At 70.8% G+C, this 56,927-nt stretch carries 54 protein-coding genes and 1 pseudogene (1 of these 55 running past the window's edge); 19 read left to right on the top strand and 36 right to left on the bottom strand.

Features of this window, described 5'->3' with window-relative positions; genetic code table 11:
• The 5 genes from HHX30_RS37565 to HHX30_RS37545 form a co-directional block, all read right to left on the bottom strand.
• Window positions 1-838, bottom strand: partial view of an ABC transporter ATP-binding protein gene (locus tag HHX30_RS37565; RefSeq protein ID WP_211593314.1) — the 5' portion only. Its footprint begins 143 nt before the window's first position; the window shows 838 of its 981 coding nt (coding positions 1-838); its start codon is at window positions 836-838; the stop codon falls past the left edge of the window.
• Window positions 838-2,427 carry an ABC transporter substrate-binding protein gene (locus HHX30_RS37560; protein WP_169988653.1) on the bottom strand — a complete coding sequence of 530 codons (1,590 nt, stop codon included), beginning with the start codon at window positions 2,425-2,427 and terminating at the stop codon, window positions 838-840. Before HHX30_RS37560 ends, HHX30_RS37565 begins: the two co-directional genes overlap by 1 nt.
• 40 nt (window positions 2,428-2,467) lie before the next feature.
• Complete coding sequence (locus HHX30_RS37555) at window positions 2,468-3,304, bottom strand: ABC transporter permease (protein ID WP_169988651.1); 837 nt, start codon at window positions 3,302-3,304, stop codon at window positions 2,468-2,470.
• 53 nt (window positions 3,305-3,357) lie between these two features.
• A complete protein-coding gene (locus HHX30_RS37550) occupies window positions 3,358-4,326 on the bottom strand; it encodes an ABC transporter permease (protein WP_169988649.1) in 969 nt (322 codons plus the stop codon).
• A gap of 184 nt (window positions 4,327-4,510) precedes the next feature.
• The gene (locus HHX30_RS37545; RefSeq protein ID WP_169988647.1) at window positions 4,511-4,960 is read right to left on the bottom strand and encodes a DUF3598 family protein; all 450 of its coding nucleotides are present in this window, start codon (window positions 4,958-4,960) and stop codon (window positions 4,511-4,513) included.
• A gap of 147 nt (window positions 4,961-5,107) precedes the next feature.
• On the opposite strand from HHX30_RS37545, the gene HHX30_RS37540 reads away from it, so the two are divergent.
• The 4 genes from HHX30_RS37540 (at window position 5,108) to HHX30_RS37525 (ending at window position 9,910) form a co-directional block, all read left to right on the top strand.
• On the top strand, window positions 5,108-6,079 hold the full coding sequence (locus HHX30_RS37540; RefSeq protein WP_169988645.1) for a hypothetical protein: 972 nt from the start codon (window positions 5,108-5,110) through the stop codon (window positions 6,077-6,079).
• Between the two features lie 57 nt (window positions 6,080-6,136).
• Entirely contained in the window at window positions 6,137-7,693 is a 1,557-nt protein-coding gene (locus tag HHX30_RS37535) for a class I adenylate-forming enzyme family protein (RefSeq protein ID WP_169988643.1), read from the top strand.
• A 120-nt stretch (window positions 7,694-7,813) separates the two neighbouring features.
• Entirely contained in the window at window positions 7,814-9,073 is a 1,260-nt protein-coding gene (locus HHX30_RS37530) for a DUF4437 domain-containing protein (protein ID WP_169988641.1), read from the top strand.
• Between the two features lie 102 nt (window positions 9,074-9,175).
• A complete protein-coding gene (locus tag HHX30_RS37525; protein WP_169988639.1) occupies window positions 9,176-9,910 on the top strand; it encodes a hypothetical protein in 735 nt (244 codons plus the stop codon).
• A gap of 208 nt (window positions 9,911-10,118) precedes the next feature.
• Here the strand turns inward: HHX30_RS37525 and HHX30_RS37520 are convergent, their stop codons facing one another.
• From HHX30_RS37520 to HHX30_RS37495, 6 genes are all read right to left on the bottom strand, one after another.
• On the bottom strand, window positions 10,119-10,859 hold the full coding sequence (locus tag HHX30_RS37520; RefSeq protein WP_311923018.1) for an ABC transporter ATP-binding protein: 741 nt from the start codon (window positions 10,857-10,859) through the stop codon (window positions 10,119-10,121).
• Window positions 10,856-12,727 (bottom strand): ATP-binding cassette domain-containing protein, encoded by a 1,872-nt coding sequence (locus tag HHX30_RS37515; RefSeq protein WP_169988637.1) that lies wholly within the window; start codon window positions 12,725-12,727, stop codon window positions 10,856-10,858. Before HHX30_RS37515 ends, HHX30_RS37520 begins: the two co-directional genes overlap by 4 nt.
• Window positions 12,727-13,596, bottom strand: a complete 870-nt coding sequence (locus HHX30_RS37510; protein WP_169988635.1) for a branched-chain amino acid ABC transporter permease — start codon at window positions 13,594-13,596, stop codon at window positions 12,727-12,729. The genes HHX30_RS37515 and HHX30_RS37510 overlap by 1 nt, the downstream gene beginning before the upstream one ends.
• 124 nt (window positions 13,597-13,720) lie before the next feature.
• Window positions 13,721-15,160, bottom strand: coding sequence for a dihydroorotase family protein (locus HHX30_RS37505; protein ID WP_169988633.1), 1,440 nt, complete (start codon window positions 15,158-15,160; stop codon window positions 13,721-13,723).
• A 30-nt stretch (window positions 15,161-15,190) separates the two neighbouring features.
• Window positions 15,191-16,018 carry an IclR family transcriptional regulator gene (locus HHX30_RS37500; RefSeq protein ID WP_169988631.1) on the bottom strand — a complete coding sequence of 276 codons (828 nt, stop codon included), beginning with the start codon at window positions 16,016-16,018 and terminating at the stop codon, window positions 15,191-15,193.
• Between the two features lie 31 nt (window positions 16,019-16,049).
• Window positions 16,050-16,400, bottom strand: a complete 351-nt coding sequence (locus HHX30_RS37495) for a hypothetical protein (protein WP_169988629.1) — start codon at window positions 16,398-16,400, stop codon at window positions 16,050-16,052.
• Between the two features lie 287 nt (window positions 16,401-16,687).
• On the opposite strand from HHX30_RS37495, the gene HHX30_RS37490 reads away from it, so the two are divergent.
• From HHX30_RS37490 to HHX30_RS37475, 4 genes are read left to right on the top strand one after another with little or no spacing between them, the layout of a single operon-like run.
• Window positions 16,688-17,872, top strand: a complete 1,185-nt coding sequence (locus HHX30_RS37490) for a CaiB/BaiF CoA-transferase family protein (protein WP_249350882.1) — start codon at window positions 16,688-16,690, stop codon at window positions 17,870-17,872.
• Window positions 17,872-18,675: a cyclase family protein gene (locus tag HHX30_RS37485; RefSeq protein WP_169988625.1), complete on the top strand. Its 804-nt coding sequence runs from the start codon at window positions 17,872-17,874 to the stop codon at window positions 18,673-18,675. Before HHX30_RS37490 ends, HHX30_RS37485 begins: the two co-directional genes overlap by 1 nt.
• Window positions 18,672-20,087 (top strand): MmgE/PrpD family protein, encoded by a 1,416-nt coding sequence (locus HHX30_RS37480; protein WP_169988623.1) that lies wholly within the window; start codon window positions 18,672-18,674, stop codon window positions 20,085-20,087. Before HHX30_RS37485 ends, HHX30_RS37480 begins: the two co-directional genes overlap by 4 nt.
• Window positions 20,084-21,448 carry an MFS transporter gene (locus HHX30_RS37475; RefSeq protein WP_169988621.1) on the top strand — a complete coding sequence of 455 codons (1,365 nt, stop codon included), beginning with the start codon at window positions 20,084-20,086 and terminating at the stop codon, window positions 21,446-21,448. Before HHX30_RS37480 ends, HHX30_RS37475 begins: the two co-directional genes overlap by 4 nt.
• On the opposite strand, the gene HHX30_RS37470 is transcribed toward HHX30_RS37475, so the two are convergent.
• From HHX30_RS37470 to HHX30_RS37410, 13 genes are all read right to left on the bottom strand, one after another.
• Window positions 21,398-22,063 (bottom strand): cupin domain-containing protein, encoded by a 666-nt coding sequence (locus HHX30_RS37470; RefSeq protein WP_169988619.1) that lies wholly within the window; start codon window positions 22,061-22,063, stop codon window positions 21,398-21,400. The two genes, HHX30_RS37475 and HHX30_RS37470, sit on opposite strands and share 51 nt — an antisense overlap.
• Window positions 22,060-22,887 carry a CoA ester lyase gene (locus HHX30_RS37465; RefSeq protein WP_169988617.1) on the bottom strand — a complete coding sequence of 276 codons (828 nt, stop codon included), beginning with the start codon at window positions 22,885-22,887 and terminating at the stop codon, window positions 22,060-22,062. The genes HHX30_RS37470 and HHX30_RS37465 overlap by 4 nt, the downstream gene beginning before the upstream one ends.
• The gene (locus tag HHX30_RS37460; RefSeq protein ID WP_169988615.1) at window positions 22,884-24,053 is read right to left on the bottom strand and encodes an acyl-CoA dehydrogenase family protein; all 1,170 of its coding nucleotides are present in this window, start codon (window positions 24,051-24,053) and stop codon (window positions 22,884-22,886) included. Before HHX30_RS37460 ends, HHX30_RS37465 begins: the two co-directional genes overlap by 4 nt.
• 3 nt (window positions 24,054-24,056) lie before the next feature.
• Entirely contained in the window at window positions 24,057-24,473 is a 417-nt protein-coding gene (locus HHX30_RS37455; RefSeq protein ID WP_169988613.1) for a Zn-ribbon domain-containing OB-fold protein, read from the bottom strand.
• A complete protein-coding gene (locus HHX30_RS37450) occupies window positions 24,470-25,618 on the bottom strand; it encodes an acetyl-CoA acetyltransferase (RefSeq protein ID WP_169988611.1) in 1,149 nt (382 codons plus the stop codon). Before HHX30_RS37450 ends, HHX30_RS37455 begins: the two co-directional genes overlap by 4 nt.
• Window positions 25,615-26,112, bottom strand: coding sequence for a MaoC/PaaZ C-terminal domain-containing protein (locus HHX30_RS37445; RefSeq protein WP_311923017.1), 498 nt, complete (start codon window positions 26,110-26,112; stop codon window positions 25,615-25,617). Before HHX30_RS37445 ends, HHX30_RS37450 begins: the two co-directional genes overlap by 4 nt.
• A complete protein-coding gene (locus HHX30_RS37440) occupies window positions 26,109-26,609 on the bottom strand; it encodes a MaoC family dehydratase N-terminal domain-containing protein (protein WP_169988609.1) in 501 nt (166 codons plus the stop codon). The genes HHX30_RS37445 and HHX30_RS37440 overlap by 4 nt, the downstream gene beginning before the upstream one ends.
• Window positions 26,606-27,769 carry a RidA family protein gene (locus tag HHX30_RS37435; RefSeq protein WP_169988607.1) on the bottom strand — a complete coding sequence of 388 codons (1,164 nt, stop codon included), beginning with the start codon at window positions 27,767-27,769 and terminating at the stop codon, window positions 26,606-26,608. The genes HHX30_RS37440 and HHX30_RS37435 overlap by 4 nt, the downstream gene beginning before the upstream one ends.
• Window positions 27,769-29,166 carry an MmgE/PrpD family protein gene (locus tag HHX30_RS37430; protein ID WP_311923016.1) on the bottom strand — a complete coding sequence of 466 codons (1,398 nt, stop codon included), beginning with the start codon at window positions 29,164-29,166 and terminating at the stop codon, window positions 27,769-27,771. Before HHX30_RS37430 ends, HHX30_RS37435 begins: the two co-directional genes overlap by 1 nt.
• Entirely contained in the window at window positions 29,163-30,380 is a 1,218-nt protein-coding gene (locus HHX30_RS37425; protein WP_169988605.1) for a CaiB/BaiF CoA-transferase family protein, read from the bottom strand. The genes HHX30_RS37430 and HHX30_RS37425 overlap by 4 nt, the downstream gene beginning before the upstream one ends.
• Complete coding sequence (locus tag HHX30_RS37420; protein ID WP_169988603.1) at window positions 30,377-31,411, bottom strand: LLM class flavin-dependent oxidoreductase; 1,035 nt, start codon at window positions 31,409-31,411, stop codon at window positions 30,377-30,379. Before HHX30_RS37420 ends, HHX30_RS37425 begins: the two co-directional genes overlap by 4 nt.
• Before the next feature lies 1 nt (window position 31,412).
• Complete coding sequence (locus HHX30_RS37415) at window positions 31,413-31,934, bottom strand: MaoC family dehydratase (RefSeq protein WP_169988601.1); 522 nt, start codon at window positions 31,932-31,934, stop codon at window positions 31,413-31,415.
• Between the two features lie 120 nt (window positions 31,935-32,054).
• Window positions 32,055-32,774 (bottom strand): FadR/GntR family transcriptional regulator, encoded by a 720-nt coding sequence (locus HHX30_RS37410; protein ID WP_169988599.1) that lies wholly within the window; start codon window positions 32,772-32,774, stop codon window positions 32,055-32,057.
• A gap of 129 nt (window positions 32,775-32,903) precedes the next feature.
• On the opposite strand from HHX30_RS37410, the gene HHX30_RS37405 reads away from it, so the two are divergent.
• The 5 genes from HHX30_RS37405 to HHX30_RS37385 all read left to right on the top strand — a co-directional run bounded on the left by HHX30_RS37405 (window position 32,904) and on the right by HHX30_RS37385 (window position 36,930).
• Entirely contained in the window at window positions 32,904-33,941 is a 1,038-nt protein-coding gene (locus tag HHX30_RS37405; protein WP_169988597.1) for an NADP-dependent oxidoreductase, read from the top strand.
• A gap of 431 nt (window positions 33,942-34,372) precedes the next feature.
• Window positions 34,373-34,735, top strand: coding sequence for a hypothetical protein (locus tag HHX30_RS37400; protein WP_169988595.1), 363 nt, complete (start codon window positions 34,373-34,375; stop codon window positions 34,733-34,735).
• A gap of 73 nt (window positions 34,736-34,808) precedes the next feature.
• Window positions 34,809-35,249 carry a nuclear transport factor 2 family protein gene (locus tag HHX30_RS37395; RefSeq protein WP_169988593.1) on the top strand — a complete coding sequence of 147 codons (441 nt, stop codon included), beginning with the start codon at window positions 34,809-34,811 and terminating at the stop codon, window positions 35,247-35,249.
• Between the two features lie 26 nt (window positions 35,250-35,275).
• Window positions 35,276-36,223, top strand: coding sequence for a VOC family protein (locus HHX30_RS37390; RefSeq protein ID WP_169988591.1), 948 nt, complete (start codon window positions 35,276-35,278; stop codon window positions 36,221-36,223).
• Window positions 36,214-36,930: an SDR family oxidoreductase gene (locus tag HHX30_RS37385; protein ID WP_169988589.1), complete on the top strand. Its 717-nt coding sequence runs from the start codon at window positions 36,214-36,216 to the stop codon at window positions 36,928-36,930. Before HHX30_RS37390 ends, HHX30_RS37385 begins: the two co-directional genes overlap by 10 nt.
• 132 nt (window positions 36,931-37,062) lie before the next feature.
• On the opposite strand, the gene HHX30_RS37380 is transcribed toward HHX30_RS37385, so the two are convergent.
• From HHX30_RS37380 to HHX30_RS37350, 7 genes are all read right to left on the bottom strand, one after another.
• Window positions 37,063-37,743: a hypothetical protein gene (locus HHX30_RS37380; RefSeq protein ID WP_169988586.1), complete on the bottom strand. Its 681-nt coding sequence runs from the start codon at window positions 37,741-37,743 to the stop codon at window positions 37,063-37,065.
• Window positions 37,740-39,356: an alpha/beta fold hydrolase gene (locus HHX30_RS37375; RefSeq protein ID WP_311923020.1), complete on the bottom strand. Its 1,617-nt coding sequence runs from the start codon at window positions 39,354-39,356 to the stop codon at window positions 37,740-37,742. The genes HHX30_RS37380 and HHX30_RS37375 overlap by 4 nt, the downstream gene beginning before the upstream one ends.
• A gap of 16 nt (window positions 39,357-39,372) precedes the next feature.
• Window positions 39,373-40,602, bottom strand: coding sequence for an ABC transporter substrate-binding protein (locus tag HHX30_RS37370; protein WP_169988582.1), 1,230 nt, complete (start codon window positions 40,600-40,602; stop codon window positions 39,373-39,375).
• Between the two features lie 33 nt (window positions 40,603-40,635).
• Window positions 40,636-41,868 (bottom strand): ABC transporter substrate-binding protein, encoded by a 1,233-nt coding sequence (locus HHX30_RS37365; RefSeq protein WP_169988580.1) that lies wholly within the window; start codon window positions 41,866-41,868, stop codon window positions 40,636-40,638.
• Window positions 41,869-41,994: 126 nt separating this feature from the next.
• Entirely contained in the window at window positions 41,995-42,975 is a 981-nt protein-coding gene (locus tag HHX30_RS43565; protein WP_169988578.1) for a VOC family protein, read from the bottom strand.
• Window positions 42,972-44,438 (bottom strand): FAD-dependent oxidoreductase, encoded by a 1,467-nt coding sequence (locus tag HHX30_RS37355; RefSeq protein WP_169988576.1) that lies wholly within the window; start codon window positions 44,436-44,438, stop codon window positions 42,972-42,974. The genes HHX30_RS43565 and HHX30_RS37355 overlap by 4 nt, the downstream gene beginning before the upstream one ends.
• Window positions 44,435-45,259, bottom strand: coding sequence for a VOC family protein (locus HHX30_RS37350; protein ID WP_169988574.1), 825 nt, complete (start codon window positions 45,257-45,259; stop codon window positions 44,435-44,437). Before HHX30_RS37350 ends, HHX30_RS37355 begins: the two co-directional genes overlap by 4 nt.
• A 213-nt stretch (window positions 45,260-45,472) precedes the next feature.
• Between HHX30_RS37350 and HHX30_RS37345 the strand changes: the two genes are divergently transcribed.
• Genes HHX30_RS37345 through HHX30_RS37330 form a run of 4 tightly spaced genes read left to right on the top strand, consistent with a single transcriptional unit; the run spans window position 45,473 to window position 49,906 of the window.
• Entirely contained in the window at window positions 45,473-46,495 is a 1,023-nt protein-coding gene (locus tag HHX30_RS37345; RefSeq protein ID WP_211593313.1) for a nitrilase-related carbon-nitrogen hydrolase, read from the top strand.
• Window positions 46,496-46,507: 12 nt separating this feature from the next.
• A complete protein-coding gene (locus HHX30_RS37340) occupies window positions 46,508-47,950 on the top strand; it encodes an aldehyde dehydrogenase family protein (protein ID WP_169988572.1) in 1,443 nt (480 codons plus the stop codon).
• Window positions 47,947-48,402, top strand: coding sequence for a DUF3598 family protein (locus tag HHX30_RS37335; protein ID WP_169988570.1), 456 nt, complete (start codon window positions 47,947-47,949; stop codon window positions 48,400-48,402). Before HHX30_RS37340 ends, HHX30_RS37335 begins: the two co-directional genes overlap by 4 nt.
• Before the next feature lie 55 nt (window positions 48,403-48,457).
• The gene (locus tag HHX30_RS37330) at window positions 48,458-49,906 is read left to right on the top strand and encodes an FAD-dependent oxidoreductase (protein WP_211593312.1); all 1,449 of its coding nucleotides are present in this window, start codon (window positions 48,458-48,460) and stop codon (window positions 49,904-49,906) included.
• 49 nt (window positions 49,907-49,955) lie between these two features.
• Here HHX30_RS37330 and HHX30_RS37325 read toward each other — a convergent pair whose 3' ends face one another.
• The 3 genes from HHX30_RS37325 to HHX30_RS37315 all read right to left on the bottom strand — a co-directional run bounded on the left by HHX30_RS37325 (window position 49,956) and on the right by HHX30_RS37315 (window position 52,964).
• A complete protein-coding gene (locus HHX30_RS37325) occupies window positions 49,956-51,530 on the bottom strand; it encodes an alpha/beta hydrolase (RefSeq protein ID WP_169988566.1) in 1,575 nt (524 codons plus the stop codon).
• Between the two features lie 39 nt (window positions 51,531-51,569).
• A complete protein-coding gene (locus HHX30_RS37320; protein WP_169988564.1) occupies window positions 51,570-51,710 on the bottom strand; it encodes a hypothetical protein in 141 nt (46 codons plus the stop codon).
• A gap of 84 nt (window positions 51,711-51,794) precedes the next feature.
• Window positions 51,795-52,964, bottom strand: a complete 1,170-nt coding sequence (locus HHX30_RS37315) for an acyl-CoA dehydrogenase family protein (RefSeq protein WP_169988562.1) — start codon at window positions 52,962-52,964, stop codon at window positions 51,795-51,797.
• A gap of 110 nt (window positions 52,965-53,074) precedes the next feature.
• Between HHX30_RS37315 and HHX30_RS37310 the strand changes: the two genes are divergently transcribed.
• Window positions 53,075-53,770, top strand: a complete 696-nt coding sequence (locus tag HHX30_RS37310; RefSeq protein WP_169988560.1) for a TetR family transcriptional regulator — start codon at window positions 53,075-53,077, stop codon at window positions 53,768-53,770.
• A gap of 30 nt (window positions 53,771-53,800) precedes the next feature.
• Here HHX30_RS37310 and HHX30_RS43910 read toward each other — a convergent pair.
• A pseudogene (locus HHX30_RS43910) lies at window positions 53,801-54,583 on the bottom strand (IS5 family transposase).
• Here HHX30_RS43910 and HHX30_RS37300 point away from each other — a divergent pair.
• Window positions 54,564-55,013, top strand: coding sequence for a hypothetical protein (locus HHX30_RS37300; protein WP_169988558.1), 450 nt, complete (start codon window positions 54,564-54,566; stop codon window positions 55,011-55,013). The pseudogene HHX30_RS43910 and the gene HHX30_RS37300 sit on opposite strands and share 20 nt — an antisense overlap.
• Before the next feature lie 489 nt (window positions 55,014-55,502).
• Here the strand turns inward: HHX30_RS37300 and HHX30_RS37295 are convergent, their stop codons facing one another.
• Window positions 55,503-56,600: an IS630 family transposase gene (locus HHX30_RS37295; RefSeq protein WP_211593309.1), complete on the bottom strand. Its 1,098-nt coding sequence runs from the start codon at window positions 56,598-56,600 to the stop codon at window positions 55,503-55,505.
• Between the last annotated feature and the right edge of the window lie 327 nt (window positions 56,601-56,927).

Below are 56,927 nucleotides of genomic sequence, written 5' to 3'. Positions count from 1 at the left end.
CCGTGCCCGGGATGGTACGCAGCGGCTCACCCCGCCGGTGCCGGACGGGGATCGCCTCCAGCAGCGCCCGCGTGTACGGGTGCCGGGGGGCGGCGAACAGCTCCCGGGCCGGGGCGACCTCGACGAGCCGGCCCGCGTACATGACCCCGATCCGGTCGCTGATCTGGGAGATCACACCGAGGTCATGGGTGACGAACACCATCGCCGACCCGACCCGGTCGCGCAACTCCAGCAGCAGCCGCAGCACCTGCGCCTGGACGGTGGCGTCGAGCGTCGTCGTCGGTTCGTCGGCCAGCAGCAGGTCCGGCTGCTTGCCGAGCGCGGCGACGGCGATGAGCAGGCGCTGGAGCTGGCCACCGGAGAACTCGAACGGATAGCCGTCCAGCCGGTCGAGGAGGGCGTCCAGCCCGACCCCGCCGAGCAGCTCCTTGAGCCGCCCGGCGTCGTCGAGCCCGTCCAGGTGCCAGCGCAGCTGGCGCCCGATGCTGGTGGCCGGTGACAGCGAGGTCATCGGCCGCTGCGGGATCAGGCCGATGCGGTCGCCGCGTAACCGCCGCATCGCCGGCTCCCGCAGGGCCAGCAGGTCGGCGCCGTCGAAGCCGATCCGCCCCGAGGTGATCCGCGCGTTGCGCGCGAGCATACGCGTGAGCGCGGTGAGCACCGTGCTCTTGCCGGAGCCGGACTCCCCGACCAGGCCGAAGATCTCTCCTCTGGCCAGGTCGAAGGAGACCTCGCGTACGGCCGGGACCTCGCCCGTTCGGGTGCGGAACACCACCGCGAGGTCCCGTACGGACAGCAGCGGCCCGGCCGGGGACTGCGCGGCCGTCATGGCAGCCATCAGGCGAAACTCAGCGGGGGAAGCGGGACGCGGCTGACGCTCATGAGCTTCTCGTCGATGTCGGAGAGGTCGGTACGCTGGGCCACGATCATCTGAGGGTAGACCGGCGGCAGCAGGATCGCGTCGTCCGCCAGAAGCTTGTCGATCTTCTTGCAGGCCTCCACTCGGGCGGCCTCGTCGGTGGCGGCCCACGCCTCGCCGAGCAGCTTGTCCACCTCGTCGTTCTTGTAGCCGAAGTTCAGCGGATTGCGCGAGCTCATCTGCCCGAGCAGGGTGAACGCGGTGCGGCCGGAGCCGAAGCCGCTCTCGAACCCGGTCATCGCCATCTGGTACTCGCCGCTCGCCCACTTCTTCACCCAGGGCCCGATGTCGAGGACCTCGAGGGTGCAGGTGATACCGGCCTGCTTCCACCCCTCCACGAGCACCTGCCCGATGTTCTTCATCACCGGGTCGCTGGTGATCATCAGGGTGAAGTCGAGGGAGGAGACCCCGGCTTCGGCCAGCAGCGCCTTGGCCTTCGCGGGATCGGGGGCCTCGGCGTAGATCTGCAACGAGGGGTCGTGGCCCTCGGTGGCGGGGCCGATCGGGCCCTGGGCGATCGTGGCGGTCCCCGCGTAGACGACGTCCCGCACGCCCTTGCGGTCCATCGCGTGGCCGAGTGCCTGCCGTACCTTCACGTTGTCGAAGGGAGCCTTGGCGGCGTTGAAGTAGGTCACGATGTCGCTGGGGGCGGCCACCTGGTGGACCCGGATCTCGTCGTCCTGCTTGAGCAGCCCGACACTCTCCGGCGAGACCCCGGTCATAATCTGGATCTTGCCTTCGCGCAGGTTGACCAGCCGGGTGGCGGGATCGGGGACCGCCTGGAACACGACGCCGCGCAGCTCCGGTTTGCTGCCGTGGTAGGCGTCGTTGGCGGTCAGCGTCACCTGCTGCCCCTGGGTCACCTTGTCCATCTTGAACGGACCGGTCCCCATGGTCGTGTCGGTCTTGCGCACGTAGTCCTTGTGCACGATGGGCAGGTTCGTGAGATGGGAGCGGAGCACGCCGAACGGCGTCGTCAGCGTGATCTTCACGGTGTGCTCGTCCGGGGCGGTGACCTTCTTGACGTAACCGACGAAGTAGGCCGTCCAGTCGCTCGTGCTCTTGGGATCGGTGACGAAGGTCAGCGTCTCCACCACGTGGGCGGCGGTGAACGGATCGCCGTTGTGGAAGGTCACCCCCTGCTTCAGCTTGATCGTCCAGGTCAGCCCGTCGGACGAGATCTCGGGTTCGCCGTCCGCGAGCAGCGGGACCGACGCGAGCGACGGGTCGTAGGTGTAGAGCGACTCGACGACGGGGTCGGTGATCCAGTGCACCCGGCTCGAGGTGGTGCTGAGCGGGTTGAGATAGTCGGAGATGGATCCGACGCCGAACGTGAGCGTGCCCGCCGCCTTGGCCGCGCCGCCGGCGCCGTCCGTCGCGGTCTTGCCCGCGCCCGCGTCGTCCGTTCCGCCGCAGGCGGCGAGCGTGAGCGCGCCGGCCGTGAGCACGCCGGCGGCCGTCAGGAAGCGGCGCCTGCTGAGCGCGCGGATGGAGTGTTCGTCAGTCATGACTCTTCCTCAGAAGTGGGGGGGTGTATGTGCGCGCGGGTCAGCGATGTCCGTGCGCGTCGAGGGCGTCGCCGAGGCCGTCGCCGACGAGGTTGAAGCCGACCGTGGCGACGAGGATGACCAGGCCCGGGATGATCGAGTACCACCACGCCCCGAGCAACATATAGCCGGTCGCGTCGCCGAGGATGTTGCCCAGGCTGGGCCGGGGAGGCTGGATTCCCAGGCCCAGGAAGCTGAGGGCGCTCTCCGCGAAGATCGCCACACCGAGCCACAGGAACGCCTGGACCAGGACCGGTGGAAGCACGTTCACCAGCACCTCACCGGCGATGACGCGCCACCGCGGCACTCCGATCACCCGCAGCGCGTCGACGTAGTCCTCCTGCACCTCCACGAGCGCGGCCGACCGGGTCACCCGGGCGAAGTACGGGATGAAACCGATGCCGAGGAGGAGGACGACCTTGGTCGTCGAGGTGAGCGACAGCGGGCCCAGCTGGGAGTCGCCGGTTCCGGTGATCCCGATGACGAACAGGGCGAAGACGAACAGCGGCAGGGCCTGGAGGGCCTCCAGGACCCGCATGATCAGGTCGTCGGGCCAGCGCCCGCCGAAGTAGCCCGCGACCAGTCCGGCCGGCACCGCGACGACCAGCCCGAACGCCACCGCGGCCACCGCCACCAGGAGCGACACCTGGGCGCCCTCAGCGGCGCGGGCGAACAGGTCCCTCTGGAGATGGTCGGTGCCGAACAGATGCTCCATGCCGGGTGCGGCGAGGGTCTGCCCGGTCCGGGCGTCGGGATCGCCGGCGAGCAGCGGGCCGAACACGGCCAGCAGGAGAAACAGCACCAGCAGCACCACGCCGGTCCACGTGAGCGCTGACATCCGCGGCAAGCGCCTTCCGGCGGCCGAGGGGAGAACCCGGGTCATCACCATGTCTAGCGAGCCGTCCCGTTCAGGAACCCGGCGCGTATCCGGGGGTTGAGCACGAAGTAGAGGAGGTCGACGACCAGGTTGGCGACGAGGAACACCGAGGCGGTGATCAGCGTGCAGGCGATGGCCAGCGGATAGTCGTGCCGGGTGAAGGCGCCGACGACGGTCTGACCGATTCCCGGGATGTTGAACACGTTCTCGATGAGCACGGTGCCGCTCACGAACACGCCGAGCATGAGCCCGATCACCGTGGCCGTCGGGATGATCGCGTTGCGCAGCGTGATCTGGCGCAGGACGCGCCGCTCGGACATCCCCATCGCCCGCGCGAAGGACACGTAGTCGGCCTGGGCCGTCTCGATCATGGATGCGCGCAGCGTTCTCGCGATGATCGCGCCGGACCCGAGGCCGAGCGCGAAGGCGGGCAGCACCACACCGCGCAGGTTGCCCCATGGATCCTGGCTGAAGGGCGTCCAGCCGCTGGACGGCAGCACGCCCTTGACGTACAGACCGAAGACCACGACCAGCACCAGCGCCAGCCAGAAACTCGGGACCGACAGCGCGACGACGCTGATCACCCGGACGCATCCGTCCACGAACGAGTCGCGCCGGCGGGCCGCGACCGCCCCCGCGACGAGGCCCAACGCCACCCAGAAGAGGAAGGCGGTCAGGCTGAGCTCCAGGGTGACCGGCAGGCGCTCGCCGATGACGGCGCTCACGGGACGGTCGCTGAACAGCGAGTTCCCGAGGTCGCCCGAGGCGAGGTTGCCGAGGAACTTGGCGTACTGCACCCAGATCGGCTGGTCGAGGCCGAAGCGGTGTTCCACTTCGGCCCGCTTCTCCGGGGTGGGGTTCATCCCGAGATACGCGTCGACCGGCCCGCCCGGTGCGGCCCTGAGCATGAAGAAGACGAGAGTCAGGACGATGAGCAGGACCAGCGCGAGGCCGGCGACCCGACGACCGACGTACCGCAGCATTTCCGGGTCCCCTTCTGTTGAACGGACATCCGGTTCCACAGCGGGGAACGTTGTTTCTGTGTCCGGAATATTAGCTTCGGGAGGGCGGGGCGGGAAGTGGCGACAAGCGGTTGTGAAACGCCGTTCCGGCGCCCGTCAGACGCCACCTTTCCGGGCGTCGCCCCTCAGGCGGCCGGGCACGCGGTCAGGCGACCTTGGTCTCGCTGATGATCGTGCGCTTGACGAGGCGGTCGCCGTCCATCCAGTGCCAGGTCCGGCACTTGTGCCGCCCGTCGCGCGACAGCTGGATCAGCTCGTAGAGATAGTTGTTCGCGTCGTTCTTGTACGACCAGGTGAGCACGATCGTCTGATCGTCCACCTGGCTCATCTCTCCGATGATGCGGTCGGTGTCGAAGTGGCAGACGCCCTCGGCGTCGAGCCTGCCGCCGAAGTCGAACGCCTCCTGCCGCCCGTCGGCCCAGGTGTAGGTGTTGGTCTGCAGGATGTCGTAGGTCCCGTCCTCCGGGACGCGGCAGTAGAGGTGCGAGGCGTGCCGGTCGACGATGTTGCCCTCCGCGTCGACGTGGATGTACTCGCCCCGCCATTCACCGAGGTGGCTCTTGATGATCGGCATCCCTGAGATCGCTGCTCGCATGGTTCCTCCCTGGTCAGACGTGATTCGACCCGCGGCGAGGCCGGCTGGGCGGCCCGTTGACAGGCCGTCGGCGGGGAGCCTAGCGTGATCTGAACCATTTTGAAACAGCGTTCCGAGCACAGGAACAAAAGCCGCTGAGGGGATCATGTGAGCGAGGACAACCGACAGCCGCTGGTCGAGGGGATAACCGCCGCCCTGGTGGGCGTCACGGAATTCGACCCCCACCTGCGCTTCTTCCGCGACGACCTCGGCTTCGAGGTCGCCTCGGAAGGAACCGTCCCGGCGGCGGTGGCCGACGCGTTGTGGGGGTCGGGCTCCGCGGACGTCGAGGTGGTCGCGCTGGCCGCGGCTGGCGCCGAGACCGGGAGAATCCATCTGGTGCGCGTGCCGGAGCCGATGGCGCCCGCCGAACCTCCGCACAACCTCGACGACGGGCTGATCGGGATCGACCTGTACGCCCGCGACATCGATGCCGCACACGCCGAGCTCGGCCGGGCGGGACGGGCCTGGGCCACTCCCCCCACGACGTACGGCGTGGCGGTGGGTGAGCGCGAGGTGCAGGTCACCCAGGGCGTGTGCCCGGGCCCGGACGGGACGGTCGTCGTCTTCGTCCAGCCCGCCGCGGTGCGCGGCACCGAGGCGTGGGCCGCCGACCCCGGCCGTCCGTTCACCGAGCTGACCTCGGTCGTCTGCCACGTCCCCGACGCCGACGCCGAGGTCGCGTTCTGGGGACCGGACGGCCTGGGCATGTCGGTCTGGTATGACGTTGTGTTCTCCTCTCCCGGTTTCGACACCGTCGCCGGGCTGCCCGCGGGCACGAAGATGCGGCTGGCGTTCCTCGCCGGGGAGAAGACCGCGCGGATCGAGGTCACCTCGGCCGCCGGCGAGCACCGGGTGGACCGCCGGGCGGTGCAGCGGCCGGCCCGCTCCCTCGGCCACAGCGGATGGTCGGTTCGCACCCGGGACCTGGAGGCCGCACTGGAGAGCGTGCGCCGGACCGGCGGACGGGTGCTCGGCGGGCCGATCGAGACCGACGACCCGCTGCACGGCCGGGCCGTCGTGGCCGCCGCCGACACTCCGAACGGCGTCTCGGTCACGCTGTGGCAGCCGCGAATCTGATCGGGAATCAGATGAAACTCCCCCAAACCATGCACCGTCTTCTGTGGAGGAAGTGACATGACCGTCCACCGTGGCGGGGCTCCCCTGTCGATCGCGGGCGGCGTACGCGAGTTCGCCCGCGCCACCCCTCGCGCCACCGCGGTGATCGACGGTGATCGCGCGCTCACCTACGCCGCGCTCGACGAGCGCTCCAACCGTCTGGCGAGCGCGCTCCTCTCGCGCGGGCTCACGACCGGACAGCGGGTCGCGGTGCTGCTGGGAAACCGGCTGGAGTATCCGGAGATCGCGGCCGGCATCGCAAAGGCGGGCCTCGTCATGGTGCCCCTCAATCCGCGGCTCACCACCGCCGAGGCCCGGTTCATCCTGGAGCACTCGGGCGCAGGCGCGATCGTCCTCGACGACGCGCTCTCCCCGATCGCCGGAGACGCGATCGAGGACCTCGGGTTGCCCGCCCTGTCCATCGACGGCGCCCAGACCGGCCGGTCTTACGAGGACGCGCTGGCGGCGGCGCGGGCGGTGGATCCGGCCGTGCGGATCGACGAACTCGACCCGTTCTGCATCACCTACACCTCCGGCACGACGGGGCGGCCCAAGGGCGTGCTGATCAGCCACCGGAGCCGGTCGCTGACCTTCTACTGCTCGGCGCTGGAATGGCGGCTCGGCGCCGGGCGGGTGTCGGTGGCGGTCGCGCCCATGTACCACGGCGCCGGATTCGCCTTCGGGTACGCCCCGGTCTACACCGGGGGCACGGTCACGATGCTCCGCAAATGGGACCCCGAGGCGCTGCTTCACCTGGTGGAGCGTGATCGCGCGCAGTCCGTCTTCCTCGTGCCGACGCACGCTCAGATGCTCCGCGCGCTGGACCGCGAGGCGCTGACCGCCAGGGACCTGGCCAGCCTCGACACGCTCTACTTCAACGCCGCCGCGCTGCCGTGGCCGCTCAAGCAGTGGGTCATGGAGGCGTTTCCGTCGTGCGGGGTCCACGAGCTCTACGGGTCCACCGAGGCGGGCATCGTGACCAACCTCCGCCCGGTCGACCAGCGCCGCAAGCCCGGCTCCGTCGGGCACGCCTGGTACATGACGGAACTGCGGGTCGTGAACGCGGCCGGGGAACCGGCCGGACCCGGCGAGCCCGGTGAGTTGTTCAGCCGCTCCCCCTTCCTCATGAACGGCTACCACGACGACCCGGCGGCCACCGCCGAGTGCACGACGGACGACGGCTTTCTCACCTGCGGCGACATCGTGGTGCGGGACGACGAGGGGTACGTCCACGTCGTCGACAGGAAGAAGGACATGATCATCTCAGGCGGGGTGAACGTCTATCCCCGCGAGATCGAAGACGTGCTGCACGCTCACGAAACGGTCGCGGAGGCGGCGGTGGTGGGCGTCCCCTCCGACACCTGGGGCGAGGAGGTCATGGCGTACGTCGTCCTGCGCGCCGGCGCCCCGGCCGCCGGGGCGGACGGCCTGGCCGCGCTGCTGGAGGCGCACTGCCGCACCAGCCTCGCCGGTTTCAAGGTGCCGAAACGCTGGCAGGTGGTCGCGACACTCCCCCGCAACGCCGCCGGCAAGGTGGTCAAGCGCGACCTGAAACCCCTCGACGAGGGCCTCTGACCGTTCCTCACGCCTTGAGAACCCTTGACCCCAAAACCTCAGACAATTACGCTCCAGTGATTAGAAACAGCGTTCCATCTTGCGGAACACGGAGCAACAAATCTGCGGAAGGACATCACAGTGCGCCCCCACGTCGAACTGATCCAGGAAGACGACTACGTATGGCACGGCGCCGAGCTCGTGAACGGTGAGGGCCGGGCCAGCGAGCGGCGCCTGTCCGTCGACGAGGAGGACGGCTCCTCCTCGCTGCGGATCGACTTCCACACCGATTGGGGCCGCGGCCCGGGCATCCACCACGCCAACACCGAGTACTACGTGCTCGAAGGGTCGATGACGTACGGCGGGCGCGCGATCGGCAAGGGCGGGTACGTCTACGCGCCCAAGGGCGTGCCGACCGACGCGATCACGTTCGCCGAGGGGACCAGGATCCTGCACTACCGCGAGTACGGCGACGCGGGTTTCGACCGCGTGGACGGCCTGAACGCGCCGCGCTGGGAGAACGCCCGCGAGGACGTCATCGTCATCGACAGCGAGGCCATGCAGTGGGACGCCGTGCCGAACCCCGGTCCCATGCCGGGCCTGTTCATCAAGTACCTGCACGTCGACCCGGTCACCGGCTTCTACACCCGCCTCGTGCACGCGCAGGAGGGCTGGGCCGACCACCGGCTGGCCCACCACCCCTGCTACGAGGAGGCGTACACCACCCAGGGCCACATGGAGTACAACTTCGGCACGCTGGACCTGGGCACGTACTTCTTCCGGCCGGCCCGGGTGAAGCACGGCCACTTCACCACGATGGAGGGCGGCGCGACCTGGCTGCTGCGCTCCGACGGTGAGCTGCAGAACTGGTACACCCAGAACGAGTGGCTGCGCTGGGGCGGCGAGGCGGTCAACTACGGGCCGGGCGGCGGCCGCATGCGCTGGTCGAAGTCCGCGCACGACCACGGCTCCGGCCCCACCTGGCGCAGCGAGAAGGACATCGCGGACCTCACCGCGGCGTGGCAGTACCAGCGCGACCAGGGCGAGCCCGACGTCGAGTACGTGCAGCACGGACAGGGCGCCGACAAGAGCCTGCTGGCGATCGCCAAGGCCCTGGACGCGGCCCGCCTCCAGGGTGGCCACGGGGACGGGCACGACCACACTCACGACCACACTCACGACCACGGGCACGACCACACTCACGACCACGATGCGCCGGCGCTCGACTGGGGGGCGGACCCGGCCTCCCTCGAGCACGCCGACGAGCGCACCGACGAGCACGCCCACGACTGGGGGCGCGGACGGCCGTGGAAGGCCGGCGACCCCATCCCGGCCCCCATCCTGTCCACCCTCCCGGTGCGCAGCCGGTCCCGCGGCCGCTGGGACGGCGACGGCATGTAGGCCGCCCCTCCGGCCGACCAGCCGCGACCAACCACTCACCGCATTGGAAAACGTGGCCGGGCCCGTCGGGCCCGGCCACGGTCATCTACGGAGATTCTCCCCATGACTCCCACCACGGCCGTCGAGCCCGTACACGGGCTCAACGCGTACAGCTTCGCGATCCTGCTGCACATCGTCCTGTTCGTCTACTGGCTCGGCAGCGACATCGGCGTCTACTACTCCAGCCGCTACGTGGTCCGCCCCGATCTCACGCCCGCGGCGCGGTCCGTGGCCGCGAAGATCATGCACGTCGTCGACATGGCGCCGCGGATCTGCCTCGTGCTGTTCCTGCCCAGCGGCGTGACGCTCATGTCGCTGAGCCCGTTCGGCGAGGGCTACTTCCCCGGCTGGCTGATGACCCTCGTCTGGGTCGCCGCACTGTGCTGGCTGGCCCTTGTCGTCTACGACTACACCCGCGGCGCCACCCCGCTCGGCCGCCTGGTGCAGCGGCTGGACCTCCTGGTCAGGTACGGCCTGGTCGCGGTCCTGGTCGTCATCGGCATTTACATGATCTTCACTGCCGAGCCCTTCGGCGTGCAGACGAACCCTAAGTGGCTGGGCGGCAAGCTCGTGGCCTACGGCCTGTGCGTCCTCGGCGGCGTGCTGATCCGCTGGCGGCTCAGCACGTTCGGCCCGGCCTTCGGCCGGCTGATGACCGAGGGCTCCAGCCCGGAGGTCGAGCAGGCGATCACCCGGTCGGTCCGGTCCTGCCTGCCGTACGTCTACCTCATCTGGGTGATGGTGCTGGTGGCCGCGTTCCTCGGCGTGGTCAAGCCCGGCACCACCGCCTTCGGCTGACACGTCCGGCCGGCAGTCCCCCGGCAATCACCCGGCTCCGGTCCGGGTCAGCGGGCCTCCGCGCAGGCTCACCATCGGCGAGCCGGCGCGGGGGCCTCTCATATACCCCCCTGGAACCTCGCCGCCGGGCACAAAAAGATTCCCCGCCGGCTCAGCCGGCGGGGAATCGGTGTATCGGTGGCGATCGGGGTCTGGTGGGTGGACGGTGTCAGGTGGCGTTCTGACGGAGCCGGCCCAGGTAGGCCGCCTGAACCCGGGGGTCGTCCCGGAGCTCGGCCCCGGTGCCCTCCACCGCCACCCGCCCCCGCTCCAGCACGTAACCGCGGTCGGCGAGCTTGAGCGCCGTGCCGGCCTGCTGCTCCACGAGGAGGACGGCGAGGCCGCGCTCCTCGTGCAGCCGCTTGAGGTAGCCGAACAGCTCGGCGACCTTCAGCGGGGCCAGGCCGAGCGACGGCTCGTCCAGCATGAGAAGCCGCGGTCCCGCCATGAGGGCACGCGCGATGGCGAGCATCTGCGCCTCACCGCCCGACAGCGTTCCGGCGAGCTGCTCGGCGCGTTCGGACAGCCGCGGGAAGATGTCGAACACCTCCGCGCGCCTACGCTCGGCCTCCGCCCGGTTCCGCCGGACGGGGAAGGAGCCGAGGTGCAGGTTCTCCATGACGGTGTGGTCGGGGAAGATCTGCCGCCCCTCGGGCACCTGGCACAGGCCGAGAGACGGGCGCTTCCAGCCGGGCACCCCGGCCAGGTCCCGGCCGCCGAACCTGATCTGCCCGGACACCGGCTTCAGCAGCCCGGACACGGTCTTCATCGTGGTGGTCTTACCGGATCCGTTGGGGCCGAGCAGCACGACGAACTCGCCCTCGTCGACGTGCAGGTCGAGCCCGTCGAGGGCCCGCACCCCGCCGTACGCCGCCGCGAGCCCGGCGATCTCCAGCAACCTGCTGCTCACGCTGTCTCCTCGATGAGTTCGGGACGGCCGAGATACGCCTCGAGCACCGCCGGGGAGCTCTGCACCCGTTCGGGGTCGCCCCGCTCGATCACCTTGCCGCTCTCCACGACTGTGATCTCGTCACAGAGCCCCATGACGAAGTCCACGTCGTGCTCGATGAGGACCACCGCGAGCCCGCGCTCCCGCAGGACCCGGCACAGCCGGCCGAGCGCGTCGAGCTCCGTGGAGGTAAGGCCGGTGGCGGGCTCGTCGAGGATGAGCACCTTGGGCCGGGTCGCCACCGCCCGCACCACCTCCAGCAGCCGCTTCTGGCCGTGCGACAGGGACGAGGCCGGCCAGTCGGCGCGGGACGCGAGCCCGGCGAAGGCGAGAAGCTCCCGCGCCTCCGCCCGTTCGGCGCGGTCCTGCCGCCGGTACGCGGAAGACCGGAGGGTGGCGCCGAGCCAGGTGTAGGACTCCCTCATCCGCATGCCGGTGAGCACGTTGTCGAGCACGCTGACGCGTTCGAACAGGTGGGGAACCTGGAACACCCGGGTCACCCCGGCCGCCGCCACCCGGTGCGGGGCGGCCGGCGCCTCCTCACCGAAGATCATCACCTTTCCCGAGTCCAGGCGGTGGTAGCGGGTCAGGCAGGAGACCAGGGTGGACTTCCCCGAGCCGTTGGGACCGATGATCCCGTGCACGGTGCCCGGCATGATCTTGATGTCGACCCCGTCGACGGCGTGCACGCCCCCGAAGTGCTTCACGAGGCCGACCCCCTCGATCGCGGGCACCTCGGGTGCGGCGTCGCGGACCTCCGGCACGACGTCGGGAACCTCGTCGGGAAGCGTGTCGTCACCCGCGTCGGACACCCTGTCGCGACCGGCCCGGGACGCCCGCCAGGTCCCCACGATCCCGCGCGGGATCACCATCATGGCGACCAGCAGCAGGACGCCGAGGACGAGCGTGGTGTAGCGGGCCTGGTCCTTGATGAGCTCGACGAGCACGGCGATCAGGGCGACCCCGATCACGGGCCCGATCAGCGTGGAGATGCCGCCGAGGAACAGCCCGACGAAGAAGATGATGCCGTTGTCGAGCAGGCCGACGTCGGGGTTGATGAACCCGAGCTGCAGCGCGTACAGCGCACCCGACACGCCTGCGATCCCGCCGCAGACGCCGAAGAGCAGAAGCTTGGCGCGGGCCGGCGAGATGCCCATGGCCGAGGCGGTATCGGAGGATTCGCGCACCGCCATCGCGGCCCGTCCCACGCCGCTGCGCACGATGTTGCGCTGCACGACGTACGCGAGCGCGAGGAACGCGAGGACCACGTAGTAGAAGGCCTGCTTTGACATCGGCTCGTCGCCCAGCTTGGGGGCGACGCCGCTGAGGCCCACGATGCCGCCGGTCACTGATTCCCACTCGCGTCCGGACTCGATCACGATCAGGTTGGCCGCCAGTGTGATCATGCCGAAGTAGAGGTACGTCGCCCGCAGGCTGACCAGCAGGACCAGGACCGCGAGGAGCACTCCGACGGCCGCCGAGGCCGCCACGCCCAGGAGCCAGGAACCGCTCGCCTTGACCACGACGTACGCGGTGGCGTAGCCGCCGGCGAGCTGCAGGCCGCTGTGCATCATCGACAGCATCCCGCCGTATCCCATGGACAGGTTCAGGGAGATCGTCAGGATCGCGCTGATGGCGGCCGAGGCGACGATGCCGTTGTAGTAGGACGCGTTGTAGCTGTAGTAGTCGGTGATGCTCGGCCACATGAGCAGCACCGCGACGGCGACGACCACGAGGACGCCCATGGCCACGGTCCGTATCCGGTGATAGAGCTCCGTGTCGAACAGGGAACCGGCCCGTTCCGGGGGAGCTGGGTCCGCCGTTGCCATCAGTGTGCCTCCATGGGCTTGCCGAACAGTCCGGACGGGAAGACGATGAGGATCACCGCGAGCGCCGCGAACACCGCGAAGTTGCCGACCGTCCCGCCGACCACGCTCCGGACCACGGTGTCCAGCAGACCGACGATCATGCCTCCGGCGAGCGCCCCTCGTGGCGATCCGACGCCTCCGATCACCGCGGCGGTGAAGCCCTTGATGGTGAAGGTCAGGCCGACCGCGGGGGCGATGAAGATCACGGGCGCGGCGAGCAGGCCCGCGACCGCGGTGATGACGGCGGCGATCACGAACGAGAGCACGACGATGCGCTGCACGGGGATTCCCATGAGCACGGAGGTGTCCGAGCTGTGCGCGGTGGCCCTGATGGCGCGGCCGTAGACCGATCGCCGCAGGAACAGGTCGTAGCCGGCCATGACCGCCAGCGCCACGATGATGGCCAGCAGTTCCTGCCACTCGACGGAGACGCCCGCGATCTCGAAACCGCCCGCGACCACCGGATCCGGCCGCAGCGCGTCGACGTCGAAGAAGCCGAGGTTGAACAGCGACTGGAAGATCAGGGCCGCGGCGAGCGTCGCGATGATCCACGCGTAGCGCGAGCCCGACATGCGGACTGGTAGCATGATCATGCGCTCCATGAGCACGCCCATGAGCGCCGCTACCACGATCGTCACGACAAGGGCGAGCGCCCAGCTCATCTTCTCCAGCGCCACGATCTGGTACGAGACCGCCGCGCCGAGGATCAGCGCCTCGCCTTGGGCGAAGTTCATGATCCTCGTCGGCTGGAAGACGATGGCCAGGGCGAGCGCGACCAGTGCGTAGACGGAACCGGCGAACAGCCCGTCGATGATCACCTCAGGGCTCATCTGGAACGCTCCTGGAAGTGTTGCGAGAATTGACCCACCCTGTTCCGCCTAACGGAACAGGGTTTGGCAAACGTAGGGTTGACATCGATTGACTGTCAATAGGTCTGACGTTTTGCCGGACCGGTCAGCCGCGGTGGGCGTAACGCCCCGACGGCTCGCCCACGACCTCGCCGTCGCGGAACCGAACCTGCCCGCCGACGACGGTGGTGACCGGCCAGCCGGTGAGGTCGACTCCCTCGAACGGGCAGTGGTCCTGGCCCGAGAGGCATCGCTCGGCCGTCACGGTCTGGGTCAGGCCGGGGTCGACGACGGTGAGGTCGGCGTCGAAGCCGACCGCGAGGCTGCCTTTGCGGCCCCACAGGTTGTACGCGCGGGCGGGGTTGGCCGAGGCCAGCTCGGCGACGCGGGTCAGGGAGAGCCCGCGCTTCACATGCCCCTCGGAGAACAGGACGGGATAGAGCAGGGCGGTCCCGCCGAAGCCCGGACGGGCCGGCCACAGTTCCTCGCCCTTCTCCGCCTCCATGCAGCAGGCGTGGTCGGAGGCCACCCAGTCGACGGTGCCGTCGGCGACTCGCCGCCACAGCGCCTCGTTGTCCGCCTTCGTGCGGATCGGCGGATTGACCTTCCCGCCGAGCCCGCCGCGGGCGTCCAGGCCGTCGTGGTCGAGACACAGGTGGTGCAATGTGGTCTCGGCGCGCATGTCGATCCCGCCGTACGACGCGCGGGCGAGGGCAACCGCCTCGATCGCCTCCCGGCTGGACAGGTGCAGCAGGTTGATGTTGGTGCCCGTGTGGCTCGCCAGCGTGGTCGCCTCGCCGATGGCGACCCGCTCGGTCAGCGGCGGACGCCCTTCGTGGTAGGCCCGGAGCGTCTGCGGGTCGCCCTGAGAGCGGACCCGGTCGATGAACACCCGCATCAGCTCGGACTGCTCGCAGTGCAGCGACAGAGACAGCCGCAGGTCGGGACGCGCCTGCTGCACCGCCGCCACCTGCTCCATGATCAGGTAGAGATGGCCGAGGTCGTACTCGTCGCCCATGGTGAAGGCCTGGGCGTCACGGCTGTTGGCCGCGAGGTCGAAGCCCTTGTAGAACATGTAGTACTTGAACGAGGTGACGCCGTGCTCCTCGACCAGGAACGGGATCTCGGAGATCTGCTCCACGGTCATCGGCGCGAGGTGGAAGCCGTAGTCGGTCCAGCACCGGCCGGACACCCGGTCGAGGACCTCGGGGAAGATCTCCTTGTACGGTCCCGTGCGCTCGAGATAGTGCGAGCCGGTGCGGAAGTAGGAGACAACGGTGGTCGCGCCGCCGACGAGGGACGAGCGGGTCTCCTCGAAGGCGTCGAGGGCTAAGTCGCGGTAGATGCCGAGGTGGAAGTGGGCGTCGACGGCGCCGGGAAGGACCACCTTCCCGGCCGCGTCCACGACCTCGCCGGCTTCGGAAGCGGCGATGTCGTCGGCGAGAGCCGCCACCTTCCCGTCGCGCACGGCCAGGTCAGCGCGGACCTCTCCGTGGTAGGGAAGAACGACGGTGCCACCCTTGATGAGCAGATCGTATCGGGACATGCGCGCGACGGCCGGCCGACCGGACGGCCGTCACCTCCTTTCTTCTTCTGTCCAGCCCATCTGGCCGGACAGTCGTGCGGTGGATTCGAGCAACGCCTCGACACACGCGTCGACCTCGTCGCGGAACCGTTCCTGGGGGCCGCAGACGCTGAGGACGGCGATCGGCCGCCCGTGGTGATCGAACACCGGCGCCGCCACGGACGCGGCGCCCGCCATGCGCTCGCCGAACGAGCGGGCCCAGCCGCGCTTCCGGATCGCCGCGAGTTCCTCGCGCAGTTTCCCGGTGTCGGCGATGGTCTCGCTGGTCAGCGGCTCCAGCGACCGCTGCGCCAGGTAGCTCTCGATTTCCTCTTCCGTTAAGAAGGCGAGAAACGCCTTCGACGACCCGCCGGCGTGCAGCGGATAGGGCACACCGAGGGAGACGCTCATGATTACCTCGCGGGCCGGCGTGACCTGGTCGACGTAGATCCGGGTCCAGCCCGTGCGGATGGACAGGGTCGCCGTCTCGTCGGTGCGCTGGGACAGCGCCATCAGTTCGGGCGCGGCGATGCGCCTGATGTCCAGCCGGTCCAGGTAGGCGAGGCCCAGGCGCATGGCGCCGACCCCGAGGGAGTAACGCCGGGTCACCAGATCCAGCTCGATCAGCCCGCGAACGCGCAGCGAGGCCAGGATCCGGTGCACGGCCGCCTTCGACATGCCCAGCGCCTCGGCGATCTCGGTCACACCAAGGGTCGGCGACGGGGTCTCGGCGAAGTGCATCAGCACCTCGACGGCCCGCTCGACCGTCGCGATGGCCTGTCCGGTGTTCTCGCGCGCGGGTGCGTCGGTGTCGGTTGCGGCACGGGTCTTGGGCGACATCGTTCCTCCAGGAGAATTCGGATGAGTCTGATCACCTATCCTGGCGTCGGACTCCGACCGGCACCGGAAGATCGGTGACAATTCGCGTGTCGAGGAACTCCCACCAGTCGTCCTGGCCGACCCGTCGCGTCTCCCAGTCGCCGTCCGCCTTGAGGCTCGCGAGTGCCGTGCGGTACTCGCCCCAGGCCGCCTCGTCGTCGAACGCGGCCCAGTTCTCGAGGACGTACACGTCGCCGACGACGCTGTAGTACCACCGCACCTCCCGCACCGCCGGCAGATCCCGGTAGAACCATTTCTCCCGATCCTCCAGCCACTGCCAGAAGCCCCTCATGTCGCGACGTGCCCGCGAGCTGAGCTTCATCCGGTAGACGAGGTAGATCATCGGGGCTGGTCCCCTTCGAAGTGCGACAGCTACAGTGGACTTGTTCCGCACACAGTAACGCTGTTTCAATAGCTTGGGAAGCCCCGGGGCGTGTGACCGCCCGACCGGGTGCGTTTCGAACCATGTCCCAGGTCAGGTCCTGGTACGCGCCCCAGAACACGTCCCAGGCACACAGCGATGTCTCAGGCACACAGCAGGTCGAGGAGGCCCATTCCGTGGATGAAGAGCAGATCGTTCCGAAGGAACGATCAGCGGAAGCCCAGCAGCCCGGAACGCCCACCGGGCCGCTGGCCGGCGTCGTCGTCGTCGACGCCGCCACGCTGTTCGCAGGGCCACTGGCGGCGACGATCCTCGGAGACTTCGGCGCCGATGTCATCAAGGTGGAGCACCCCAAGCGGGGTGACCCCTCACGCACTCACGGCGCGAGCAAGCACGGGATCGGCCTGTGGTGGAAGATGCTCGGCCGGAACAAGCGAACGGTGACCGCCGACCTCAGCAGCTCCGAAGGCGCCGAGCTGCTCAAACGGCTGCTCGCCCGCGCCGACGTGCTGATCGAGAACTTCCGCCCGGGCACACTCGAACGATGGGGCCTGTCCCCGGAGATCCTGCACGAGCTCAACCCCCGCCTGGTCATCGCCCGGGTGACCGGCTTCGGACAGTTCGGCCCGTACGCTCGCCGCCCCGGATTCGGCACCCTCGCCGAGTCGATGAGCGGTTTCGCCGCGGTCACCGGGGAGCCCGACGGCCCGCCCACCCTGCCGCCGTTCGGTCTGGCCGACGGGATCTCCGCGCTCACCTGCGTCAACGCGGTCACGATGGCGCTGCATCACCGCGACCGGCCCGGAGGGAGCGGACGCGGCCAGGTGATCGACCTGGCCATCGTCGAGCCGCTGGTCACCATTCTCGGCGCGCAGCCGCTCGTGTGGGACCAGCTCGGCCAGGTCCAGTCGCGCACCGGCAACCGCTCGGTCAACAACGCTCCGCGCAACACCTACCGGACCCGGGACGGCCGCTGGGTGGCGGTGTCCACGTCGGCCGACTCCATCGCGCAGCGGGTGATGCGGCTGGTCGGGCATCCCGAGGTGATCGACGAGCCGTGGTTCGCCACCGGGGCCGGCCGGGCCGAACACGCCGACCTGCTGGACGGCCACGTCGGAGCGTGGATCGCCGAACGCGACCTGGCGACCGTGGTCGAGGAATTCGAACGGGTCGAGGCGGCGGTGGCTCCCATCTACGACATCCGGGACGTGTTCGAGGACCCGCAGTACCGCGCGCTCGACACGATCACCACCGTGCAGGACCCCGACCTCGGGCCCGTACGCATGCAGAACGTGCTGTTCCGCCTTTCCGAGACGCCGGGTTCCATCCGATGGACGGGCCGCGCGCGCGGCGCCGACAACACAGACGTATGGGGCGGCCTCGGCGTCAGCGCCGACGAACTCACCGCCCTCCGAGACAAGGGAGTGGTGTGATGTCGTTGTGGCGGCATCTCGACGACGCCAAAGTCGTCGATCTCGCGCAGCCGATGCGCACGGGTATGCCCCAGTCGCCGAACCATCCGCGGTTCAGGATGGTCATCGAGCGCAGGCACGGCGACATGGTCCGCGAGGACGGCGGTTCGGCGGCCAACGAGGTCATCCTCACCGGAGGGCACGTCGGCACGCACGTCGACGCCCTCGGGCACGTGTCCCAGGACGGCTACGTGTACGGACGAGTCGAGGCCTCGGGCATCCAGTCGCACCAGGGCCTGTCCCAGTACGGGATCGAGACCTTCAAGCCCTATGTCGGACGAGCCGTGCTGCTCGACGTGACCGCAGTACACGGCGTCGACGTGCTGCCGCCCGGCTACGAGATCACTCCCGTGGACCTGGAGGCCGCGCGGCGTAGGGCCGGCGTGGAGCTGCGCCGCGGCGACGCCGTGCTGATCGGCACCGGCTGGTCCCGCGAGTGGGACCGGCCGTCCCGGTTCACCGGAGAGGAGGGCGGGGTGCCCGGCCCGGGCCCGGACGCCGCTCGATGGCTGGTCGGGCACGGGGCCGCGGTGGTCGGCGGAGAGACGATCGCCTTCGAGCGAATCGCCCCCGGGCGCGGCCACGCGACCCTGCCCGTGCACCGGATCCTACTGGTGGAGGCGGGCGTGAACATCGTCGAGACAATGCGCCTGACCGAGCTGATCGGCATCGGGAAGCCCGAGTTCCTGCTGGTGCTCAACCCGCTGCCCGTCGTGGGCGCCACCGGCGCACCCGTGCGACCCCTCGCGGTGCTCGCGGCATGACCATCGTCTCGACCCTGGCCGAGTTCGCCGCCGCCAGTCGTGCCGGCCTGCCAGAACCGATCGTCGCCGACGTGACCGGCCGCGTGCTCGACACCTTCGGAAACTGCCTCGCCGCCCAGGAGCTCACCGGCCCCGCAGAACCGCACGAGGCGATCATGCGCCTGGCGGGCAGATGGGGCGGCGCCGGGGAGTCATCGGTCATCGGCCGCAGGCTCTCCCTTCCCGCGCCCTCGGCGGCGCTGGTCAACGGCACCCTCGCACACGCGCTCGACTTCGACGACACCCACCTGCCCTCGGTGCTCCACCCGTCCGCCTCCGTCGTTCCGGCCGTGCTGGCCGTCGCGGAGGCGGTGGGCGCCTCGGGCGCCGAGTTGTGTCAGGCGGTCGCGGTGGGCGACGAGATCACCAACCGTCTGGGGATGGCGTCCTACATTCCGGAGATGCGCAACTCCCTCTTCTTCGAGAAGGGCTGGCACGCCACGTCGATCTGCGGGACCGTCGGCGCCGCGGCCGGCGCGGCGCTGCTGATGGGCCTGGACGCCGACGGAATCGCCCACGCGATGGGGATCGCCGCCAGCATGGGAGCCGGCGTCATCGAGGCCAACCGCACCGGCGGCACCGTCAAGCGGATCCACTGCGGCTGGGCGGCCCACGCGGGCGTGGTGGCCGCGGGGATGGCGGCGGAGGGCGTGACCGGGCCGCCGACGGTCTTCGAAGGACGATTCGGGTTCTTCCAGGCGTTCCTCGACGGGCGGTACGACGAGGGCGCCATCACCGACGGGCTCGGCGATCGGTGGGAGCTGCTCAGAACGGTGTACAAGCCGTATCCCTCCAACCACTTCACCCACCCCGGCATCGACGCCGCCCTCGCCCTGCGCGCCGGCGGGCTGCGGCCCGGCGACATCGCGGAGATCGAGCTCGGCGTGGCGGCCGCCCCGCTGCGCACCATCGGCGAGCCGTACGAAGAGAAGGTGCGGCCGCGCACGCCGTACCACGCGAAGTTCTCCGGCCCCTACACGGTGGCCAGCGCCCTCATCGGGGGCGGCGGACTCGGTCTGCACCTCGACGACTTCACCGAGTCCGCCTTCCGGGACGAGCGCAGGCTCGCCCTGGCCGCCAGGGTGCGCGTGGTGCCCGACGCGGAGTGCAGCGAGGAGTTCCCCCGGGCGTTCTCCGCCGTGCTGAGGGTGCGCACGACGGACGGGCGGCGGCTGGAGCACCGTGTCCACTCCTCGCGGGGCGGGCCGGAACACCCGCTGACCATGGACGAACTGCAGACGAAGTACGAGCTCAACGCCGCTCGCGTGCTGCCGGCCCGGGCCGCGGCCACACTGGCGGCGGAGGTACGCGGCCTGCCGGGCCGCGCGAAGGTCGCGGGCCTGCTCGACGCGGCGCTGATCGCGGGCGGGTGAGCGCGGCGTCCGCGCGCCCCCGCCCGGCCCTGGTGGCGGCTACCTGCGGCGTCGGACTCGGGCTCGTGATGTTCGACAACACCGCCGTCGTCGTCGCGCTCCCCGTCATCGGCGCGTCCCTGGCGGCGTCCGTCTCCGGCCTGCAGTGGGTGGCGGCGGCGATGTCCCTCGCCGCCGCCGCGGTGCTGCCGTTCGCGGGCGCGTTCGGCGACCGCTTCGGCACCCGGCGGGCGGTACGGCTCGGGCTGGCGCTCTTCGGCCTGGCCACCGCCGCGGCGGCCGCCTCACCGTCGCTGCCCCTGCTGCTGGCGGCACGCGTCGTGGAGGGAGCGGGTGTCGCGCTCATGCTGCCGAACTCCGCCGCCCTGCTGGAGGCCAACGTCAGCCAGTCGGACCGCGGCCGGGCGTTCGGGACCTGGATCACCGTGTCGTCCCTGGGCCTCATCGCCGGCCCCACCGTCGGCGGCTGGCTCGTCGGCACGCTCGGCTGGCGGGTGGTCTTCCTCGTCCATCTGCCACTCGCGGCGCTCGGGATGATCGGCACTACGCGGCTGGCCGAAGGAGCACGACGGGCGAGCGGGCGGTTCGACATCGCGGGGGCAGCCGTCACCGGAGCGGGCCTCGCCGTGCTCTGCTGGTCCTTCATCGAGCTGGGCAGGCCGGACGGCAGCCCGGAATGGGCGTTCGCCGGTCTGGCCGCGTGCGTTCCGCTGTTCGCCCTGGTCGTGATCGTCGAGCGGCGGGCCGCCCAGCCCGCCGTCGACCTGACGATGCTGCGCGATCCCGCGTACGCGGCGATCATGGTGAGCAGCCTCCTCTACAACGGGACCATCACCGGCGGCTCGTTCCTGGTGTCGCTGCTCTTCCAGGAGGTGCGGGGGTTCAGCCCCGGCCAGGCCGGGCTGATCGTCCTGGCCGGCGCGATCGGCATGCCGCTGGGCGGGCGGCTCACCGCGCGACTGGCCCGCCGGAGCGGGCTGGCCAGGGTGATGGCCTGCGCCGTCGCGGTCCTCGCCGTGGTCTACGTGCTGGTCGCGTGCGCCGCGCTCGGTCCGACCGCCCTGATCGTGGTGCCGCTCGTCCTGTCCGGCTTCGCCGCCGGGATCCTCTACAACGGGGACACGCTGGCGGTGCTCGGCAACGTGGACGCGGCCAGGGCCGCGTCGGCGCTGGCCGCGCTGTCGCTGGTGCGGCAGACGGGGGCGGTGCTGGGGATCGCGGTGCTCGGCTCGCTCTCCACCCTGGCCGAGCAGGCGCGGATCCTCGACACCGGTCTGCGTGCCGGGCTGCTGGGCGCCGCTGTGGCGGTGCTACCCGGGGTGCTGCTGCTCCTGCGTCACCTCGGCCGGGCCGAGAGGTGACGGGGCGGGCCAGCGCCGGGCCAGGACGGGACCCGGGAGCCCGGGGAGGGGCTCCCCTGGCGGGACGTACGCCCACCGGGGCGAATCGACGAACAGCAGGTCGACGGCCTCGGCGAGGCGTTCGGGGAGACCGGCGACGGAGGGGAGCACCGCGGAATCCCCCGGGACGGCCGGCCTCCGCCTCCGGCACAGGCCAGGCGGCCCGTGGACCGGCCCGTGAACCGGGTCGTGGTCCGGGACGTCGGCGGCCGGGCCCTCCCGCCAGACGGGCGCGCCGGAGAACCAGGCGACGGCCAGGCAGCCGCCGCTTCCGGCCACGGTGGCCGTCCTCGTCGCCCTCGGGGGCAGGTAGGCGTACGTCCCGGCCTCGACGTCCGTGCCGCTGACGGAGATGCGCCCCTCGATCACGACGAACTCCTCGGCGCAGGTGTAGTGGCCGGCTCCCGGCCTGCTCCACCCGGCGGGGAAGCGGACCAGCGACACCGAGGAGCGGGTCGCGCGGTCGAGGTGCAGGCGGACCAGCCGGACGGGGTCCGCCGCCCCGGGCATGGGCACGGTGGTCCACGCCAGGTCCGGGGCGTGCAGATCGACGACTCCGGCCTCGCCGGACGTCACCGTGCTCTCACGAGAACCCGCCGTGCCTGGCGCACGACCGCCTCGTCGACCATGCGCCCGTTCGAGTCGACGAGCACGCCCGACCCCTCGGCCTCGAACCTGGCCACCAGGTCCCGCGCCCAGCCGACCTCGTCGTCGGCCGGCGTGAAGACGTCGTTGATCACCGCGATCTGCGCCGGGTGGATACAGGCGCGGCCGACGTAACCGAGCCGGGCCAGGCCGAGCGTCGAGGCGCGCAGCGCGTCGAGGTCGCGGAAGTCGGTGGAGACCGGAGCCACCGGGGGGTCGATGCCGGCGGCGGCCGAGGCGAGCACCACCTGGGAGCGGACCCAGAGCAGTTCCCGCTCGTCGTCGCCCGGGGTGATGCCGGTGTCCGCCCGCAGGTCCGCCTCGCCGACCTGCAGGCGGGCCACCCGGGGGGCCGCCGCGATCCGCGGCGCCCGCAGGACGGCCGCCGCGGATTCCAGCAGCGGGACGACCGGCAGCCGTTCGGCGCCGATGCCGGTCAGCAGGGCGTCGAGCGTGCCGAGCTCGTCCGCGGTCTCGACCTTCGCCAGCACGAGACCGGTCACCCTCGGGGAGGCCGCCACGGCTCGCACGTCCGCCTCGCGCAGCTCACCGGGATTGACCCGGACCCAGATCTCCACCGGTCCGGGGTCGGCCGTGTCCAGCCAGTCGCGTACGGCGGCCCGCGCCTCGTCCTTGCCCGCGGCCGGGACCGCGTCCTCCAGGTCGACGATGAGGGCGTCCGCGCCCCTGCCGAGTGCCTTGCCGAGCTTCTCCGGGGAGTCGCCGGGGACGTAGAGGTAGGAGCGCGCGGTCACCCGCCCCACCCCACCTTCGCGTCCCCGCGGGTGAGGGCCTTGGCCACGACGGTGCGCAGCACGTCGTTGGTGCCCTCGCCGATGCTCATGAGGACTGCGTCGCGGTACAGCCGCTCCACCTCGTATTCGGTGGAGTATCCGTATCCGCCGTGCACCTTCAGCGCGTCGATGGCGGCCTGCAGCGCGACCTCGGAGCAGAAGATCTTGGCCATGCCCGTCTGGGCGTCGGCCCGTCCTCGCCGGACCCGGTCGGCGGCCCAGTACGCCATGAGCCGGGCCGCCTGGAGCGTCGTGGCCAGCGAGGCGAGTTGGAGTTGGACGGCCTGGAAGTCGGCGATGGGCCGGCCGAACGCCTTGCGCTGCCCGGCGTAGGCCAGGGCCTCGTCGTAGGCGCGCTGCGCGATGCCCACGGAGCGGGCCGCGATGTTGACCCGGCCCCACTCCAGCGCGGACAGCGCCTGCTGCATGCCCCGGCCCTCGGCCCCTCCGAGGAGGTTCGCCGCCGGGACCCGGGCGCCGTCGAGCACGACCTCACACGACTCGGTGCCCTTGTAACCGAGCTTCGGGATGTCCTTGGTGACCGTGTATCCGGGGGTGTCGGCGTCGACGAGCAGGATGCTCATCCCCCGGTGCGCGGGCGTCGCGTCCGGGTCGGTCTTGACCAGCACCGGGAGCGGATCGGCGTGCCGCGCGTTGGTGATCCAGGTCTTGGTGCCGGTCACCACGTAGTGGTCGCCGTCGCGGCGCGCGGTGGTGCGGATGCCCTGCAGGTCGGTGCCCGCGTCGGGCTCGGTGAGGCCGATTCCGGTACGCCGCTCACCGCTGGCGAGCCCCGGCAGGTAACGCCGCTTCTGTTCCTCGGTGCCGTGCATCGCGATCATCCGGCAGGCCAGGGAGTGGCTGCCGAGAATGCCCGCCACCCCCATCCAGCCGCGCGAGAGCTCCTCGAAGACGAGCGCGAAGGACACCGGGTCCAGGTCGAGCCCGCCGTACTCCTCCGGCACGGTGACGCCGAACAGGCCCATCGCCTTGAAGCCGTCCACGATCTCGGTCGGGTACCGGCCGGAGTGCTCCCAGTCCCGTGCGACCGGCACGATCTCCTTGTCGACAAACGCGCGCAGCAGCGCGCGGAACTCACGCTGGTCGTCGTTCAGCTCGAAGTCCACGAATCACCTCTGGGAAAGTACGAAGACCGGCAGCGCACGCCCGTCGGGCAGCGGCCGCCAGTCGAGCCGGAGCGTGTCGCCGACGCCAACGTCATGCGGGCGCTCGGCGACCACGTTGCTGAGCAGCAGCACGCCCTCCGCGAGGCGTACGCGCGCCACGACGTAGGGCGGCCGGAAGCCGGGCATCGCCCGCTCGACGACCGTGCAGGCGTCCACCACGCCGTCGCCGGTCGCCTCCGACCAGCCGAGGTCGCGCGGGGATCCGCAGGCCGTGCACAGCGCGCGCGGGGGATGCTGCGCGTGCCCGCAGGCCGCGCAGCGCTGGACGAGGAGGACACGCCGCCGGGTGGCGTCCCACCACGGCGCGGTCACCTCGTCGGGGTCGGGCACCTGGCCGCCCCCTGGTACTTCGGTGCTCATCGGTCCACCCCCAGCAGGACGGTCGCGTGCGTGGACAGGATCCCGCCCGTGCCGTGCGCGAGGGCGATCTCCGCCCCCGCCACCTGACGGGCGTCGCACTCCCCGCGCAGCTGCCGCACGGCCTCGACCAGCAGCAGCACGCCGTACTGTCCGGGATGGCAGTAGGACAGGCCGCCGCCGGAGGTGTCGAGCGGGAAGTCGCCGCCGGGCCGGATCCGTCCTCCGGCGATCCAGTCGAGTGCCTCGCCCCGGCCGCAGAACCCGAGCGCCTCCAGGGTGAGCACGACGGTGATGGTGAAGGAGTCGTAGACCTCGGCGACGTCCACGTCCGCGGGGGTCAGCCCGGCGCGGGCGAACGCGGCCCGTCCGGACTCGACGGCCCCGGTCACGGTCAGATCGTCCACGGCGGTCATCGAGGTGTTGGTCGTGCACTCGCCGTACCCGAGCACGCGGACCGGCGGTCTGCGCAGGTCGCGGGCCCGGTCGAGCGAGGTGAGCACGACCGCCCCTCCCCCGTCGGTCACCAGGCAGCAGTCGGCCGTGGTCAGCGGCGTCGACACCATGGGGGCGCCGACCACGTCGGCCACGCTCAGCGGGCCCGTCCCGTGCCGGAACGCCGCCGGGTTGAGCAGCGCCCACTCGCGGGCCGCGACGGCGACCTCGGCGAGCTGCTCCCGGGTCCCGCCGTACCGGTGGAGGTATCGCTGGGCGGCCATCGCGTAGTAGGAGATGGGATAGAGGGGTCCGTAGGGCGTCTCGAACTGCGCCTCCGGAGTGTGCGATTCCACCACGCCGGCCAGGGATCGGGACCGGGCGGAGCGCTGGTTGGAACCGTACGAGATGACCACGGTCGAGCACTGACCGGCCTCGATTGCCTGGACGGCGCGGGCGACGTACATCTCGAACGCGGAGCCGCCGGCGAAGGTCGAGTCGGTCCAGGCCGGGCGCAGCCCCAGGTAGTCGGCGACCTGGGTCGCCGAGAACCGGGACACCCCGGTCGTCGCCAGGCCGTCCACGTCGGCGAGGGTCAGCCCGGCGTCCTCGAGCGCCCGGCCGATCGCCTGGGCCTGCAGGCCGAGGACGGACTTGCCGGTGACGCCGAGATCGCTCTCGGCCGCTCCGGCGATCGCGACGGAGGTGGTCATGGCGCCTCCGTCCCCTCCGGGTCGCACTGCTCGGGGTCACGCTGCTCGGGGTGGCGCAGCACGACCTCGGCCCCGGCCGGCTCCACCGCCACCCGTTCCGGTTCGTCTCCGTCGACGATCAGGATGCGCTGCTCCACTCGGATGGTGTCGCCGTCGACCGCGGTGACCCGCCCGACGCAGCGGACGGTGTCCCCCGCGAAGACCAGATTCTTGAACCGGAAGTGCAGGCGGCGGACGACGGCTCGCGGGCCGAGCCAGTCCTGGAGCTGCTCGACGAGCAGCGCGCCGAAGACCTGCCCGTCGACCACTGGCGCGGGCAGCCCCCGCTCCTGCAGGTACTCGTGGTCGTAGTGCAGCCGGTGCCAGTCCCACGTGGCGCCGGCGTAGGCGATCATGTCGCGGAGGCCGATCGTGCGCTCCAGCGGAGCGACCTCGGTGCCGGCCTCCACCGTCGGCTCGGTCACCGCCGGCCCAGTCACCGTCGGGTCGGTCACCGTTCCTCCTTCAGCGCGACGAAGATGATGGTCTCCTCGTTCGTGACGAGCAGCCTGCCCTGCTGGTCGGTGTACTCGGCGGCCGAGGAGACGACGAGCATCTCCTGCCCCCCGGAGGTGCGGCGCTCGGCGATGCCGGTCAGACGCCAGGTCGCGGTGACGACGTCACCGGGCCGGACGGGGCGGTGGAAGGTGTAGGTGTTGCCGCCGCGCACCTTCCGAGTCCCGGGGATCTCGATGTGCCAGTCGTGCCCGGCATAGCCGTCGGGATCGGGCGGCACGTCGGCGTACTGGTTCGTCTCGCAGACCAGGGTGGGCGGGGCGATGACTCCGTCGTAGCCGTGCCGCCTGGCGTACGCGTCGTCCGTATAGAGCGGGTTGTCGTCGCCGACGGCGCGGGCGAAGTAGCGGATCGAGGCCCTGCCGAGCTCCTCGGGCGCGGTGTAGGAGACCTCCTTGCCGACGAGCGCGCGGATCTCCTCCGTCAGCAGGCTCATGGGAGCACCGCCGCGGGGAAGACCTCGATGAGGAACTCCGGACGCAGCAGTCCCGCGCAGATCGCGCCGGTGGACGCGGGCCACGGCTCGCGGAGCAGGCGCTTGCGCACGTCCGCGACGCCCCGATAGGCGCTCAGCCCCTCGGGGCAGACGTACTCGATCGTCGACAGCAGGTGCTCAGGACCGGCGCCGGCGGCGTCCAGAACCCGCAGGATCGCCCCATAGGTCACCTCGGCCTGCGCCACCACGTCACCCGGATGCAGCGCCTGTTGCGTCTCCATGTCCAGGGCCGCGAAACCGCTCATCCACAGCATGCCGCCGGCCCTGACGCCGGGGGTGTAGGTGAGCGTGTCGTAGCGGGCCCAGCCGGGGTTGACCGCCTCCAGGGGATGCCGGGACGCGGTGACGTCGAGCGCGACGAGCACGCCCGGGCGGTGCAGCCGGCTCATCAGGATGCCGCCCGCGCCGGGGTAGACGCCGGCCCCGCCGAGCCGTTCCTTACGGACCGCGTGCGTACGCCGGTAGACGTCCCGGGTGGCGGGCGTCGTGTAGTCGTAGGTCGTGACGGCGGCGTCCAGCGACGACCCGATGCCGCGCAGCAGCAGGTCGGCCCGCTCGAGGCAGTAGGCGTACTGGCCGGTGAGATCGCCCTCGGCGACCACGTCGCCCTGCTCGTCGAGGGGCAGCACCGTGGGCAGGAAGATCGTGCCGTCCGGGGCCTCGGCCACGCCGCCGGCCGCTGCCGTCGCGCCGCCCGCGCTCGCGTGCACCTCGATCTCGATGAACGCCGCCGGGCGCAGCAGGCGGTCGACGATCACCGTGCTGACCGCGGGGCGGTGCTCACCGAAGATCTCCGCCCGGACGGCCGCCGCCTCCTGGTAGGCGTCCAGGCCCGCGACCGTGACGTTCTCCGTGACCCGCGTGACGTCGGCGAAGGACAGCCCGGCCGCGTCGAGGATAGCGCCGATCTTCGCGTACGCCGTGCGGGCCTGGTCGGTCATCCCGCCGCGCACGACGATGCGCCCGGACTCGGGGTCGTACTCGCTGGCCGAGTGCCCGGACAGCCAGGCGCCGTCACCGTGCGTCAGGCCGAGCGAGAAGGAGTAGCCGTCATAGCGGAACCATGGGAAGCGGCTCGGACGGATGGCTTGCAAGGTCATCACTGTTCCTCCGGCGCCGGCCGGGCGAGCCGGTCGGCGAGTGCGGCGATGGTGGAAAGATCGGGCTCGTCGGCGAGGCCGCGCACCCTGCGGGCCAGCTCGGCGGTGTCCTTCGGGTCGCCCGCGGCGTTGGCGGTGAACTTCGCGTCCAGCTCGCTGTCGCGGAGCGGGCGGTCGGGGCCGCCGGCGCTGCCGGGCACCCTCCCCTCGATCACCCGTCCGCCGTCGAGCCGCAGGAGCACGCGTCCCGGCGCGTCGGCGGCGACGGTGCTCGATACGCCGGCCGGGGTGACGACGGTGCGCACCCGTGCCGCGAGATCCGCCACCTCAGGACGGCGAATGGATTCCGGGGAGTACGTCCCGAGCGTCACCTCGCCGTCGAGGAGCAGCGCCGCCACACTCCACGGCAGGGAGAACTTGGCGTCGTACGGCGTGCGCGGGCGGGTCTTGCGCTCCGCCGGCTCGCACACGATGGCCGCGCTGTCCGGGTGCACGTCGGCGACCACCTCGATCACCTCGGACGCCCGGACGCCGTGTCCGCGCAGCGCCTCGGCGACCGCGTCGAGGGTCACGTGCATGAGCTGACACGCCGGGTAGGGCTTGACGGTGATCCGGGTGGTCTCCCACGACTTCCCCAGCCCGGAGGTGACCGCGCCGGCGTCGACGGTCCGGCCGGCCAGCGCCGCGTACAGCCCGTGCGGGCCCTCCAGGACACTGTCCGGACCGGTGGCCCCGGCCGCCGCGAGCCGGGCGGCGAGGATGCCGGAGGCCGACGCGAAGCCGGGGTGGAGTTGCTTGGTGGACGCGCCGGTGGACAGGAACTCGAGCAGCCCGCCCGCCTGGCTGCCCGCGATGCCCAGCGCGTCGACGGTCCGGTCGGCGCCGAGCCCCAGCAGCCGGGCCGCCACGACGGCGGCCGACATCACTCCGCAGCTCATGGTCGCGTGCAGGCCGCGGGTGTGGAACCCGTGCGGGACAGCGGCGGCGACGCGGCACACCGTCTCGTAGCCGGCGACCGCCGCGGCGAGCACCTCGGCGCCGGACGCGCCCACCTCCTCGCCGACCGCGAGGGCCGCGGGCAGCACCACCGCGGTGGCGTGGACCAGCCCGCCCGCGTGCGTGTCGTCGAAGTCCAGGGCGTGCACCAGCGTGCCGGTGGCGAGCGCCGCCGCCACCGCCGACCCGCGTTCGCCGGTGCCGAGCACCGTGGCCTCCGCCGGGCCCCCGAGCCCTCGCGCGACCGCGACCGCGGGCGCGGCGATCCGGGTACGGCCGGCCGCGACGGCCGTGCCGAGCCCGTCGAGCAGGTGACGGCAGGCCGCCTCCCGCACCTCCGGGGGCGCGCCGGCCGGCCCCGGACCCAGTGCCCACGCGGCCAGGGCGCGCGCGGCGGTCACGACGCCACCTCCCGGGCGGGCGGTCCGAAGGCACCCGCCTCCGCCAGCGCCGCCACCTTCGCGTCGCCGTATCCCAGGAGCCCGCGTACGACGTGGCCGAAGTCCTCGTTGCGCTGGGGCGCCCGCCGGTACTCGGGGGGCCGCGAACCGACCCGGATCGGGGAGGCGACCTGGCGCAGCGTGCCCCAGCGGGGGTGCTCGGTCTCCACGACCAGGCCGCGGGCGGCGGTGTGCTCCTCCGTCAGGGCGGTGGCGACGTCGTTGATCGGGCCGCACGGAATCGACGCCTCGTAGAGCGGCGCCAGCCATTCGTCGACCGTTCGCCCGCGGAACACTTCCTCGAGCATCGGCAGCAGGACGTCCTTGTTGCGGCGGCGGTCGGCGAACGTCGCGAACCGCTCGTCGTCCGCCCATTCGGGGTGGCCGATGACCTTGGCGAGCCGCTGCCAGAACTTCTCCTTCGCGCAGCCGACGACGAGCCAGCCGTCCTTCGCCTCGAACGCCTGGAAGGGGACCAGGGACGGATGGGCGGAGTGGCGGGTGCGCTCCGGAACGAATCCCTCGTTGAGGTGCCAGACCGCCGGATAGGTCAGCAGACCGATGGCGGTGTCGTAGAGGCTGACGTCGCAGTCCATGCCCACACCGTCCCTGCGGGCCGCGTGCAGGCCGGCCAGGAGCGAGATCGCCGCCACCAGGCCGCCCGAGTAGTCGACCATCGACAGACCGGACTTGGTGGGCGGCCCCTCGGGCTCCCCGGTGATGTCCATCCATCCGGCGAGGCCCTGCAGGACGTAGTCGTACCCCGGCTCCTTCTGCCTGGGGCCGGTCATGCCGAACCCGGTGAGCGAGCAGCACACGATGGCGGGGTTGAGGTGCTTCAGGTCGTCGTAGGTGATGCGGATCTTGGCGGGCACGTCGCCGCGCAGGTTGCTGTAGACCACGTCGCTGACCCGCACCAGGTCCTCGAAGACCGCACGCCCCTCGTCGGTGGCGAGGTCGAGGGACAGACTGCGCTTGTTGCGGTTGAAGGTCTCGAAGAACAGCGAGTCCTCGCCTTCGCCGTACGGCGGCACGTACCGCCCGACGTCGCCGCCGACCCGCGGATCCTCGATTTTGATCACCTCGGCCCCGAGGTCGGCCAGGTGCACACTGCCGAACGGGCCGGCGCCGTACTGCTCGACGGCAACGATCCGGACGTCCTCCAGGGGTCTCACGCCCGCCCTCCTGTGATGTCGGCGATGAGCTGGATGATGGATTCCTGGGCCGCCCTGGTCTCGGACGCGGGGAGCCCGTGCGTCGGCGGGGTCAGCTTGACGGTGTCGGCGAGACCCTCGTAGGCGGCCAGACGGGCGCGCACCTCATCGGGGTCGCCGGCGATGGTGACCGCGTCGACCATCCGGTCCGGCACGACGTCGCCGAGATGGTCGGCGCCGCGTCCGGAGCGGAAGGCCTCCACCACGGCGGCCTGCTCGCCGGCCAGATCGTGGAAGGCGAAGAAGTCGGCGTAGCTGCGCACGCTCGCGTAGAAGCCGACCAGGCCCGCGGCACGACGCCGGGCGACGCCCGCGTCCGCGTCGACGGAGCAGCACGCGGAAACCACGAGGTCGAGGTCTTCCCGGTTCTTTCCCCGCGCCTTCGCCAGCCCCGCCTCCACCTCCGGGAGGACGCGCTCGGCGAGGTACGCCGGGGAGCACAGCTCGTGCGATATCCAGCCGTCGCCGATCTCGGCCGCGAGCCGGGTCATCGCGGGGCCCACCGCCGCCAGATAGATCGGTATCCGGGTACGGGTGACCGGGAACGGCCGCCGGTATCCGCGGATGCGCATCGGCGCGTGCTCTCCGTCCAGGACCATCGGCTCACCCGACGCGCAGTGCGCCCAGAAGTGCCGGATGTCGCGGACGGTCTCCCGCAGCCGGCCGACCGGCTTGCCCCACCGCACGTTGTGCCAGTCCTCGTTGAGCCGCTGCACACCGGTGCCCAGCCCGAGAACGAAACGGCCGCCGGACAGTTCGTCGACGTCGAGCGCCTCCAGCGCGGTCACCATGGGACTGCGGGTGAAGGCGAGCGCGATCGCCGTGCCGATCCGGGCGGTGGCCGTGGACTGTGCCAGCGCCGCCGCCGACACGATCGCGCTGCGGTGCATCTCGGGAACCCAGACGACCTCGGCGCCCGCCCGCTCCGCCGCGCGCGCCGCCTCCACCTGCTCCGCGAGGGTCTCTCCCCAGGGACCGTAGGTGATGCGCATGTCAGCCCTCCAGGCTGAGCGGCCGCTCGGCCACGGGGAAGACGCCCTCGATCTGCTCGGCGCCGCGGCGGTAGACGTAGAAGGTCCGCTTGAACGAGCAGACCTCCTTGCCGTCCTGGTTGAGCGTGCGGGTGCGCACGGTGACGATGCCGGCGTGCGGCCGGCTGGCCGACTCGCGCTTGTCGAGCACGATCGATTCGCTCCACAGCGTGTCGCCCGCGAACACCGGGTGGGTCATCTTGATGTCGTCCCAGCCGAGATTGGCGAACGCGTTCTGGGTGAGGTCGGTGACGCTCTGCCCCACCGCGATCGCCACCGTGAAGGTGGAGACCACGAGGGGCCGGCCGAACTCCGAGCGTGCCGCGTACTCCGCGTTGAAGTGCATCTGGTTCGTGTTCATCGTCAGGAGCGTGAACCAGGTGTTGTCCGCCTCCGACACCGTCCTGCCGAGCGGGTGCCGGTAAACGTCACCGACCTCGAAATCCTCGAAGAACCGGCCCTGCCAGCCCGGCTTGACACCCATGACGCTCCCTACCTCGGACCTGTCGTGTTACGGGCCCGAGCCTAAACGTCAGACCATTTAGGGGTCAAGAGGTTGTTCCGCTCTGCATAACGGCGTTCCAATCTACGCGCGCCGCGGCCCTCAGCCGTCTCCCCTGCGGCGCTCCCTGTCGATCTGGGAGTAGGTGCTGCGCAGGTGTTCCAGGTGCTCCCGCTGAGCCCGCTCCGCGCCGAGGGAGTCCCCCGCCTCGACGTACGCCAGGATCTCCCGATGGTCCCTGTCGACCCTGTCCCAGTGGTCGTCGGAAACGCCGTGCCGGTCGAAACCGCTCTCCAGCACGCTGAACACGGGCGCCGTCACCGCGTCGAGCAACGGGTTGTTCGCCGCCTCCAGGAGCGCCTTGTGGAACTGCCGGTTCGTCCGGTAGAGGTCCTCACGCTCGACCTCGCGCGGGTTGAAGATCGCGGCCCGCAGCGCCTCCAGCTGTTCCGGGGACCTGCGGACTGCGGCCAGGCCGGCGGTGGGCACCTCCAGCAGGACGCGCACCTCCAGTAGATTGGCGACCGAGCCCGAATCCCGGAACAGCGCCAGACTGGACAGCAGATAGCTGCTGATGTGCTCCGGCTCGGGGCGGGCGACGAAACTGCCTCCCGCCACCCCCCGCCGGGTGACCAGCAGCCGCTCGCTGGACAGGACGCGCAACGCCTCGCGCACGGTGCTCCGGCTCACGCCGTACATCGCGCACAGGTCGGGCTCGACGGGAAGGCGGTCTCCGGGCTCGAACTCTCCGGAGAGGATCTGCTCGCGCAGCCGGTCGGCCAGATCCTGATAAGCGGGCGCCGAAACACGATCGGTGGACACGGCGACAGCCTAACCTCATCGACGCTCGATGTTGAGCCCGTGTTCCCCCTAGCGAAACAACGTTTCGATGTGTAAGCCTGGGTCCTGCCTGACCGAGCCGGTGTCGCCGGAGAAGGAGAAGCGGATCGGATGAGCCTCCCAGGGACGCAACGGAGAATCGTCCTGGCCCGGCGCCCGCGAGGCGTGCCGATCGAAGACGACTTCCGTACGGAGACGACCGCCCTGCCGTCACCGGGGCCCGGCGAGACACTGGTCCGCACGGTTCACCTCTCACTGGACCCGTACGTCCGCGGCACCCTGACCGGGCGCGACCTCGGCCATCCCCCCGTACACCCCGGCGAGCTCGTGCCCGGCAGGGCCCTCGCCCAAGTGGTGGACACGGGCGAGTGGGTCGTGGCCGAGACCGGATGGCAGGAGTACGCCGCGGTCCCCGCCTCATCCCCGCGCCCGCTGCCGGTGCCGTCCGGCGTGCCGCGCACCGCGGCACTCGGCGTGCTCGGCATGCCGGGGCTGACCGCGTACGCCGCGGTGAGCCGGCTGCTGCGCCCGGAGGTGGGTGACACCGTCGTCGTGTCCTCCGCGACCGGCGCGGTCGGCGGCACGGCGGGGCAGCTCGCCGGGCTCGCCGGCGCACGCACGGTGGCGATCGCCGGCGGTCCGGACAAGTGCCGGGTCGCGGTCGAGCGCCTCGGCTACGCGGCGGCCGTCGACCGCCACGACCCGGACTGGCTCGACGCCCTCGCCGAGGCCTGCCCCGACGGTGTCGACGGGTACCTGCACATGGCCGGCGGCGCGGTCCTCGGCGGCGTGCTGAACCGGCTCGCCGCCGGTGCCCGGGTGGTGCTGTGCGGCCTGCCCGACAACGCCAACGAGACGGGACCGACCGCGCTGCCCGCCGGGGCGGTGATGCGGGCACGCGCCACCGTGCACGGCCTCGTCGTACACGATCATCAGGACCTGCTGCCGCGGTTCGCCGACCGGGTCGGCCGGCTCGTCGCGGAGGGCCGGGTGCGCGTCCTCGAGGACACGCACGAGGGGCTCGGCTCCGCCCCCGCGGCCTTCTGCCGGCTCATGGCCGGCCGCAACATCGGCAAGACCATCGTGCACGTCGCACGCGGCGACGGACGTACGCCGGGCCCAGCCGATGCCGGCGAGCCGGGTGGGTGAGAGCCTCGTGACGACGCCGCCGCCCGTCCTCCCCCAGCCGGGGCTCCTCGGCCCGGTCATCGTGACCGGCGACACCGATCGGCAGACCAGCCTGTTCACCAGGGCGTTCGGGCTCGAGGTGCACAGCGTCACGCGGCGTACGGCCCATGACTCGGAGCGCATCTGGTCGGTCGGCCTTCCGGCGCTGGAGACGACCCTCATGACGCCGGGTACCCGGTCCGGCATCCGGCTCCTCGAATTCACGCCGAGCTCGACCGCGGCGGCGCGCGGCCCGGAGAACGGCGACGCGAAGGACGCCTTCAAGGTCATCGACTTCTACTGCCCCGACCCGGAGAGGGTGGAGCACAGGGCACTCGAGCCGGGGGCGCGCCCCCGTCCGCGATCCCGCAGACGCCCGATGGTTCTACCTGGACGTCCTGGGCCTGAACAAGGTGTACGAGTACGCGTTCGCGGACGAGTCCTTCCAGTCCATGGTCGGTCTCGCCGAGGGGCACGGCATCAGGGCCGCGAACTACGGATCCCGGCTCGCGGAGCCGTACATCGGCATCATCGACTACGGGCGGGGCGCGCGGGACGTCTCACTGCGTGGCGTGCGCCCGCCGACCCGTGGCCTGGTCGCGTGCACGATCGCCGTCCCCTCGGCACGGGACGCGGTCAGGGCGGCGAGGGACGCGAGTCTGCCCGCCCTCGAACCCGCCGAGGAGGAGATCCCTCCGTTCGGCAGGGTGACGAGCGCGCTGATCGAGTCCCCGAACGGAATGCTGCATCACGTCGTGTCGCCGCCGGGCCCCTGATCCCCCAAGCTCCTGACGTCACGGAATCGAAACGATGAACCGGAACACATTTGAGATCACGGAAGGCGTGCCCATGACCACAACACCGCTCGGCACCGCGGAGGCGATGCTCACCGCCGTCATCGAAAGACGACTGGACGGCGTGCTGGAGACCTTCTCTCCCGCCGACGACGCGTACGTGTTCGTCGAGGGACCACGCTGGACCACCCACGGCGGCGACCGGATCAGAGCGGGATGGGAGGCGTACTTCAAGGCGCCGATCCGCATCAACGGGTTCCGCTGGGTCGAGGGTCCCTTCACCTGGGAGAGCGACACCCTGGCCCAGGTCGTTGGCGTCATCGACTACGACATCATGGGCGACGGCAAGGCCGGACGGCTGCGCATGCGGATGACCTGGCTGGTCCGCCGCGAGGAGGGACGCTGGCGTATCGTCCACGAGCACGGTTCCCAGCCCCTGGAGGATCCGTACGGCGCCGGCGACTGGTGGCCCGAAGGCGCCACGCCGCTCGCATGACCGGCCCGGCGAAGGGGACGCGTCCTGTGATCAGTGAAATCCGGGTGGCGACGGTGGCCGTCGCGGATCTCGAACGGTCCTGCGCCTTCTACGCGGACACGTTCGACTACGTCCGTCTCGGTGAGGGAACGGTCGGCGGCCGGGAGGCGGAGCTCGCCTGGCAGATGCCGAGCGGCCTCACCGGGTACGCGGTCGTGATGGGACCGGTGAGTGCGACCACCGGGCTGCTGCGCCTTGTCCGATTCGACGCCGACCAGTCCGTCGCGCCCGGCGAGCCCTACTGGGGCGACTACTCGCGGCCGCAGGACTACGGCCATTACGCGCTCAACATCCGGGTGCCCGACATCCGCTCGGCGATCGGCCGGTTGCGCGCGGCGGGCGGCCGTTCCAAGTCGGAGCCGACCCATTGGACTGTCACGCCGGACCTGTCGGCGTGGGACTCGTTGTCCTACGACCCCGACGGGGTCGTCCTGGACGTGTTCGAACTCGAGCCCGGCGAGGGCTCGGCCCTGGCCGGCTACGACGGGCGACCGAGCGAGCTGCAGACGGTCGCGATGCACGTGAGCGACGCCCGCGCGTCCGCGTCCTTCTACCGGGCGCTCGGTTTCGCCGAGCTGTACGACAAGCTGATCGAGAACATGGAGTCCTTCTTCCGCCTTCCGCGGGGAACCGGACTGCACAACATCAACCTGTATGTTCCCGGCAGCAGCCTCAACGGCCGGGTGGAGCTCGCCCAATACGTCGGGTTCCCCGGTGAGCAGCAGCGGGACCGCGCCGTTCCGCCCAGCCTCGGAATTCTCTCGGTCTCGCTGGAGACCGATGATCTGCAGGCCACCGCGGACCTGGTCGGCAGGCTCGGAGCCGAGCCGGTGTGCGACCCCGTCGAGGTGGACCTGCCGCCGTACGGCCCCGCCCTCGTGCAGACCTTCTTCGGTCTGGACGGCGAGGTCCTGGAGTTCTACCAATGTCGGTGAGCGCCGGAGTCGCCCTGGTGACGGGCGCGGGCAGCGGACTCGGGCGAGCGATCGCCGAGTCCCTGGCGGCGGCGGGGTACGCGGTGGTGTGCGCCGGCCGGCGCGCGAACCGGGTGTCCGAGGTGGCCGAGGCGATCCGGGCCGCGGGAGGCGCCGCGACCGGCGTGCCGCTCGACGTCACGGTGACGGAGCAGGTCGACCATGTGGTCGCCCGCGTCGCCCGCGAGTACGGCAGGCTCGACGTACTGGTCAACAATGCCGGAGTGTTCCGCAAGAGCGAGATCCTGGAACTGACGGACGAGGCGTGGCGGGAGACTCTGGACGCGAACCTCACCGGCGCGTTCCTGTGCGCCCGCGCCGCGGCCCGGCAGATGATCCGGCAGGAACCCGTCGCGGGCAAACGCGGCCACATCGTCAACGTGAACTCCGGCGCGGGCCTGCGCGGCTACCCCACGGGAGCGGCGTATTCCGCGTCGAAGTTCGGGCTGCTCGGCCTGTCCGACACGCTCCGCGCGGAGCTTTCCGACCGCCTGGTGAAAGTGACGGACCTCGTGGTCGCGGCCATGGTGAAAAGCGAGCTGTCCAGCCGGTTCAACCCCGACCGGCTGGACGCCTCCGTCGTCGGCGAGCTGGTGCGGAACCTGGTCGCGCTCGACGGCGCCGCCGTGGTCACCCGCCTCGACCTGGGACAGCTCCCCCCGGCCTGAACCCCGGCCCACGCGGCCCACGGGTTCGCGTGGGCCGACGTCGGGGCGTGGCAGCAGGGCCCGCCGGGCGGCCGTACGGCCCGTCGGCGCGGGGGAGCCGGATCATCCGCTCCGTCCGGCCATCGGGGGCCGTCACGTCCCTTCGCGCAGCTCGGCGAGGTGGTAGGTCGAGGAGAGCCGGTCGGAGCGCAGTCGCACCATCAGCCAGTCCCCGTCGCGGCTCGTCCACAGGTGCTCTTCCGCGCCGCCGTCGCTGGTCAGCAGGAAGTGCCAGGTGGCGAAGGTCCCGGCGGGGACGGCGACCGTCTCCGCGCCGACGAGGGCCGCGGTGATGCCGGTCATCTCCTCGGCGTACGGGCCCGTGGCGCCGTCGGGCCGGGGCGAGGAGCGGAACCCGCCCACCAGTGCCTGCCGTCCGCCTGCGGCCAGGTCATAGGAGGGCACGATCCAGGAGTCGCAGCAGACCGCGTGCGGGACGAAGAACGGCGGGGGCGTCGGAAGATCGATCCGCTGCGACGCGTGGCCCGCCTCGCGGAGCAGCAGGTGCGATTCCAGCAGGGCATCCCCCGTGACGAACCAGCCCTCCCCGAGGAACTCCCCGGCCAGCCGATGGCTGATGAAGGTCCGCATCGGGCGGAACGCGGGCGAGACCGTATGCACGACATCGCGTTCGATCCGGCTGTCCCACATGCGGCAGTGGGCGCGCAGCGTGCGGGTGCCGTCCTCGGCGACGGTGAGCGTCCACTCCTCCCGGCCGCGGAGGCCGACGCCGTCGCCGACGTAGTCGATGACTCCGTACCGGTATCGGCTCATGTTCCCGCCTCGTCCAGAGCGCTGAGCAGTTCGTCGACGCCACCCCGGCCATCACGGCGGGAGGACGGCTGGATGATCTCCGTCGCGGCCAGGAACGGGTCCCAGATCGGATCCGCGGCGACGACCGGGGCTCGGAGATCGGCCGGCTGCCGGGCGAGGGCGGCGAGCGCCGCGGCCCGGAAGGCGGAGCCGTACGAGGGCCAGGCCTTGACGATGTCGAGGACCCTGCGATGCGGCTCGCCCAGAGCCCGCCCGTCGTAGACCTGGCCGGCGCGGAGCGCGCCGTCGCGGACCAGGTGCCATGCCCGCAGCAGGTGGATCCCGTGGTCGTCCGGGGTGAGGTCGGGGGTGCGTGCCGCCACGAGGCCGGCGGAAACCCGGTCCGGGTCGGGCAGCGCGGCCAGCGCCAGGGCGTGCACGCGCGCCGGATGGCGGCGGGCCACCTCGGCGGCGATCGCGCCGCCCGCGCCCGTGCCGTACAGGTCGACCGTGTCCAGACCGGCCTCGTCCAGCATGTCCACCACGGCCCCGGCCAGCTCACCCGCGTCCACGTCGAGGGGGCCGTCGAGCTCCGAGTCGCCGGTGCCCGGCAGGTCGACGGCGAGCGCGGGGCGGCTGCTGCCGGCCCGCGCCAGCAGTCGCTCCACCGCCCGCCCGGAGGCCGGAGCCGGCGGCAGGACCGCCAACGGCCTGGCGCCGGCCGCCGGTGCGATCCACCTGATCAGGCTCTGACCCAGCCGGGTCCGGACATAACGACGGGACAGCCGGTCCGCGAGGAGCGGCCCCGGCGGTTCCGGCGCCTCCCGCACGCCGGCGGAACACCCCGTCGCCTGGGCGCGCAGCCGGGCCGCCACATGCGCGGGACCGGCTCCAAACGGCGGATGCTCGACGCGGACCCCGGCCCCCGCGGCCGGAATCCGGGCGAGGTGCGCGTGCAACGGGTCGCCGGGCGAGGCCAGCACGAGGGTCGGCACCGCGAGCCGTGCCAGCATCGGCACCGGGTCGCAGGTGAACGCCGCCCGGTATGCCAGCGGGTACGCCTCCCCCGCTTCGAGCAGGCCCGCCGTCACGTCGTGCAGCTGTTCGGGGTCCGGCATCGCCGCGGACAGCCGTGCTCCCGGCTCCTCCCGGTACCAGGGCCAGAACAGGAACATGTTGCGCACCTGGTGCCACGCCGCGACCAGGTGGGTTCCGTCCCCTCGCGGCAGCACGGGAGGAAGGTAGTTCGCGAGCTGGTCGGCCCGTTCCCCGGGGGTCGAGATCCCCAGTCCGTCGAGCACGAGGGACGCGACCCGTTCCGGGTGCTCGACGGCGAACGCCAGTGCGATCTTCGCTCCGGTGTGCGTGCCGTACAGGTGGACCCGCTCCAGACCGAGCGCGGTCAGCGTCTCCCCGAGCGCGGCGCCGTAGTCCTCGACGGCCGGCTCGGCGGCCGGGAGCCGGTCGGACCCGCCGTGACCGGGGGTGTCGAGTGCGTACACGCTGAACCAGGGCGCCAGCTCCCGGACCAGTTCACGCAGTGGCCGGTGGTCGCCGGGCGAGGCGTGCAGGAGCACGACCGGCAGGCCACACCCCGCCCTCAGGTAATGGACCTGGCGCTCACCGACCGTCACCAAGTGCCGTTCCACGTCATTTGGTGACTTCGACGGTGGTCCAGCCCTTGTCGTCCTTCTTCCACTGGTAGACGTGGATGTCGTCCATGCCGTAGAACTCGTGCTTGTCGGGGGAGACGGAGTTTCCGGACGGGGTCTCCTGGTCGGAGATCTCAAGCTTGTCGAGCGCGGCGGTGACGGCGTCGGGTTCGAGAGAGCGGGCCTGGTCGGCCGCCTTCACGTACGCGAGCACGCAGTCGGCGGCGATCTCGGCGGCCTTGGGCGACTCGGCGCCGGTCTTCGGGCCCACGTTCCTGCCGAACCGCTTCTCGATCTCCTCGATGTGCTGCCGGTAGCCCGGCTTCCATGTGTCCCGGGCGTCGCGGCTCGGGTACGGGTAATAGGTGGCGCTGAAGAGCGCGCCGTCCGCGGCGTCGCCCGCCGCCTCGACGAAGGAGATGTTGCGGGCGCCGGAACCGCCGACGATGAGCCCCCGGTAACCCGCCTCACTCGCAGCGGCCATGGTCTTGGCGCCGCTCGCGGAGTTGGAGATCCAGATCGCCCCGGCGTCCTTGAGCTTGTCGACGTACGCGCGGTGCGACTGGTCGTCGGGCCGGGTCGCCTCGAAGCCCTTCCAGGTCAGGCCCGCCGCCTCCGCCTGGACCTTGACCTCGTCGGCCGTGCCCTTGCCCGCGTCGTCTCCCTCGTAGATCACGCCGATCGAGGTGACCCCCTCCGCCTTGAGGTGGGCGATCATCTTCGCGACGTCGAGGCTGACCGGGTCCTGGGCGCGGAACCCGTACTTCAACGAGCTGAAGTCGCCGGTCGCCACCATAGGCTGGCAGTTGACCTTCCTGCCGCTTTCGAAACTGCCCTTGGCCGCGTTGTAGAACGCCGACAGCGCCGGCCCCACCACCAGGCCGATGCCGTCGTCGCCGGCGAACTCGTTCGCGGCCTGCACGGCCTTCGCCGGGTCGAGGCCGGAGTCGCGGACCACGAGCTCGAGCTTGGCTCCGCCGACGCCGCCGTCGGCGTTGAGCCGGTCGATCTCGACCTTCAGCGAGTTCTCCAGCGAGATGCCGGCGACGGCGAACGGCCCGGTCATGGGACCGATGAGGCCGACCTTCACCACTGGACGACCGACGCTCCAGCCGCTGCCGGAGGATGTCTGCGCGTCTCGGGCGCGTTCCTCCTTGCTCGCGCAGGCGGTGAGCAGCAGGGCCGCGCCGAGCAGCGCGGTCAGTTTGCGACCGGTGGTGAGGGCCATGGGGGGATCCTTTCGGGCGAAGATCAGGCTTTATCAGGACTTCGGGGTGACATCGGTGATGAACCAGCCGTCGGCGTCCTTGTCCCAGCGGTAGATGTGGATGTCGCCGACGTGGTAGAACTCGTGGTCCGCCGGCTTGATCGCGTTGCCGGACGGGGTCTGGGTGTCGGGGACGTCGAGCTGCGCCATCGCCCCGGCCAGCTTGTCGGGGTCGAGCGACTTGGCGCTTTCCGCCGCCGCGGCGAACGCGGTGACGCAGTCGGCCGCGATGGCGGTGCCCTTCGGCATCTTCGCGCCGGACTTCGGCCCCTCGACCACCCCGAAACGCTTCTCGATCGCCTCGACGTGGGTGCGGTAGCCGGCCTTCCACGTGGCCTTGTCGCGGATGTTGAACTGCAGGTTGCCCGCCGCGAAGACGGAGCCGATGGCGAGATCCTGGGCCGCGTCGAGGAAGGACACGTTCTGCAGCCCGGACGTGCCGACCATCAGGCCCTTGTAACCGGCCTCGTCGGCCGCCGCCATCGTCTTCGCGCCGCTGGCGTTGCTGGAGACCATGATGGCCCCGGCGTCCTTGAGCTTGTCGATGTACGGCCGATGCGACTGGTCGTCGGGACGGGTCTGCTGGTAGCCCAGGTAGGTGAGCCCGTACTTGGGCGCGAACTCCTTGAGGTAGCCGTCCATCGCCTTGCCGGTGTCGTCGGCCTCGTACACGAGTCCGACCGACTTGACGCCCGCGCTCTGGAGGTACTGCGTCATCTTCTCGACCCCGATGTCGTTGGGGTCCTGGGAGCGGAAGCCGTACTTGAGGACGCCGAAGTCACCCGTGCCGACCCCGGGCTGGCAGTTGAGCATGCGGTTCTGCTCGTAGATCCCCTTGGCGGCGTTGTAGAACGCCGAGAGCGAGGGGCCCACCACCATCTTGACCTGGCTGTCGCCCACCATCTCGTTGGTCGCCTGGACGGCCTTGCCCGGGTCGAGCGCGGAGTCCCGGATGACCAGTTCCAGCTTGGCCCCGCCGATGCCGCCCGCCTGGTTGATCCGGTCCATCTCCACCCGGATCGAGTTCTCCTGCAGGATTCCGAGGATCGAGTAGGCGCCGGTCATGGGACTGATGAGCCCGATCTTGATGGTATCGGTGCCCGCGGTCCAGCCCGAGCCGCTCGTTCCGCCCGCCTCGGCGGCCCGCTCTTCCTTGCTCGCGCATCCGGAGAGCACCAGTGCGCCGACGGCCGCCGCCGCCACCCATCGAATACCTGGTCCGCGCACGTGCCACCTCCTGTTCTCTTGACTTAGATTCCACTGTGCGGAACAGCGTTACGGTGAGCCTAGGAATGCGGCCATCCCCATGTCAATGAATAGGTCTGATGTTTAACCCAGTCGCAATGAGCCGGCTCACAGCGGCTGCCAGAGCTCCACGGAGATTCCGTTGGGCGTGTCGGCCACGGCGAGCCTGGCGGTGCCGTGCAGCGGAGTCGTGGCCTCGAAGGGAGGGCAGAGCACACGCCCTCCGGCGCGCACGGCGCGGGTCACCGCCGCGTCGGCATCCCGCGTGCGGACCGACCATCCCGTGTGCCCGAGGCCGCGGCCGGGCCGCTGCGACGCACGCCGGTCGACCCCGCGCACGTCTCCGGGGATGTGGACCATCTCGATGCGGGTCGTCCCGCCCTCGGCTCCGGCGAGGAACGCCAGCCGTACGGCGGTGCCCGCCGGCAGGCCGGCCATCGCCTCCAGGCCGGGCGAGCTGAACGTCACGTCGTACCAGACCGACAGGCCGAGCCCGTCGGGACCCCAGAACCGCAGCTCAGCCTCGATGTCCGGAACGTGACAGACCACGGAGGTGAGCTCGGTGTAGTGCCGGGCGGGATCGGTGTCCCAGGCCACCGTGCCGCGCGCCTCGCCCGGCTGGACGAAGACGATGTCGAGCCCGTCCGGCCCGAAGCAGAAGCCCTCCGTGACCGATATCGAGCCCTCCCCCAGCGGCACCTCGTACGTCGACGGCCTGCTGCCCCACGGGTGGCCCCGCGCCCGCAGGCGGTCGTGGGACGCCTGGATGTCACGGGTGTAGAGATCGATGCCGGCGAGGCCGACATCCAGCGTGTGGGGGTGCGCCGCGGCCGCGACCGGCTCGGCGACCTTCAGCAGGTGGATCCGGCCGGTGTCCGCGCCCGCCGCGGTGAGCAGCCTGGTCTCCACGTCGCCGGGTCCGTCTCCCCACAGCCGTGCCGCGTCGGCCGCCGCCACCACGCCCTCTCCGGACACCTCGAACCCGAGCTCGCCGCAGAACAGGTCGAGATGGGCGTCGAAGCCGGTGACTCCGATCACCGCGGAGGTGACGCTCTCGACCAGCGGCGTGGAACCCGAGCCGGCGCTCACGAGGCGTCCCGGCCGGCCGCGAGCCGCGCGCCGAGCAGCCGGCCCAGTGTCATGGCCGGAGTCACGCTCATGCCGCCGACGTAGTTGTCACCGGCGAAGACGTTGTTGCCGAGCACCTCTCCCACGGCGAAGAGGCCGGGGATGGGAGCGCCTTCGCGGTTCAGCACGGCCAGGTCGCCGTTCACCCGCAGGCCGTCCCGGCTGAGCAGGGAGGCGGCGACCGAGGTGATCCCGTAGAACGGCGGTGTCCCAATGGGCACGGGCAGGGTCGTCCGCCCGAAATCGGGATCGTGGCCGGCGCGGGCCGCCGCGTTGTATCGCTCCACGGTTGCGGTGAGCCCGGCGGCGTCCACGACGAGCCGTTCCGCGAGCTCCTCGATGGTGTCGGCGGCGACGATCCATCGGCCGCGCTCACATTCTGCGAGCATGCGCTCGCGGGTCCAGTCCCCCGCACCGTTGCGGATCAGCGGTTCCGCCGTCTCGACGATCGCGCGGTCCCAGACGACGTGCATGGCGATTCCCGGCTGGCGCAGCAGCGCCCGCTCCCGATGCTCGGGGCTGGTGCCGTCCTCCGCGACGAAACGCCTGCCGTCGCGGTTGACCCAGATCTCGTGCGGGGTCCGGTAGGCCGGGGCGAACTCCAGGAACGCCTCCCGGTAGTCGACCGCGAACCCGCTGCGGCCGGGATCGGGGATCAACCCCATCACCGGAATGAAGAACCCGTCGCGGCTGACGTCGGCGCCGATCTCGACAGCCATCGCCAGCCCGTCACCCGTGGCGTGGTCGAGACAGGCGACGATCGCGTCCTCACAGCCGGGAGGGAGGAACTCGTTGCGCAGGGCCGGGTTGGCGTCGTACCCGCCGGTGGCGAGCACGACGGCGTCGCCGTACGCGACCACCTCACCGCCGTCTGAGCCGGTCCCGGCGACGCCGGTCACCCGGCCGTCGTCCAGCACGGCGCTTCGGATCCGCGTGCCGAGGAGCAACCGCACCGAGCCCGATCGGACGGCGTCGTCGAGCCGCCGCCGCAGCACCCGCAGCACCGACCTGCCGAATTCGACGCCCCAGTAGGTGCGCGGCACCGAGTAGACCTCGTGCCCGTGGACGAGGCCCGGGGTCGCGGGGTCGAAGTCGAAGCCCTCACTTTCCAGCCAGTCGACCGTGTCGCCCTGCGCACGCACGGTCTGCCAGACGAGGTCCCGATCGGCCTTGCCGTGGGACAGCCGCATCACGTCGTCGAAGTGGCGTTCCGGGGTGTCGTCGATGCCGCGGGCGGCCTGGCGCCGGGTGCCCGCTCCGCTGAACTCGCCGTTGGCGATGTGCAGCATGCCACCCACGTCGGCGAGCTTGTCGACAACCAGCACGCTCGCCCCCGCGGCGGCGGCCTCGATGGCGACGCACAGCCCGCCGGTCCCGGCCCCGACGACCACGACGTCGAAACATCCGAGATCCCGTGTGGTCATCGCGCGCCTTCCCGAGGCTCGCACAGCTCCACCTCCAGGCCCGCCGGCCCGCGCACCAGGTGCTCCCCGAGGCGTACGCCGCCGTGGGCCGCCAGCCTGGCCGCCGTGGCGGCGGGGTCGTCCGCTTCGAACACCACCCGGCGCAGCCCGAGCGGCCGATCGGACAGGTCCGCCGCGTCGACCCCGGTGAACGACATGATCTCGAAACGGGCGGGGGCCTGGCCGGCGGAGACGAGGAAGGACAGCCGCAGGCTCGCCCCGGCCGGCATGCCGGTCATCCGCTCGAACGTCTCACCGTTCATCTCGCCGTCGAACGCGACGCTCAGCCCGCCGCCCTCGGCGAAGAACCGCAGCGCCTGCTCATGGTCGGCGGGCACGACGACGGCCGTGTGCAGCTCGCCGTGCAGCCGGTCCGGATCTCCCTCGAGCGCGGGGCTCGGCCGGTGCGCGGCGCCCGCCTGCGGAATCGTCCACCAGACGCCGTCGGCGCCGAGCGCAACGCATTCGCTCAGCGTGCCGGAGCCGTACGGGTAGGTCGCGATCGGCAGCGACCGGCCGCCGGCCTCGTCGATCTTCCGCGTGGTCCGGGCGAGGTTCCTGGAGTAGATGCCGAGAAGCCTGGGGCCGATGTCCCAGACGCGCGGCTCAGCGGCCCCTGCGGCGTCCGCGGGGGCGGGGACGAGCCGTATCCGGCCGGTCTCGCCGCCGCGCACTCCCAGAAGCGCTTCCGTGTCGTCGCGTTCGATCATGTCGAGGTCGAACGCCCGGGTGTGGAAGGCGATCGACGCCTCGACGTCCCGGCATGCGATTACTGCCTCCACTACCGCTCCGAGCGACAAACCAGCCTCCGTTCCATCGGGGTCTCGATGTTCCGCAGAACGGAACAACGTTTCACGCTAGAGCGACCACCCCTCCATGTCAATGAAGCGTCAGACCTTTCGGATCCGGGAGGCTCTTCCCTATAGTCGGGACAGAAACAGCGTTTCGATGTGTGGAACGGAGATCCTGTGAGCCGAGATGCTGCGGAAGGGGCGGTGACCGCCTTCCGTGCGGTCGCGCTGCAGACCGCGTGTCACGCCGTCAATCGCGCCGACGACACCGCGGCGAGCCGCGACATGATCCGTACGGCCATAGACCGGGTCCGGGAACAGGTCGTGGCGACGAAACGCTTCGTAGGGCCGGACCTGCGGCTCGTGGTGCTTCCGGAGTACCTCCTGACCGGCCACCCCATCGGGGAGCCGATCCCCGAGTGGTGCGAGCGGGCGGCCCTGGCGCCCGGCGGCCCGGAGTACGCGCGCCTGGCCGAGATCGCCGGCGACGCCGGGGTGTTCCTGTGCGTCAACGGCTACGAACTCGACGAGCACTTCCCCGGCGTCTACTTCCAGGCGTCGGTCGTGTTCGACCCGCGTGGCGAGGTCGTCCTGCGTTACCGCCGGCTCAACTCGATGTTCGCCGTGACCCCGCACGACATCCTCGACGACTACCTGTCGGTCTACGGCGAGGACGCGCTCTTCCCCGTCGCCAGGACCGAGATCGGCACGCTGGCGGCGATCGCGTCCGAGGAGATCCTCTTCCCCGAGGTCGCCCGCTGCCTCGCCATGCGGGGCGCCGAGGTGTTCCTGCACAGCTCCTCCGAGGTCTGCAGCGCGCTGCTGTCGCCGAAGAACGTCGCCAAGCTCGCCCGCGCGGTCGAGAACGGCGCCTACGTGGTGTCCGCCAACACCGCGGGGCTGTACGGCACCGGCCTGCCGCCCGAGTCGGGCGACGGCGGCAGCCAGATCGTGGACCACCGGGGCATCGTCATCGCCAAGGCCGGTCAGGGCGAGTCGATGGCCGCCAACGCGGAGATCGACCTGGCGGCACTGCGCCGGGCGCGCAGGACGCCGGAGATGATGAACCTCCTCCCCCGGCAGCGCTTCGAGCTCTACGCGCCCAGCTACGCCGGCACCTCCTTCTACCCGCCGGACAGCGTGCGGCCGGGCGAGATCTCGCGTGAGCATTTCGCGGCGACGCAACGCCAGGTGATCGAGCGGCTGTCCGCGGACGGCCTGATCTGAGAAACGGTTGAGATGACGAAGAAGATCTCCGTCCGCAACCCTCGTACGGGTGTGGCGGACTACACGATCGAGGCCGCTGACGCCGGAGAGATACGCCGCGCGGAGCAGCGGCTGCGAGCCCGCCAGGCGGAGTGGGCCGCGCGGCCGGTCGAGCGGCGGATCGCCGTCCTACGGGAATTCAGGGAGACGCTCGTCCGCCGGCGGGACGAGATCGTGTCCAGGCTGGAGGCCGACACCGGACGGCGGTGGGTGTCCGGACTGGAGGTGGACGCCGTCGTCGGCGGCATCGACCGGGCGTGCCTGTTCGCCGAGGAGACCTTCGCGCCCGCCGCGCCCGCCCCCACGCCTGATCCGGAGGTCCACGCCGCCGCCGACCTGGTGGCCTACCCGCTGGTCGCCGTCATCTCTCCGTGGAACTTCCCGTTCCAGCTCGCGCTGATCGACGCGGTTCCGGCGCTGCTCGCGGGTTCGGCGGTGCTGCTCAAGCCGAGCGAGATGACGCCCCGGTTCATTCCCGTGCTGCGCGCCTGCATAGCGGAGACCCCGGACCTGCCGGGCGTCTTCGAGGTGGTCGAGGGCGACGGCTCCACGGGCGCCGCGATGATCGACGCGGCCGACGCCGTCTGCTTCACCGGCAGCGTCCAGACCGGACGCGCCATCGCCGCGGCGGCGGCCGCCCGCTTCATCCCGGCGTTCCTCGAACTCGGCGGGAAGGACCCGGCGATCGTCACGGCGTCGGCGGACCTCGACGCCGCCGCCTCCGCGATCCTGTGGGGCTCGACCATCAACTCCGGGCACTCCTGCATGTCCCTCGAGCGGGTGTACGTGGACCGGCTCGTCGCCGGCGTGTTCGTGGACACGCTGGCCGCCAGGGCGGAACGCGTACGGCTGGCCTACCCGGACCTCGCCGACGGGCAGATCGGGCCGATCATCACCGCCGCGCAGGCGGAGACCATCCGCGAACACCTGGACGACGCCGTCGCGAAGGGCGCCCGGGTGAGGACCGGCGGCTCGATCAAGATCCTCGGCGGCGGCATCTACCTGCGGCCCACCGTGCTGACCGGGGTCGACCACACGATGCGCGTCATGCGCGAGGAGACCTTCGGTCCGATCATCCCGGTGATGGCCTTCGACGGCGCGGACGAGGCCGTCGCGCTCGCCAACGACACCGACTTCGGGCTCAGCGCCGCCGTCTTCGCGGGCACGGCCGACGAGGCGCTGTCGATCGCCCACCGTCTCGAGGTCGGAGCGGTGAGCGTCAACGACGCCTGCCTCACCGGCATGGTCCCGGCCGTCGAGAAGAACTCCTTCAAACTGTCCGGACTCGGAGCCTCCCGGATGGGCCCGCCCTCCGTGCGGCGCTTCCTTCGGCGGCGAGCCCTGCTGGTGCGCGACGCCGCCGGTCCCAGGCCCTGGTACTACGACGGCGCTTCCAGCCAGACGGAGGAACGATGACCATCGCCGACATCCTGCGCGACATGTCCGGAGTGTGGGAGGGCACCTACACCGTGCTCGACGCCGCCGGCGCCCTCGTGGAGCGTTTCGCCAGCCGGCAGGAGGGTCTCATGGAGGGGACCGACTGGACGGAGAAGGTGGTGTACCTCCGCGAGGGCGAGGAGCCCGCGGTACGGCACTACCGCGCCGTCGTGGACGGCGACCACGTCGAGTTCGTCGACACCGAGATGTGGGGCACGACCAGCCGTGCGGGTGACCAGGCCATCGTCTTCACCTTCGGCTGGAACCATCGCCCGCAGGAGCGGATCGTCGAGATGTCGATGCCGCAAGGGGACTACCGCACCCGCCTGTGGCAGCACTTCGAGGAGGGCAGGCTGACCCGCCTGACGCTCATCGAGGAGCGCCGTGTTCCCGGTGCCGAGCCCGAGCGGTGGTACAGCCCGGCCGCATGAAGGACGCGGCGGAGTGATGAGAGCGACAACGGAAAGCACTACAGGAGATCCACCAGTGGAATTCAGCTACGACCTCGTGGTGGTCGGCGCCGGCACCGCCGGCATCCCCTGCGCGGCGGAGGCGGCCCTCGCGGGCGCGAAGGTGCTTCTGGTGGAGAAGGACCACCAGATCGGCGGCACGCTGCACATCTCGGGCGGGCACATGGCGGCGGCGGGGACCCGGCGACAGGCCGAGCGGGGCATCGCGGACTCCGTCGACGCCCACCTCGCCGACATCCGCCGCATCAGCGCCGGGACCGCCCGCGAGGATCTGGTCCGCATCGTGGCCGAGAACGCCGCCGAGACCGTCGACTGGCTGGACGACCGTGATTTCCGCTTCGCGTCCGAGACACCCCGGATCGTCTACGGGCACGAGCCGTACACCACGGCGCGGACCTACTACGGCGCCGACGAGGCGATGTCGATCCTGGAGGTGTTCGAACGCCTGCTGGACGAGGCGATCACCACGGGCCGGCTGGATCTGTGGAAGAACTCCCCGGTGATCGGGCTCATCCCCCGGAACGGCGGGGTCGGCGGCGTCTCCGTCCTGCGAGGCGACCAGGACGTGGAAGTACACGCCCGTGAGGTGGTGCTGGCCACCGGCGGTTTCGCCGCCGATCCGGATCTGTTCCTGGAACTGGAGGGAGCGCCGCTCGTGTCGGCGGCGCACCCGACCTCGACCGGCGACGGGATCCACCTGGCGAGAGAGCTCGGCGCGGCGGTGGCCGGGACCGGTTCGTTCCTGCCCTCGTTCGGCGGCCTGCCCCATCCCACCTCGCCGGGAAAGGCCAACTGGTCCGACCGTCAGCTCCTCATCGCGGCCGAACGCCCACCCGTCGAGATATACGTCGACAAGCACGGCCGGCGCTGGGTCGCGGAGGACGAACCCTCGATCGACGACAAGGAACGCGCGCTCACCCGCATCGACGACATGACCTTCTGGACCGTGTTCGACGACGCGATGGTCGAGTCGACGCGGTCGGGCCGCCCGCTCGTCGTGGGCTGGACACCCGAGGATCTCCGCGCCCGTGCCGACCATCGCACCGGCGTGCACTCGGCCGGGACGCTGGAGGAACTGGCGGCGAAGGCCGGGATCGACCCGGCGGGCCTGACCGCGACGGCCGCCCGCTACAACGAGGCGGTGGCCTCCGGCGTCGACCCCGACTTCGGGCGCGCCCATCTGCCGCTGCCCCTCCTCCAGCCGCCCTTCTACGCGATCCGCAACCACGCCATCTCCCTGGTCACGTTCGCGGGGATCGACATCGACTCGGACTTCCGCGTACGGCGGACCGACGGTTCGCCGCTGCCCAACCTGTACGCCATCGGCGAAGTGATCGGCGCCGCGGCCACCTGCGGACAGAGCTTCTGCTCCGGGATGCTGGTCACGCCCGCCATCACGTTCGGCCGGCTGCTCGGCCGCCGCCTGGCCGCGGAAGACCGGCGAGATAGACCGGCACGTTCATGAGGGAACCGCCTCCTCTGGTGAGGGGGCGGTTCCTTCTTTCACGACGGCCTCACGCGATCCCGTCGAGGTATCGGGCCAGCAGGACCGCGTTGGCCTCGGGCGAGCCCGGGGCTCCCAGGGGCGCGAAGGTGGCCTCGGTGGCGTCCCTCAGAAGCCGCAGCGCCACCGGGGTCATCGGCGCCAGCGGATCGGTGAGCGTGCTGCCCACCAGCACGGGCCGCTTCACCAGCGGCAGCCGCTCGGTGCAGGGCCACTGCCAGGCGGCACGGTAGTAGCGGTGGTAGTGCGGCGCGGACCGCAACATGTCGAGCACGACCCGATGCAGGAACTCCGGCCGGTAGGCGTCGACGTCCCGGACACCCTCCGGGGTGTGGTTGAACCAGGGCCACCACAACGCCATGTCCGCGCTCGCCCCCCAGGCGCGGCGCAGATGCGAGCCGTGCGTGTCGGGGGTCAGGTCCACGAAGTAGTTCTCCATGACGGAGGCGACCAGCTCGGGCTGGTCGTCGAACAGCGGCACCCCGTCGAGGACGAGCGCGCCCACCCGGTCCGGCGCGGCGACGGCCAGCTCGACGGCCATCGCCGCGCCGGTGTGGGTGCCGTACACGTCGCACGTCTCGATGCCCTGCGCGTCGAGCAGTTCCACCAGCAGCGGCACGTAGGTGCCGGCGAGGGTCGGCGCGTCCGCCGCGGTCCCCGGCAGCGGTGTGGACCGGCCGTGACCCGGGGTGTCCCAAACGAGGACCGTACGGGTCTCACCCAGTGCCCTGGCCAGGGGCTCGAGGCCGGACCCGGATCCGGGATTGGCGTGCAGCATCAGCACCGGACGGCGGCCGGAGGACTGAGCGCCGAAGCGGCGGACATGGACGACACCCGTGCTCACCTCGACGTAGTCGCGTTCGCCGGACTCGCTCTTCGCCGGCTCCGCGACCACGTCCCCCTCGGGGAGGGCCAGGATGTCGGCGGCCCAGTCGTCACCGGCGACGGCCATCCCGGAGAGCCCCGCCACGCCGGGCCATGCCTCGGCCGCGCTCGACGCCAGTCGCCGGTGCGCGTCGCCGTGGTCGGCCGTCTCCAGGAAAAGGGCGTGCAGGACCTCGGCGGAGGGCAACCCACGACTCCGCCGGTTCCGGGCCGATGGGCGCCACCAGGGGCTGAAGACGAAGCTGTCCCGGACCTCGTCGTACAGCCGCAGCAGGTGCCCGCCGCTGCCGTCCGGCGCGGACGGCGCGGGCGGACGCTCGGCGCCGCCGTACGGAACGTGCAGCACCAGGAAGCCGTGGACCAGCCCGGGGTGGCGTGCGGCGAGCCGGGCGGCCACGGCTGCCCCGGCCCCCTCGGCCGCCACCGGGGTGCGGCGCACGCCGAGCAGGGTCAGCGCCGCGGCGAGCATGTCGGCCTGGGCGTCGAGATCTCCCGCCGCGCCGTCGTCGACGGTGGTGCCGCCGAAGCCGATCAGGTCCGGGGCGATCACCCATCGCCTGCCGGCGATCGTCTCGATCAGCTCCGGGTCCCAGCCCCCGGCGCAACCGGGGGCGTCGTGGAGGAGCAATACGGGTGAGCCGGCCCCGGCCTGGCGCAGATGCACCTGCCCCGAGGGCAGAGCGAGGTATCCCGGTCGCATTCTGTTCCTCTATTTAGAACGCTGTTTCACTCCAGGAATCTATTGACGACCGGGCGAGCATGTCAACGCCCTGCCGGCGTCGCCGAGAGCCCGCTTCACGATCACCTCGTAGCCGGCCCAGGCGAACCCGACGCCGATCACGGTGCCGAGCAGGGCGGCCGCCACCGACAGCAGCACCACCTCGGCGATCGCTCAGAGGCTCCGCCCGGACACGGCGAACCCGCCTGCCCCAGTACGGCAGACGGGGTTTTCGCATGTCGGGGGTTACTTGAGGAGCTGGCGGGCCATGACCATGCGCTGGATCTGGTTGGTGCCCTCGTAGATCTGGGTGATCTTGGCGTCGCGCATCATGCGCTCGACCGGGAACTCGCGCGTGTAGCCGTACCCGCCGAGGAGCTGGACGGCGTCGACGGTGATCTCCATGGCGGCGTCGGAGGCGGCGCACTTGGCGGCGCTGGAGAAGAACGTCAGGTCCTTGACCGGAGTGCCGTTCATGGCCAGCTCCGACTTGGCCGCGGCGGCATAGGTGAGCTGCCGGGCCGCCTCCAGCTTCATGGCCATGTCGGCGAGCATGAACTGCAGGCCCTGGAAGTCGGCGATCGGCTTGCCGAACTGCTTGCGCTCCTTGACGTACCCGATCGCGTAGTCGAGCGCGCCCTGGGCGATGCCGAGCGCCTGCGCGGCGATCGTGACGCGGGTGTGGTCGAGCGTGGCCAGCGCGGTCTTGAACCCCGTCCCCGGCTCGCCGACCATCCGCGAGGCCGGGATGCGGACGTCCTCCAGGATGACCTGGCGGGTGGGCGAGCCCTTGATGCCCAGCTTCTTCTCCTTGGGACCGAACGACACGCCCTCGTCGTCCTTCTCCACCACGAACGCCGAGATGCCGCGCGCCCCGGCCGCGGGGTCGGTCACGGCCATGACCGTGTAGTACTCCGACACGCCCGCGTTGGTGATCCACATCTTGGTGCCGTTGAGCACGTAGTGGTCGCCGTCACGCTCGGCCCTGGTCTTCATCGAGGCGGCGTCCGAGCCGGCCTCCGGCTCGCTCAGGGCGTAGGAGAACATGGCCTCCCCGCGCGCGACCGGCGTCAGGTAGCGCTGCTTGAGCTCCTCGGACGCCGACAGCAGCAGGGGGACGGTGCCCAGCTTGTTGACGGCGGGTATGAGAGAGGACGAGGCGCACGCGCGGGCGACCTCCTCGATCACGATCACGGTCGCGAGCGCGTCCGCACCCGCCCCGCCGTACGCCTCGGGGATGTGGACGGCCTGCAGGTCCGCCGCGACGAGGTCCTTGTAGACCTCCCAGGGGAACTCCTCGTTCTCGTCGGCCGCCGCGGCACGCGGGGCGATCTTTTCGTCGGCGAGGGCCCGGACCGTCTCACGGAGCATGGGGTGTTCCTCCGCCGCGTCGTGCAGGTGTTCTGACAGGCTCATCCACTTCTCCCAGACCCGAATAGCACTGAGTGCCTTATAGTAAGTCACTCAGTGCCATAGCGCCAGAGTGGGTGTTACGGTAGGTCGGCGAGCAGCGGCCGGAGGGACCTATGTCGACGAGGCGGGACGCGCGGCGGGAACTGATGTCAGCGGCCATCGGTCTGTCGCTCGACGCGGGCTTCGACCAGACGACCGTGGACGAGATCGCCAGAACCGCCGGAGTGGCCAGGCGGACGTTCTTCCGGCACTTCCGGAACAAGGAAGACGCGATTTTCCCCGACCACGACGAGTGCCTGGGGCGGGTGACGCGATTTCTCGAATCGGCCTCCCCGCTGCGTCCGCCCCTCCCCGTGATCGCGGAGGCCGCCGCGATCGTCCTGGACATGTACGCGGAAGACCCCGAGACAGCGGTCAAGCGCTACGAGCTGACGCGGCGCGTCCCGGCCTTGCGTGAGTGGGAAATCGCGGCCATCAGTCGTTACCAGCGGGCGTTCGTGCGCTACATGGATGACCGCCGCGAGGAAGCGAGCAGGGAGACGTTCCGGCTGCGCCACGAGGTGGCGGCCGCCGCCATAGTGGCCGCGCACAACCATGTACTGCGCGCCTGGCTCCGTACGGGCGCCCAAGGGGACGTGCGAGCGCAGTTCGACGCTGCGATGACCGAGGCGACGGCGGCGCTACACCCCTGGATAGACGGCCGGGCAACTGGAGACGAGTCATCTTCCGAGGTCGTCGTGGTCTTGACCGTCAAGGGCGCCCCACTGTGGAAGGTGGCCGAGGAGATCGAGGCGGCCACCCGGCACTGACGGCGATATTAGGGCCTTTATCGAAGTCGATCAGAGCCATTCGGCGATCGCGGCGATGAGGATCGTTGCTTTGTGGCGGACGGCGAGTTTGTCGTACCTGGTGGCGACAGCGCGGTGGTGTTTGAGCCGGTTGATGCCGCACTACACCGCGTGGCACCGCCTGTACATCTCAGGGTCGAAGGCGGGTGGCCGCCCGCCCTTGGATCCCTTGGCGCGGCGGTTGGCGTCCTGGCCGGCCTTGCTCGGGATGGCGGCCTTGATCCCGCGCCGCCGCAGGTAGGCGCGGTTAGCCGTGGAGGTGTAGGCCTTGTCGGCCAGGACACGGTCCGGGCGCGTGCGGGGCCGCCCGGCATACCGCCCCTGTTCACAGGCCAGATGCAGCTTGGTGGTCAGCCCGCCACGAGAACGCGCCAACCCGTGATCGGCAGTCACCGCACCCGCCCCCCGGCGGCTCGGCTTGAAGATCCCCCTTCCCGCGCCCCGGCGGCGTGCTGATGCGCCCGGACAACCGTGGAATCGACGCTGACATCCCAGGTGATGCGCCCGGCCGCGTCCGCCAGCACCTGCAACGCGGTCAGGATCTACTGCCAGACGCCGTCGCGTTGATAGCGCCGAACAGCGCATACGCCGCCGACCAGGATCCGTAGCAGGCGGGCACATCACGCCAGGGCACACCGGTCCGTACCCGCCGGCGGATCCCGTCGATCAACTGCCGCTTACTGAGAACAGCGACGGCCGCCCCGACCGCTTCGGTGCCGGCAGCAGCGGCTCCAGCACCGCCCGCTGCGCATCGGTGACCGTCACCGCCTGTATCCGCGGTGTGGACTGCCCGGCGCAAGAGCCACGAGGAGGAACGCGCCCGGCAACGCGACCTGTTCGCCAGGGCGTACGCGGCGTACAAGGAGATGCCATTGCAATCCGCCGACGCCGCCATGATGACGCGGCCGCTGAGCGCATCCGTCTGTCTGAGACCACCCGGGAGATCCAGAGCCGGCTGAGCTACTTCGTCGTGTGGACCGCCGCCGAGCCCGGAACCGTTGGCGACGCCTATGTCGCACTCGTGCGTGAGCTGCGCAAGGTAGCTGGGGGCGCGATGCGTGAGGCATGGTTGGCCGATCCCATCACCGACGATGCGGCGATGAACATTCCGCCGGCGTTCATCGACCTCTCGTCGTTGACGCCGCTGGAGGAGGCCTTCACCGACGCCGTTCGCGCCCGCCTCGCTGCGATCGCTCCATGGTGAACCAGATAGCTCGCCGCCCCGGTCCTGTTTCCGATCGGTGACCTGCGGAGGCGAACACCCGAGCCGACCGCCGCATCGAGGGACCTACCTTCAACGGCGGCGGCGCGTGAGGGGCCACATCTTGAGGTCCCAACGTACGCCCTTTACGGCGTAGATTTCGCAGTCGGTCACCCAAGCGAACTGGACGATCCTTGACCAATTAACCGGGCTTCGGGCAAGTCATTTGAACACACCGGGCCGGAGCATCCTCGTTGACCGTGAACCCCCTGGTCAGCTCCGGTATTGACGGGCACCGGTCGGGAGCGGTCGGCACGTTCAGCTTCACGGTCAAACGACGGTCAGACATCAAAAGAGCCTGATCACTTTGAGAGTGATCAGGCCTCTGACCTGCTAGTACAGTGTCGGGACGGCGGTGTTCTGGTTCAGGACATAGGAAACTCTGGCGGAGCATGTCTCCGGAGATAGGAAACACAGAGAGCTAGTGGCCCGTCACGCAACTTTGGCCGGATAACTGGTCCAGCTTCTGATGGGTGAGCTGGCGGCGAAGTTCGTCTTGGGCTGGGCCCGGGCGTTGCGCCAGCGGACGTAGGCGCCGATCACCGCGTTCTGCTCGTCATGGGTGCGGTGGTCGGTGCCGTTCAGGGCGTAGTACCGCAGCGCGGCGAACTCTGATTCGATCCAGTTCAGCCAGGAGCCATAGGCTGGCAGGAACACCAGCTCAACATCGTTGTCGGCCGCCCAGGCCCGGACCTGCGGGTGTTTGTGCGGCGAGAAGTTGTCGGCGATCACATACAGCTTCTCGCCCGGCCAGCGGGCCCGCAGCGTCTTGAGGAAGGACAACACCTCCCGCCAGCGCTTGCGCCTGCGGATCCGGTAATACAGCCTGCCGGTGACCAAGTCGAGCGCGGCGATCATGTGCATGACGCCGTCGTAGCGGTTGTAGGTGGCCCGCAGCCGGGCCGGCGAACCCACCGGACGCCACCGCTTACCCCTGCGCGGCATCAGATTCAGCGGCCCGAACTCGTCCAGGCAGATCACCCGCCCATCGGCGGGCGGCTGATCGTATAACTCCAGTACGCGCTGCATCTTGGCGATGAAATGCGGGTCGGTGGAGGCTTTCCACGTGGTGGTGGTCTGCCAGCTCACCCCGCCCGCGCGCAGGATCCGCCGCAGGTGCTCGCGGCTGATCGCCGTCACCACCCCGCGACTGATGAGGTGCTCGGCCAACGTGCGCAGGCTCCAGGTGGAGTGCCCCATGATGCCCCACTCGGCGGGGACCGTCGTGGCGATCAGGCAGATGTGCTCACGCACCCGCTCACTGATCACCCGTGGACGGCCCCCGCTCCATTTTGGGTCCAGCGCGTCGAACCCCCGCTCGTTGAAGGCGTGGATGACATCGCGTACGTAGTCGTCACTGACCTGCATCAACGAGGTGATGTCCGGAACCGATTGGCCCTGGCCGGACATCATCACCACGATCGCCCGTCGCAGCTTCACCGGATCCTTCGCGCTCCTAGTGATCCGCTGCAGCTTGCGACCCTCCTCCATCGTTAACGGCCGGACGAACACCTCCGGTCGGCGAGCCACGACCACCTCCCAACATCACAGAGGCAGCCAGCCTGGCGGGTTCACTCCCGGAGATCAATTACCCGGCCGAGGTTGGGTGACGGGCCACTAGGCCGATGAGGCCGGTAGATGGGTCCCGTTTTCGAGCGTCGACACTGGTCCAGTATTGGGGATCAGGCACACTTTCCGTGATCGGACCCCGGCTGAGCTGGTCACGGTTGCTGAGCTGGTCACGGTTCAGGTGTTCTAGCCAGTAGGTCACCTGTCGATGGCGACGATCTGCGGCGTGTTGATCAGTGAGATGGTCGCGGTCTTGTTCCCTCACCTGGCCCGCGTGTGCATTGACCA

It is taken from the genome of Microbispora sp. H10836 (assembly GCF_012999525.1).
Lineage (GTDB): Bacteria > Actinomycetota > Actinomycetes > Streptosporangiales > Streptosporangiaceae > Microbispora.
The sequence above is the reverse complement of the archived record's forward strand: the minus strand, read 5'-3'. Positions and strand labels throughout refer to the sequence as shown.

What these genes read in the sequence shown, in the direction of transcription:
- HHX30_RS37480 (WP_169988623.1), top strand. Translation starts at nt 18,672, where the DNA reads ATGACCATCGTCTCGACCCTGGCCGAGTTCGCCGCCGCCAGTCGTGCC.
- HHX30_RS37380 (WP_169988586.1), bottom strand. Translation starts at nt 37,743, where the DNA reads ATGAGCCGATACCGGTACGGAGTCATCGACTACGTCGGCGACGGCGTC.
- HHX30_RS37450 (WP_169988611.1), bottom strand. Translation starts at nt 25,618, where the DNA reads ATGACCACCTCCGTCGCGATCGCCGGAGCGGCCGAGAGCGATCTCGGC.
- HHX30_RS37415 (WP_169988601.1), bottom strand. Translation starts at nt 31,934, where the DNA reads ATGGGTGTCAAGCCGGGCTGGCAGGGCCGGTTCTTCGAGGATTTCGAG.
- HHX30_RS37500 (WP_169988631.1), bottom strand. Translation starts at nt 16,018, where the DNA reads ATGTCGCCCAAGACCCGTGCCGCAACCGACACCGACGCACCCGCGCGC.
- HHX30_RS37535 (WP_169988643.1), top strand. Translation starts at nt 6,137, where the DNA reads ATGACCGTCCACCGTGGCGGGGCTCCCCTGTCGATCGCGGGCGGCGTA.
- HHX30_RS37455 (WP_169988613.1), bottom strand. Translation starts at nt 24,473, where the DNA reads ATGAGCACCGAAGTACCAGGGGGCGGCCAGGTGCCCGACCCCGACGAG.
- HHX30_RS37510 (WP_169988635.1), bottom strand. Translation starts at nt 13,596, where the DNA reads ATGAGCCCTGAGGTGATCATCGACGGGCTGTTCGCCGGTTCCGTCTAC.
- HHX30_RS37420 (WP_169988603.1), bottom strand. Translation starts at nt 31,411, where the DNA reads ATGCGCATCACCTACGGTCCCTGGGGAGAGACCCTCGCGGAGCAGGTG.
- HHX30_RS37560 (WP_169988653.1), bottom strand. Translation starts at nt 2,427, where the DNA reads ATGACTGACGAACACTCCATCCGCGCGCTCAGCAGGCGCCGCTTCCTG.
- HHX30_RS37505 (WP_169988633.1), bottom strand. Translation starts at nt 15,160, where the DNA reads ATGTCCCGATACGATCTGCTCATCAAGGGTGGCACCGTCGTTCTTCCC.
- HHX30_RS37325 (WP_169988566.1), bottom strand. Translation starts at nt 51,530, where the DNA reads ATGCGACCGGGATACCTCGCTCTGCCCTCGGGGCAGGTGCATCTGCGC.
- HHX30_RS37515 (WP_169988637.1), bottom strand. Translation starts at nt 12,727, where the DNA reads ATGGCAACGGCGGACCCAGCTCCCCCGGAACGGGCCGGTTCCCTGTTC.
- HHX30_RS37545 (WP_169988647.1), bottom strand. Translation starts at nt 4,960, where the DNA reads ATGCGAGCAGCGATCTCAGGGATGCCGATCATCAAGAGCCACCTCGGT.
- HHX30_RS37340 (WP_169988572.1), top strand. Translation starts at nt 46,508, where the DNA reads ATGACGAAGAAGATCTCCGTCCGCAACCCTCGTACGGGTGTGGCGGAC.
- HHX30_RS37435 (WP_169988607.1), bottom strand. Translation starts at nt 27,769, where the DNA reads ATGACCTTGCAAGCCATCCGTCCGAGCCGCTTCCCATGGTTCCGCTAT.
- HHX30_RS37310 (WP_169988560.1), top strand. Translation starts at nt 53,075, where the DNA reads ATGTCGACGAGGCGGGACGCGCGGCGGGAACTGATGTCAGCGGCCATC.
- HHX30_RS37335 (WP_169988570.1), top strand. Translation starts at nt 47,947, where the DNA reads ATGACCATCGCCGACATCCTGCGCGACATGTCCGGAGTGTGGGAGGGC.
- HHX30_RS37485 (WP_169988625.1), top strand. Translation starts at nt 17,872, where the DNA reads ATGTCGTTGTGGCGGCATCTCGACGACGCCAAAGTCGTCGATCTCGCG.
- HHX30_RS37405 (WP_169988597.1), top strand. Translation starts at nt 32,904, where the DNA reads ATGAGCCTCCCAGGGACGCAACGGAGAATCGTCCTGGCCCGGCGCCCG.
- HHX30_RS37495 (WP_169988629.1), bottom strand. Translation starts at nt 16,400, where the DNA reads ATGATCTACCTCGTCTACCGGATGAAGCTCAGCTCGCGGGCACGTCGC.
- HHX30_RS37370 (WP_169988582.1), bottom strand. Translation starts at nt 40,602, where the DNA reads ATGGCCCTCACCACCGGTCGCAAACTGACCGCGCTGCTCGGCGCGGCC.
- HHX30_RS37355 (WP_169988576.1), bottom strand. Translation starts at nt 44,438, where the DNA reads ATGACCACACGGGATCTCGGATGTTTCGACGTCGTGGTCGTCGGGGCC.
- HHX30_RS37550 (WP_169988649.1), bottom strand. Translation starts at nt 4,326, where the DNA reads ATGCTGCGGTACGTCGGTCGTCGGGTCGCCGGCCTCGCGCTGGTCCTG.
- HHX30_RS37395 (WP_169988593.1), top strand. Translation starts at nt 34,809, where the DNA reads ATGACCACAACACCGCTCGGCACCGCGGAGGCGATGCTCACCGCCGTC.
- HHX30_RS37440 (WP_169988609.1), bottom strand. Translation starts at nt 26,609, where the DNA reads ATGAGCCTGCTGACGGAGGAGATCCGCGCGCTCGTCGGCAAGGAGGTC.
- HHX30_RS37525 (WP_169988639.1), top strand. Translation starts at nt 9,176, where the DNA reads ATGACTCCCACCACGGCCGTCGAGCCCGTACACGGGCTCAACGCGTAC.
- HHX30_RS37385 (WP_169988589.1), top strand. Translation starts at nt 36,214, where the DNA reads ATGTCGGTGAGCGCCGGAGTCGCCCTGGTGACGGGCGCGGGCAGCGGA.
- HHX30_RS37555 (WP_169988651.1), bottom strand. Translation starts at nt 3,304, where the DNA reads ATGTCAGCGCTCACGTGGACCGGCGTGGTGCTGCTGGTGCTGTTTCTC.
- HHX30_RS37315 (WP_169988562.1), bottom strand. Translation starts at nt 52,964, where the DNA reads ATGAGCCTGTCAGAACACCTGCACGACGCGGCGGAGGAACACCCCATG.